The 57237-nt window shown below is 62.7% G+C and carries 55 protein-coding genes and 1 tRNA gene (1 of these 56 only partly in view); 48 read left to right on the top strand and 8 right to left on the bottom strand.

The genetic code is table 11. The features are described 5' to 3' along the window. The 3 genes from ACTIFP_RS11915 to uvrB all read right to left on the bottom strand — a co-directional run. On the bottom strand, positions 1-1222 hold the 5' portion of the coding sequence (locus ACTIFP_RS11915) for a S10 family peptidase (protein WP_439568927.1). 284 nt of this gene lie to the left of the window's left edge; only the first 1222 of its 1506 coding nucleotides appear in the window; the start codon lies at positions 1220-1222; the stop codon falls past the left edge of the window. A 103-nt stretch (positions 1223-1325) separates the two neighbouring features. After that, the gene (locus ACTIFP_RS11910) at positions 1326-2294 is read right to left on the bottom strand and encodes a Gfo/Idh/MocA family protein (RefSeq protein WP_439568926.1); all 969 of its coding nucleotides are present in this window, start codon (positions 2292-2294) and stop codon (positions 1326-1328) included. A 7-nt stretch (positions 2295-2301) separates the two neighbouring features. Continuing rightward, positions 2302-4488 (bottom strand): excinuclease ABC subunit UvrB, encoded by a 2187-nt coding sequence (uvrB, locus tag ACTIFP_RS11905; protein ID WP_439569153.1) that lies wholly within the window; start codon positions 4486-4488, stop codon positions 2302-2304. 88 nt (positions 4489-4576) lie between these two features. Here uvrB and ACTIFP_RS11900 point away from each other — a divergent pair, with 88 nt between their 5' ends. From ACTIFP_RS11900 to ACTIFP_RS11830, 15 genes are all read left to right on the top strand, one after another. Continuing rightward, the gene (locus ACTIFP_RS11900; RefSeq protein ID WP_439568925.1) at positions 4577-5089 is read left to right on the top strand and encodes a DUF3617 family protein; all 513 of its coding nucleotides are present in this window, start codon (positions 4577-4579) and stop codon (positions 5087-5089) included. Between the two features lie 111 nt (positions 5090-5200). Further along, positions 5201-5599 (top strand): VOC family protein, encoded by a 399-nt coding sequence (locus ACTIFP_RS11895; protein ID WP_439568924.1) that lies wholly within the window; start codon positions 5201-5203, stop codon positions 5597-5599. A 2-nt stretch (positions 5600-5601) separates the two neighbouring features. Continuing rightward, the gene (locus ACTIFP_RS11890; RefSeq protein WP_439568923.1) at positions 5602-6246 is read left to right on the top strand and encodes a hypothetical protein; all 645 of its coding nucleotides are present in this window, start codon (positions 5602-5604) and stop codon (positions 6244-6246) included. 337 nt (positions 6247-6583) lie between these two features. Further along, on the top strand, positions 6584-8344 hold the full coding sequence (locus ACTIFP_RS11885) for a tetratricopeptide repeat protein (protein WP_439568922.1): 1761 nt from the start codon (positions 6584-6586) through the stop codon (positions 8342-8344). A 31-nt stretch (positions 8345-8375) separates the two neighbouring features. Further along, the gene (locus ACTIFP_RS11880) at positions 8376-9572 is read left to right on the top strand and encodes a serine hydrolase domain-containing protein (RefSeq protein ID WP_439568921.1); all 1197 of its coding nucleotides are present in this window, start codon (positions 8376-8378) and stop codon (positions 9570-9572) included. 44 nt (positions 9573-9616) lie between these two features. Further along, the gene (locus tag ACTIFP_RS11875; RefSeq protein WP_003039428.1) at positions 9617-9853 is read left to right on the top strand and encodes an acyl carrier protein; all 237 of its coding nucleotides are present in this window, start codon (positions 9617-9619) and stop codon (positions 9851-9853) included. Between the two features lie 184 nt (positions 9854-10037). After that, the gene (gene fabF / locus ACTIFP_RS11870; RefSeq protein WP_439568920.1) at positions 10038-11297 is read left to right on the top strand and encodes a beta-ketoacyl-ACP synthase II; all 1260 of its coding nucleotides are present in this window, start codon (positions 10038-10040) and stop codon (positions 11295-11297) included. A gap of 185 nt (positions 11298-11482) precedes the next feature. Next, positions 11483-12406, top strand: a complete 924-nt coding sequence (mltG, locus tag ACTIFP_RS11865) for an endolytic transglycosylase MltG (protein WP_439569152.1) — start codon at positions 11483-11485, stop codon at positions 12404-12406. A 26-nt stretch (positions 12407-12432) separates the two neighbouring features. Next, on the top strand, positions 12433-13575 hold the full coding sequence (locus tag ACTIFP_RS11860) for a Kelch repeat-containing protein (protein ID WP_439568919.1): 1143 nt from the start codon (positions 12433-12435) through the stop codon (positions 13573-13575). A 1-nt stretch (position 13576) separates the two neighbouring features. After that, a complete protein-coding gene (locus ACTIFP_RS11855) occupies positions 13577-14329 on the top strand; it encodes an alpha/beta fold hydrolase (protein ID WP_439568918.1) in 753 nt (250 codons plus the stop codon). Between the two features lie 104 nt (positions 14330-14433). After that, positions 14434-14994, top strand: a complete 561-nt coding sequence (locus ACTIFP_RS11850) for a peroxiredoxin (RefSeq protein ID WP_439568917.1) — start codon at positions 14434-14436, stop codon at positions 14992-14994. 87 nt (positions 14995-15081) lie between these two features. Next, positions 15082-15567, top strand: a complete 486-nt coding sequence (locus ACTIFP_RS11845; RefSeq protein WP_439569151.1) for a 2'-5' RNA ligase family protein — start codon at positions 15082-15084, stop codon at positions 15565-15567. Positions 15568-15628: 61 nt separating this feature from the next. After that, a tRNA-Met gene (locus ACTIFP_RS11840) sits at positions 15629-15705 on the top strand. 129 nt (positions 15706-15834) lie between these two features. Continuing rightward, the gene (locus tag ACTIFP_RS11835) at positions 15835-17262 is read left to right on the top strand and encodes a tyrosine-type recombinase/integrase (protein WP_439568916.1); all 1428 of its coding nucleotides are present in this window, start codon (positions 15835-15837) and stop codon (positions 17260-17262) included. A gap of 44 nt (positions 17263-17306) precedes the next feature. Next, positions 17307-18662 carry a hypothetical protein gene (locus ACTIFP_RS11830; RefSeq protein WP_439568915.1) on the top strand — a complete coding sequence of 452 codons (1356 nt, stop codon included), beginning with the start codon at positions 17307-17309 and terminating at the stop codon, positions 18660-18662. Positions 18663-18710: 48 nt separating this feature from the next. Here ACTIFP_RS11830 and ACTIFP_RS11825 read toward each other — a convergent pair whose 3' ends face one another. Continuing rightward, on the bottom strand, positions 18711-19562 hold the full coding sequence (locus ACTIFP_RS11825; RefSeq protein ID WP_439569150.1) for an FAS1-like dehydratase domain-containing protein: 852 nt from the start codon (positions 19560-19562) through the stop codon (positions 18711-18713). Then, on the bottom strand, positions 19562-19846 hold the full coding sequence (locus tag ACTIFP_RS11820; protein WP_439568914.1) for a hypothetical protein: 285 nt from the start codon (positions 19844-19846) through the stop codon (positions 19562-19564). Before ACTIFP_RS11820 ends, ACTIFP_RS11825 begins: the two co-directional genes overlap by 1 nt. A 393-nt stretch (positions 19847-20239) precedes the next feature. On the opposite strand from ACTIFP_RS11820, the gene ACTIFP_RS11815 reads away from it, so the two are divergent. The 16 genes from ACTIFP_RS11815 (at position 20240) to ACTIFP_RS11740 (ending at position 36471) form a co-directional block, all read left to right on the top strand. Then, positions 20240-22597 (top strand): TonB-dependent receptor, encoded by a 2358-nt coding sequence (locus tag ACTIFP_RS11815; protein WP_439568913.1) that lies wholly within the window; start codon positions 20240-20242, stop codon positions 22595-22597. A 116-nt stretch (positions 22598-22713) separates the two neighbouring features. Further along, a complete protein-coding gene (locus ACTIFP_RS11810; RefSeq protein WP_439568912.1) occupies positions 22714-23913 on the top strand; it encodes a cytochrome P450 in 1200 nt (399 codons plus the stop codon). A 106-nt stretch (positions 23914-24019) separates the two neighbouring features. Beyond that, complete coding sequence (locus tag ACTIFP_RS11805; RefSeq protein ID WP_439568911.1) at positions 24020-24775, top strand: SDR family NAD(P)-dependent oxidoreductase; 756 nt, start codon at positions 24020-24022, stop codon at positions 24773-24775. Then, positions 24776-25534, top strand: a complete 759-nt coding sequence (locus ACTIFP_RS11800; RefSeq protein WP_439568910.1) for an SDR family NAD(P)-dependent oxidoreductase — start codon at positions 24776-24778, stop codon at positions 25532-25534. Between the two features lie 33 nt (positions 25535-25567). Further along, a complete protein-coding gene (locus ACTIFP_RS11795; RefSeq protein ID WP_313911381.1) occupies positions 25568-26005 on the top strand; it encodes an SRPBCC family protein in 438 nt (145 codons plus the stop codon). A gap of 77 nt (positions 26006-26082) precedes the next feature. Then, entirely contained in the window at positions 26083-27165 is a 1083-nt protein-coding gene (locus tag ACTIFP_RS11790; protein WP_439568909.1) for a phosphotransferase, read from the top strand. Continuing rightward, on the top strand, positions 27125-28087 hold the full coding sequence (locus ACTIFP_RS11785; RefSeq protein ID WP_439568908.1) for an SDR family NAD(P)-dependent oxidoreductase: 963 nt from the start codon (positions 27125-27127) through the stop codon (positions 28085-28087). Before ACTIFP_RS11790 ends, ACTIFP_RS11785 begins: the two co-directional genes overlap by 41 nt. A 12-nt stretch (positions 28088-28099) precedes the next feature. Then, positions 28100-28507, top strand: a complete 408-nt coding sequence (locus tag ACTIFP_RS11780) for a GlcG/HbpS family heme-binding protein (RefSeq protein ID WP_313911378.1) — start codon at positions 28100-28102, stop codon at positions 28505-28507. Between the two features lie 106 nt (positions 28508-28613). Further along, on the top strand, positions 28614-29870 hold the full coding sequence (locus ACTIFP_RS11775; protein ID WP_313911377.1) for a cytochrome P450: 1257 nt from the start codon (positions 28614-28616) through the stop codon (positions 29868-29870). Beyond that, positions 29871-30980: a Gfo/Idh/MocA family protein gene (locus ACTIFP_RS11770; protein WP_439568907.1), complete on the top strand. Its 1110-nt coding sequence runs from the start codon at positions 29871-29873 to the stop codon at positions 30978-30980. Next, a complete protein-coding gene (locus ACTIFP_RS11765; RefSeq protein WP_313911375.1) occupies positions 30980-31615 on the top strand; it encodes a nuclear transport factor 2 family protein in 636 nt (211 codons plus the stop codon). Before ACTIFP_RS11770 ends, ACTIFP_RS11765 begins: the two co-directional genes overlap by 1 nt. Continuing rightward, positions 31615-32844 (top strand): CaiB/BaiF CoA transferase family protein, encoded by a 1230-nt coding sequence (locus ACTIFP_RS11760; protein WP_313911374.1) that lies wholly within the window; start codon positions 31615-31617, stop codon positions 32842-32844. The genes ACTIFP_RS11765 and ACTIFP_RS11760 overlap by 1 nt, the downstream gene beginning before the upstream one ends. Beyond that, complete coding sequence (locus ACTIFP_RS11755) at positions 32844-33755, top strand: hydroxymethylglutaryl-CoA lyase (RefSeq protein WP_313911373.1); 912 nt, start codon at positions 32844-32846, stop codon at positions 33753-33755. The genes ACTIFP_RS11760 and ACTIFP_RS11755 overlap by 1 nt, the downstream gene beginning before the upstream one ends. Beyond that, entirely contained in the window at positions 33752-35158 is a 1407-nt protein-coding gene (leuC, locus tag ACTIFP_RS11750; RefSeq protein ID WP_439569149.1) for a 3-isopropylmalate dehydratase large subunit, read from the top strand. Before ACTIFP_RS11755 ends, leuC begins: the two co-directional genes overlap by 4 nt. Beyond that, entirely contained in the window at positions 35158-35778 is a 621-nt protein-coding gene (gene leuD, locus ACTIFP_RS11745; protein ID WP_439568906.1) for a 3-isopropylmalate dehydratase small subunit, read from the top strand. Before leuC ends, leuD begins: the two co-directional genes overlap by 1 nt. 84 nt (positions 35779-35862) lie before the next feature. Next, entirely contained in the window at positions 35863-36471 is a 609-nt protein-coding gene (locus ACTIFP_RS11740) for a VOC family protein (RefSeq protein WP_313911371.1), read from the top strand. A 77-nt stretch (positions 36472-36548) separates the two neighbouring features. On the opposite strand, the gene ACTIFP_RS11735 is transcribed toward ACTIFP_RS11740, so the two are convergent. Continuing rightward, positions 36549-37421, bottom strand: coding sequence for a helix-turn-helix transcriptional regulator (locus ACTIFP_RS11735; RefSeq protein WP_439568905.1), 873 nt, complete (start codon positions 37419-37421; stop codon positions 36549-36551). Positions 37422-37571: 150 nt separating this feature from the next. Here ACTIFP_RS11735 and ACTIFP_RS11730 point away from each other — a divergent pair, with 150 nt between their 5' ends. From ACTIFP_RS11730 to ACTIFP_RS11670, 13 genes are all read left to right on the top strand, one after another. Then, positions 37572-38744, top strand: a complete 1173-nt coding sequence (locus tag ACTIFP_RS11730; protein ID WP_439568904.1) for an alpha/beta hydrolase — start codon at positions 37572-37574, stop codon at positions 38742-38744. Between the two features lie 63 nt (positions 38745-38807). Next, a complete protein-coding gene (locus ACTIFP_RS11725) occupies positions 38808-39584 on the top strand; it encodes an SDR family NAD(P)-dependent oxidoreductase (RefSeq protein ID WP_439568903.1) in 777 nt (258 codons plus the stop codon). Between the two features lie 144 nt (positions 39585-39728). Continuing rightward, entirely contained in the window at positions 39729-41027 is a 1299-nt protein-coding gene (locus ACTIFP_RS11720) for a cytochrome P450 (RefSeq protein WP_439568902.1), read from the top strand. Continuing rightward, positions 41024-41356 carry a non-heme iron oxygenase ferredoxin subunit gene (locus ACTIFP_RS11715; RefSeq protein ID WP_313911366.1) on the top strand — a complete coding sequence of 111 codons (333 nt, stop codon included), beginning with the start codon at positions 41024-41026 and terminating at the stop codon, positions 41354-41356. Before ACTIFP_RS11720 ends, ACTIFP_RS11715 begins: the two co-directional genes overlap by 4 nt. 40 nt (positions 41357-41396) lie before the next feature. Further along, on the top strand, positions 41397-43109 hold the full coding sequence (locus tag ACTIFP_RS11710; RefSeq protein WP_439568901.1) for a diflavin oxidoreductase: 1713 nt from the start codon (positions 41397-41399) through the stop codon (positions 43107-43109). An 83-nt stretch (positions 43110-43192) separates the two neighbouring features. Beyond that, positions 43193-44041 carry a TauD/TfdA dioxygenase family protein gene (locus ACTIFP_RS11705; protein ID WP_439568900.1) on the top strand — a complete coding sequence of 283 codons (849 nt, stop codon included), beginning with the start codon at positions 43193-43195 and terminating at the stop codon, positions 44039-44041. Between the two features lie 49 nt (positions 44042-44090). Further along, positions 44091-44849, top strand: a complete 759-nt coding sequence (locus ACTIFP_RS11700) for an SDR family NAD(P)-dependent oxidoreductase (protein WP_439569148.1) — start codon at positions 44091-44093, stop codon at positions 44847-44849. Between the two features lie 43 nt (positions 44850-44892). Then, on the top strand, positions 44893-45759 hold the full coding sequence (locus tag ACTIFP_RS11695; RefSeq protein ID WP_313911362.1) for an enoyl-CoA hydratase/isomerase family protein: 867 nt from the start codon (positions 44893-44895) through the stop codon (positions 45757-45759). 69 nt (positions 45760-45828) lie between these two features. Continuing rightward, positions 45829-46719, top strand: a complete 891-nt coding sequence (locus ACTIFP_RS11690) for an enoyl-CoA hydratase (RefSeq protein WP_313911361.1) — start codon at positions 45829-45831, stop codon at positions 46717-46719. A 28-nt stretch (positions 46720-46747) separates the two neighbouring features. Further along, positions 46748-48247, top strand: a complete 1500-nt coding sequence (locus ACTIFP_RS11685; protein ID WP_439568899.1) for an AMP-binding protein — start codon at positions 46748-46750, stop codon at positions 48245-48247. A 68-nt stretch (positions 48248-48315) separates the two neighbouring features. Continuing rightward, on the top strand, positions 48316-49962 hold the full coding sequence (locus ACTIFP_RS11680) for a GMC family oxidoreductase (RefSeq protein WP_439568898.1): 1647 nt from the start codon (positions 48316-48318) through the stop codon (positions 49960-49962). Between the two features lie 50 nt (positions 49963-50012). Further along, complete coding sequence (locus tag ACTIFP_RS11675; RefSeq protein WP_439568897.1) at positions 50013-50774, top strand: enoyl-CoA hydratase-related protein; 762 nt, start codon at positions 50013-50015, stop codon at positions 50772-50774. Positions 50775-50787: 13 nt separating this feature from the next. Then, positions 50788-51582 carry an SDR family NAD(P)-dependent oxidoreductase gene (locus ACTIFP_RS11670; RefSeq protein ID WP_439568896.1) on the top strand — a complete coding sequence of 265 codons (795 nt, stop codon included), beginning with the start codon at positions 50788-50790 and terminating at the stop codon, positions 51580-51582. Between the two features lie 15 nt (positions 51583-51597). Here the strand turns inward: ACTIFP_RS11670 and ACTIFP_RS11665 are convergent, their stop codons facing one another. Both ACTIFP_RS11665 and ACTIFP_RS11660 read right to left on the bottom strand, forming a co-directional pair. Continuing rightward, positions 51598-52239 (bottom strand): 3-oxoacid CoA-transferase subunit B, encoded by a 642-nt coding sequence (locus ACTIFP_RS11665; RefSeq protein WP_439568895.1) that lies wholly within the window; start codon positions 52237-52239, stop codon positions 51598-51600. After that, positions 52239-52943 (bottom strand): CoA transferase subunit A, encoded by a 705-nt coding sequence (locus ACTIFP_RS11660; RefSeq protein ID WP_439568894.1) that lies wholly within the window; start codon positions 52941-52943, stop codon positions 52239-52241. Before ACTIFP_RS11660 ends, ACTIFP_RS11665 begins: the two co-directional genes overlap by 1 nt. 226 nt (positions 52944-53169) lie before the next feature. Between ACTIFP_RS11660 and ACTIFP_RS11655 the strand changes: the two genes are divergently transcribed. The 4 genes from ACTIFP_RS11655 to ACTIFP_RS11640 all read left to right on the top strand — a co-directional run. Then, positions 53170-54423, top strand: a complete 1254-nt coding sequence (locus ACTIFP_RS11655) for an aromatic ring-hydroxylating oxygenase subunit alpha (protein WP_313911355.1) — start codon at positions 53170-53172, stop codon at positions 54421-54423. Between the two features lie 196 nt (positions 54424-54619). Then, positions 54620-55858, top strand: coding sequence for an NAD(P)/FAD-dependent oxidoreductase (locus tag ACTIFP_RS11650; RefSeq protein ID WP_439568893.1), 1239 nt, complete (start codon positions 54620-54622; stop codon positions 55856-55858). 13 nt (positions 55859-55871) lie between these two features. Continuing rightward, on the top strand, positions 55872-56189 hold the full coding sequence (locus ACTIFP_RS11645) for a 2Fe-2S iron-sulfur cluster-binding protein (RefSeq protein WP_439568892.1): 318 nt from the start codon (positions 55872-55874) through the stop codon (positions 56187-56189). A gap of 433 nt (positions 56190-56622) precedes the next feature. After that, a partial coding sequence (locus tag ACTIFP_RS11640) for an electron transfer flavoprotein subunit beta/FixA family protein (protein ID WP_439568891.1) occupies positions 56623-57237 on the top strand: 615 nt, incomplete at its 3' end.

The raw sequence follows: 57237 nt of genomic DNA, 5'->3' as shown, positions 1-57237 counted from the left end.
ATTGCCCGCCGATGCCGCCGATCGACTGATATTCGCGGTCGGTCTTATACCCCAGCCCATCGCGGCTCCAGCTGTTGATCGCCGCGGTATAGCTGGCGTCGATGCCGTAAAAGCTGGGGTCGTTGTCGGGCTCCTCGCCGGCGCTGTCATAATCCTTGCCCGTATAGCGGCTGTCGAGGCGGCCGACGGTCAGGCCGCGATCGCGTAGCAATTCCTTGTAAAACCGGCTGGGCGTGACGCGGAGGTCTGCGCTGTCGAGATAGGTTTCGGACAGGCCGGTGAAGCGCGCCAGATCGCGGCGGATCGCGGCGCGCTCGTGACCCTGCAATTTCTGCCCTTTGAGCAGCGCGGAGGCATAGGGGCCGATCGCCCATTGCCGCGCTTCCTCGGCAAAGGCTTCGGGCGAGGCGCCGGTCGCCTTGCCATGATAAAGCGCAGTGACCGCCATCGACGGCAGGTTGGTGATGAACGACAGCTCGTTGCCTGCAGTGTCCGATCCCGCCGCAAAATCGAGTACGGTCGAAATCAGAATGATCCCGTTCAAGGCGACGTCGTTGTAGGTCGCGTTCATCAACTGGTTGGCGACCGCGGCCGAACGGGTGGTGCCATAGCTTTCGCCGCCCAGATATTTGGGGCTGTTCCAGCGGCCATTGTCGTTCAACCAGCGGCGGATCACCTCGGCAACCAGCTTGGCGTCCTGCGTCACCCCATAATAGTCCTTGGGGTCGGCCTTGCCGATCAGGTGCGAGAAACCGGTGCCGGGCGGGTCGATGAACACGACATCGGTGACGTCCATCAACGCGTCGGGATTATCGACGATCGGGTAGGGCGGAGCGCCGTCGTCGACGCCGGTGCCGGGGATCGCGACGCGCTTCGGCCCGAACGCGCCCATCATCAGCCAGACGGTGCCCGACCCCGGGCCGCCGTTGAACAGGAAGGTCACGGGGCGGCCGGGGTCGCGCGGTTCCTTGACATAGGCGGTGGTGACCACCGCAACCTCGGCAACGCCGTCCTTGTTCTTGATGATCGTCTCGCCGATCGTCGCGGCATAATTGATCCGCTGGCCGCCAAAGGTGCCCGAAAGCTTGGTGGTGCGAACCTGCGGTTCATAGTCGGCGGGCTTTTCGGCCTTGGGCTTGTCGGCAGGCTTGTCCTGCGCGTGGAGTGCGGCGGGCGCCGCGACGGCGAGCGCCAGGGCGATAAGCGACAGACCCGATTTCATATTTTCCTCCCCGGTTGAGGCGCGGACGCTAAGCTGCGTGCGGGGAGGGGGCAAGGTTACTTGTCGGTTACAACGGGGCTTTGGTCGAAGGGGATGCGTCGCTCTACCGACGCAACAATATCCGGTCCATCACCCAGGCGGTGTGCGCTGCGCTTTCGCCGGTCGAGGGGTGCAGGCTGTGCCCCGCGAGGTGGTCGCGCATTGCCTCGACGTGGCAATATTGGACCGCCGGAGGGTGATCGATGACGCGTTCGACAATTTCGTCGCCGCGCGACAGCCGCAGCGGGCCTTCGTCGAAGACCGAGAAGGCGATGCGGCCGGTGCTGCCGGTGATTTCGACGCGGTCCTGCCGCTCGGCGGCGCCGAAGTTCCAGCTGCCCGATCCGGTCACGCCGCCGCCGTGGAGCCAGCACCCGGTGACGGCATCCGCGGCGCTGTAGCGGCCCTGCTGGTTGACCGCGAAACCCGCGACGTCGGTTACCGCGCCGAACAGCCAGCAGAAAAGGTCAAGGCCATGGCTGGCGAGGTCGTCGAAATATCCGCCGGGCGCCACCGCGGCGTCGACGCGCCAGTTGGCGTCCGCCAGATCGGCGGAGCTCGCGGGCTTGGTCAGCGTCCAGTGGACGTGACGGAAGGTTCCGATCGCGCCGTCGTCGAGCCAGGACTGGACCTGCCGGAAGCGGGGAAGCGAGCGGCGATAATAAGCGATGAAGAGCGGCAATCCACGATCGGCAAACGCGTCGCGGATGCGCACGCAGGCGGCATGATCGGGCGCCATCGGCTTTTCGATGCAGCACGGCTTGCCCGCGCGCGCGACTTCGATCGCATAGGCTTCGTGGCTGTCGGGCGGCGTCGCGATATAGACCGCGTCGATGTCGGGGGCATGGATGAGGTCGGCGGCGCTGCCAAAAACGCGCGCGACGCCGTGGCGTGCGGCATAATCATCCGCTTTCGCGCGCGTGCGGTTGAATACGCCGTGCAGCGTGAAGCCCTCGACCTGTTGATAGGCGGGGGCGCTCTTGCGTTCGGTCACGCTGCCGCAACCGATCATGCCCCATCGGATCATCGTCATCGGGCGGTCACCGCCCCCACTTCGTTTTGCTCTGCTTGCCGAAGCGTCCCTTGCGCGTTCCCGGCTTGCCCTCGTTGCTTCGCCCCACCCGCGGCGCGACCTGTTCGCCCGCCGGTAGCCCAAGCTCGTCGGCTTCCAGCTTGCGGATTTCGTCGCGCAGGCGGCCCGCTTCCTCGAATTCCAGGTCGGCGGCAGCGTCGCGCATGCGTTTTTCGAGGTCGGCGATATAGGCGCGCAGATTGTGCCCGACCATGTGCTGTGGCTTGTCCTCGCCGATGTCGATGACGACGCCGTCCTTCGAGGCGACATGCGCGATGATGTCGCCGATGTTGCGCTTGATCGTCGTCGGGGTGATCCCGTGCGCTTCGTTATAGGCGTTCTGCTTTTCGCGGCGGCGGTCGGTTTCGCGCATCGCGCGTTCCATGCTGCCCGTGATGCGATCGGCGTAGAGGATGACGCGGCCGTCGACGTTGCGCGCGGCGCGGCCGATCGTTTGCACCAGCGACGTTTCGCTGCGGAGGAAACCTTCCTTGTCGGCGTCAAGGATGGCGACCAGCCCGCATTCGGGAATGTCGAGCCCTTCGCGCAGCAGGTTGATGCCGACGAGGACGTCGAACACCCCGAGCCGGAGGTCGCGGATGATCTCGATACGCTCCAGCGTTTCGATGTCGCTGTGCATATAGCGCACCTTCATCCCCGCTTCGTGGAGGAATTCGGTGAGGTCTTCGGCCATGCGTTTGGTCAGCGTGGTGACGAGGGTACGGTATCCCGCCGCCGCGGTCTTTTTCGCCTCGGCGATCAGGTCGTCGACCTGCTCCTCGACTGGCTTGATCTCGACGGGCGGGTCGATCAGCCCGGTGGGGCGGATCACCTGTTCGGCGAAGACGCCCTGGGTGCGGTCCATCTCCCACGTTCCGGGGGTCGCCGACACGCTGACCGTCTGCGGGCGCATCATGTCCCATTCGGCAAAGCGCAAGGGACGGTTGTCGATGCAGCTCGGCAGGCGGAAACCATATTCGGCCAGCGTAATCTTGCGGCGATGATCGCCCTTTGACATCGCGCCGATCTGCGGGATCGTCTGGTGGCTTTCGTCGACGAAGAGCAGGGCGTTGTCGGGGAGATATTCGAACAAAGTCGGCGGCGGTTCGCCGGGCAGGCGGCCGGTGAGGAAGCGACTGTAATTTTCGATGCCCGCGCAGCTGCCCGTCGCGGCGATCATCTCGAGGTCGAAATTGGTCCGCTGCTCCAGCCGCTGCGCCTCGAGCAGGCGGCCCTCGGCCTCGAGCTCCTTCAGCCGTTCGGTCAGCTCATGCTTGATCGCCTCGCTCGCCTGCTTGAGCGTCGGTCCCGGCGTCACATAATGGCTGTTCGCATAGATACGGACGCTGTTCAGCGTCGCGATCTTTTTGCCGGTCAGCGGGTCGAACTCGGTGATCTCCTCGATTTCGTCGCCGAAAAAGCTGATCCGCCACGCCATATCTTCGTAGTGCGAGGGGAAAATTTCGAGATTGTCGCCGCGGACGCGGAAATTGCCGCGCGCAAACGCCTGATCGTTGCGCTTATACTGGAGCGCGACAAGCTTGCGGATGATCTCGCGGTTGTCGGCGACCTGGCCTTTCTTCAAATCGAAGATCATCGCGGAGTAAGTCTCGACCGAGCCGATGCCGTAGAGGCACGATACCGACGCGACGATGATCACGTCGTCGCGCTCGAGCAGCGCGCGCGTTGCCGAATGGCGCATGCGGTCGATCGCCTCGTTTACCGAGCTTTCCTTCTCGATATAGGTGTCCGACCGCGGCACATAGGCTTCGGGCTGGTAATAGTCGTAATAGCTGACGAAATATTCGACCGCATTGTTGGGGAAGAAGCTCTTGAATTCGCCGTAAAGCTGCGCGGCGAGGATCTTGTTCGGGGCGAGGATCAGCGCCGGGCGCTGCAATTCGTCGATGACCTTGGCCATCGTGAAGGTCTTGCCCGATCCGGTGACCCCCAGCAGCACCTGATCGCGCTCGCCATCGAGCGCGGTGTCGACCAGCTCGCGGATCGCGGTCGGCTGGTCGCCCGCCGGTTCGTAGTCGCTAACCAGTTCAAATCGCTTGCCGCCTTCGACCTTGTCGGGACGGGCGGGACGGTGTGGGACATAGCCTTCGGCGGTGTCTATTTCGTCGAGCGAGGTGCGAATCTGGATTGCCATCGCCGCCAATATGGTATCGATGGGGCGGGTCCACAATCGCAATGAGTCCGCCACAGAGCAGGCAGCGGCAAGTCACAGGAGACAGGGTATGAAAAAGATTTTGACGATTGCAGCCGTCGGCACGCTCCTGGCGGTCGCGGGTTGCGGCAAGACCGAAAACAGCGATGGCCCCGTCAAGCGCGAGGCCGGTAACTGGAAGACCGACGTTAAGCTGGTGAAATTCGAAGTCCCCGGCATGCCCCCTGAAATGAAGGACGGCATGGCAAAGATGATGGAAGGCGCCAGCGGCATGGACCAGTGCTTCACGCAGGAGCAGGTCGACAAGGAAGACATCGCCGCCGAACTCGCCAAGGGTCCGGGCAATGGCGGCGAGTGCAAATGGTCGAAGAAGGACATCGCGGGCGGCAAGATCGACATCGCCGGCACCTGCACCGCCAACGGCCAGACGGTCGACATGGCGATGAACGGCACGATGGCGGCGAAGAAGTCCGACGTCACGATCACCACCAAGGGCAAGGTGCCGACCGGCGGCGAGATGGAAATGGTCATGCAGATGACCAGCACCCACACCGGCCCGTGCAAGGCCCCGGCGACGACCTGATCCGCGGGGTAATTGCCAATCGATCGGGGCGTCAGCAGAGCTGGCGCCCTTGTCGTATCGACGTCGTATCGACGTCATATCAAATCATATCAGGGCAAGAGGAGGTCAGTGATGCTGGGTTATGTGACGATGGGAACCGACGATCTGGACCGCGCGCGCGGCTTTTATGCGGCGCTGCTCGGCACGATCGGCGCCAGCGAATTGATGCGGATGTCGGACGAAGACAATGGCTTTACTCTCTATGCGACAAGCTGGGGCCAGCCGGGGATCGCGGTGACGCGGCCCTATGACGGCCAGCCGACGCATGCGGGGAACGGGCATATGGCGGCGATCGTCGTCGACGAACGCGCCAAGGTCGATGCGCTGCATGCCAAGGCGGTCGAGCTCGGCGGTCGCTGCGAAGGGGCGCCGGGGGTGCGCGGCGACGAGGGCGAGCAGGCGTTTTACGGCGCCTATTTCCGCGATCTCGACGGCAACAAGTTGTGCGCCTTTCGCATCGGGCCGGCCTGAACTTGATCGCCTGGCTCGATCGCCGCTCGGTTCCGCTGCTGGCGGGCTTGCTCGCCGGATTGCTCGCGGTGGCTGCGGGCTTGATCGCGGGCGGCGATGCTGCCGAGCGCGCCGGGCTGGCGGCGCGGTGGACAGCGCGCGCGGCGCTGCCGCTGTTCCTGGTCGCCTTTCTGGCGGCGCCGCTGGTGCGGCGCTGGCCCGGGGGCGTCACACGGGCGCTGCTCCGGCGGCGGCGGCAGTGGGGGCTGGGCTTTGCGCTGGCCCACACGATCCATCTCGCGGCGCTGGCGATCAACGTTATCGTCTATGCGCCGGGGCGCACCTGGCAGTCGCTGATCGGCGGCGGGCTGGCCTATGCGATGATCTTTCTGATGGCGCTGACGTCGACCGACGGCTGGCAGCGACGGCTGGGTCGCTGGTGGTCGCGGCTGCACACGGTCGGTATCTATTATATCTGGTTCATCTTCACCGCGAGCTACGCCGGCCGCGCCTTTGGCGACGATCCCGACAAACGCTTCGTCGGTATCATGTTCGGAACGGTGCTGATCGCGGCGCTGATGCTGCGTGTGTGGCCCCGCCGCGCGCAGGCCGATCGACTTGCCGGGCAGGCGACAGGTGGGGCTGCCACCCGCCCGGCGAAGTCTTGAAATGAAGCCGGAGGGGGTCTGAAGAATGCCAGGGACCAGCTCGCATCCTTCGCCTGTCGGCCTCAACATCGGGCCATCGTAGGAATGATCCGACGATGAAAGAATGGCAGTTTTTTGAAAATGTGGCAGTTACAAGGGGTCACATGCCGCCACGTCGCCATTTGATAACCAATTCTTAACCTGGTTTCGGCCTTTGTCGTTGCCAATTGGCGGCAGTTCGTTCTTCTGATATGGCGATTTGTGTGCCTGTTACCGTTACGTCGAAGTAACAATGGCTGGTCGCGCTTATTGATTGGCGTATCACCCGCACCGCCCGTCAGGGGTATTTGAGGGTAGCATGGACCACGCGAAAGCGAACGAGACTCACACCCCCGGCGGAACCGACCGGATCATCGCGGAGGAGCTGGAACGGCTGCTCGAATCGCCGTTGTTCGTCCGGTCGCCGGTGCTGTCACGCCTGTTGCAGTTCCTGGTCGAGCATCGTTTGCGCGGCGGGCGCAGCTCGCCCAAGGCTTATGCGATCGCGACCGAGGCGCTGGGGCGCAGCGAGGATTTCGATCCCGCAGTCGACAGCTATCCGCGGGTGATGGTTGGACGGCTGCGCACCTTGCTCGATCGTTATTATGCCGACACGCCGTGGATCCACCGGCTGCGCGTGCCGCAGGGCAGTTACGAAGTCGTCGTCCAGCACCGCGTCGCGCCGCCGTCGCGGTCGATCGAGGGCGCGGGCGGCGATGATGACGTCAAGGCCGCCACCGACGCCGATGACGTCGGCGCGCCGCGGGCGCCGGGCATCGCCGCCCGCCCGCCGTCGGCCGCGCCGCGCTATGGCCGCTGGGTCGTCGCGCTGGTCCTGCTCGCGCTCGCGCTGGCTACGCTGTGGGCGCTGCGCGGCGGTCCCGACCGCTTGTTCGTCAGCGAGCCGGTGCCGGTGCCGCTGATCGAGGTCAGCGCGCCAGTGGCGGGCAATACGGCGCCGTCGCGCGCCCGTGCTCGCGCACTTGACGGCAAGCTGCGCGACGGGTTGCGGCGGTTCGACCTGGTCGATTTGCTCAGCGCCAAGACGCCCGGTGCCGCGGCGCCGCGCCCCGCCGACTATCGGCTTGACGCGTCGCTCGTCCGCGACCTGGCGGGCAACGCCGAGGTCACGCTGGTGCTCAACCGGATCGCCGACCAGCGCGCGATCTGGTCGCAGCAGGTCCGAGTGACCAACGATGATGCCCCCGAATTTGCCGCGATCGAACCGATCATCGCGCAGATCGCCGGCGATTACGGCGTCATCGTGCGCGATCAGATCCAGCGCCAGCCCGACAATTTTTCGCCCGGCTTTCCTTGTCTCGCGCAGTTCAACCGGATGCGCCAGATGCGCAGCACGCCGACCACGAAACAGGTCGAAGTCTGCCTGCGCGCGACGCTGAAGGACGACGGGCGCGATCGGGTCGCGCTCGCCGCGCTGTCGCTGCTCCGCTACGGCGACTGGCAGCCGCAGCGAATGACCCCGGCGGGGCGCGAGGCCTTTGCCGAGGCGCGCGCGCTGGCGCTGCGGTCCTATGAAAGCAGCCCCAATTCGTCGGCGGGGCTGTTTGCGATGGCGCGGGCGAATTTCTATGTCGGCAATTGTGCGGGCGGCAACACGATGGGCGACGCGGCGCGGCGCCTCAACCCCTATGACGCCGACATCGCCGGCTTCCTTGGCCTGTTCAAGATCACCTGCGGCCAGGCCGCGGAGGGCGAGGTGCTGCTGCGGCGGTCGCTGGCGCTCGACGACAGCTATCCCGGCGTCCCTGCGGTGACGCTGGCGTTCATCCTGTCGCAGCGCGGCGCGCAGGAAGAGGCGCAGGCGATTCTCGACCGCATGCCGTCGCCGAGCAATATGGAGCCGCAAACCATGATGGTCCGCGCGATCGTTTCGGCGCGGCGCGGCGACATTGCGGGCGGGCAGGCGGAATGGCGCCGGCTGCTCGCCTATACCCGCGAGCCCGCGAATGCCGCGCCCGAAACCGTGCTAAGCCGCTTCCTGATCACCCCGGTGGTGATCCAGCGCGCATCGGCGGCGCTGCGCGAGTCGGGGGTCGTTCCGGCCAGATCCGCGCCTTGACTGACCCAAACGCGCCAAGCAGAACCGGCTGATGTTGCTCGCACTCGCCTTGCTTGCCGCCGCGCCGTCGGCGCCCGCCGCGGTGGCGGTTGGTTTCGACCGCGACGGGACGATCGAAACGCGTGTCGTCGCGGGGCAGGCCGACCGGGCGGACGGACGCGTGCTGACCGCGGACGACCCGGTGCGCATCGCGTCGGTATCGAAACTCGTCGTCGCGCTCGGGGTGCTGCGGCTGGTCGAACAGGGGCGGCTCGATCTCGACCGCGACGTGTCGGACTATCTTGGCTGGCGGCTGCGCCATCCGGCCTATCCTGAGCAGCCGGTCACGCTGGCGCAGCTGCTGGGCCACCGCTCGGGGCTGGCCGACCGGGTCGATTATGCGCTGCCGCTCGACGCCGATCTGGAAGCGGCGCTGCGCAATCCGGCGGCATGGGACGCGCCGCGCGCCCCGGGCGGCGATTTCGTCTATGCCAATCTCAACTATCCGGTCGTCGCGGCGGCGATCGAAGGCGCGACGGGCGAGCGGTTCGACCGGGCGATGACGCGGCTGGTGCTGCGCCCGCTTGCCATCGACGCCTGTTTCAACTGGCCGACGTGCAGCGACGCGGCGGTGTCGCGCGCGGTGGTGCTGTACGGTGCCGACGGGGCGGCGGTGCGCGACGATCTGCGGGGCCAGCGCCCCGCCTGTCCCGTCGTACCCGCCAGCGACGGCAGCTGCGACCTTGGCACATATCCGCTCGCGCGCCACGGCGCCGGGTTCAGCCCGCAGGGCGGGCTGCGCATATCGGCGAACGGGCTGGCGCGGATCGGCGTGATGCTGCTGCGCCGCGGCGACGGTTTTCTGAAACCCGGCAGCCTCGCCCGGCTGGAGGCGATGGCGCCCGTCCGCCCGACGACGGGCGAGGGGACCGGCGGATTTTTCTGCGAATATGGCGCGGCAATGCACAGCACGGGGACCGGCGCGGCGACGGGGCCGGGGTGCCGCGACGACCTGTTCGGCGACGGGCGACGGCGGCTGGGCCATTCGGGCGATGCTTATGGTTTGCGCGCCGGGCTTTGGTACGATCTTGAAGCCGGCACCGGCACCGCCTATTTCGTGACCCAGGTGCCGGACGGACAGAAGGGGAGGCGTTCCGCCTATAGCGCCGCAGAGGAGGAACTGGTCGATGCGGCGCTTGCCGCGCCGACCGATACCAGCCCTCTTGCCAGCCCCGCCGACGGACACTAGGGCAATTTCCAACATTCACGGCTTAGTCAGAAAAGGAATAGCGCATGAGCGATTCGGCCGAAAAGGTTAAGAAGATCGTCGTCGAACATCTGGGCGTCGAAGCCGACAAGGTTACCGAAGAAGCGAGCTTCATCGATGATCTGGGCGCCGACAGCCTCGACATCGTCGAACTGGTGATGGCGTTCGAAGAAGAATTCGGCGTTGAAATCCCCGACGACGCGGCGGAAAAGATCGCCACCGTCAAGGACGCGATCGACTATATCGAAGCGAACAAGGGATAATTGGGCCCGGTCCGGCATAGCCGGACGCGGCGGCGACGCCGCCCACGCGTTTCCGGCTTCCCGGTTCCGAGCGCTCGCGTGCAGGGGCCGGGAAGCTTTTTTTATGGCCCGGCGTTGTCGAGAAGCACGCCAACAGATGTGATGCGGGTACCTGCCGGGGCAGGCGCCGACGAAAGGACAGACTATGCGCCGGGTTGTGGTGACGGGATTGGGTTTGGTGACGCCGCTGGGCGCCGATGTGGAAACCACATGGGCCAATTTGCTCGCGAGCAAATCGGGCGCGGGGACGATCACCCATTTCGACGCGTCGGACCAGAAATGCACGATCGCGTGCGAGGTCAAGGGACCGGACCATGAATATGGTTTCGACCCCGGCAAGCGCGTCGACCACAAGGTGCAGCGCCAGGTCGATCCGTTCATCATCTATGGCATCGACGCTGCGGGCCAGGCGATCGAGGACGCAGGCCTTGAGGAGATGACCGAGGCGCAGAAACTGCGCGCCGGCTGCTCGATCGGGTCGGGCATCGGCGGCCTGCCGGGGATCGAAAGCGAAAGCCTGCTGCTCGCCGAAAAGGGCCCGGGCCGCGTCAGCCCGCACTTCGTCCACGGCCGCCTGATCAACCTGATCTCGGGCCAGGTCAGCATCAAATATGGCCTGCAAGGCCCCAATCATGCCGTCGTCACCGCCTGTTCGACCGGGGCGCATTCGATCGGCGACGCGGCGCGGATGATCCGCGACGACGATGCCGACATCATGCTGGCGGGCGGCGCCGAAGCGACGATCTGCCCGATCGGCATCGCGGGCTTTGCGCAGGCGCGCGCGCTCAACATGAGCTACAACGACCGCCCCGAGCAGGCGAGCCGCCCCTATGACAAGGACCGCGACGGCTTTGTGATGGGCGAGGGCGCGGGCGTCGTGGTGCTCGAGGAATATGAGCATGCCAAGGCGCGCGGCGCCAAGATTTACGCCGAGGTCGTCGGTTACGGCCTGTCGGGCGACGCTTATCACGTCACGGCGCCGCATCCTGAGGGTTCGGGCGCGTATCGTTCGATGGAAATGGCGCTGAAAAAGGCGGGGATGACCCCGTCGGACATCGATTACATCAACGCGCACGGCACCTCGACGATGGCCGACACGATCGAGCTGGGCGCGGTCAAGCGGCTGTTCGGCAATGCGATCGGCGATGTGTCGATGAGCTCGACCAAATCGGCGATCGGCCATCTGCTCGGCGGCGCCGGCGCGGTCGAGACGATCTTCTGCATCCTCGCGATCCGCGACCAGATCGTTCCGCCGACGCTCAACCTCGACAACCCCGACGAAGGCACCGACGGCGTCGACCTGGTGCCGCACACGGCGAAAAAGCGCCCGGTGAAGGCGGCGCTGAACAACAGTTTCGGTTTCGGCGGCACCAATGCCAGCGTGATCGTGAAAGCGGTGGACTGATAAACCCCGCTTCACCCGCAATGACGAACTAAAACCTCTTTCCTACATTTTATCGTCATGCTCTATCACTCTCGTCGCCGGGCTCCGGCCTAAAGCGGCAAAGGAGACATTCTCAACACGCGCATGCGTGTCTTTTGTCGCTTTAAGGGCAGGCTTGGGAGAATCTGGTGCATCCGTTCCGCTGGCTGACGATCGCGATCCTTGCGCTATGGCTCGCCGCCTGCTCGTCCGGCGCGCCGCAGGATGCCGAAATCGTCGTTCCGCCGGGCGCGAGCATCGCGAAGGCCGGGCAAATCCTCGAAGACGCCGGCCTCGTCTCCGCGTCCAGTTTCCGCAACGAAGCGCGCTTCTTCGCCTCCGACGATCCGATCAAGCCGGGCGAGTATAAGATCGAAGAGGGGATGGACGCGGGCGACATCCTGGCGCTGTTCCAGTCGGGCAAGACGATCCAGCGGCTGGTGATGATCCCCGAAGGCATGCCGTCGATCATGGTGTGGGAACGGCTGATGGCCGAAAAACGGTTGACCGGCACCATCCCCGTGCCGGCCGAGGGCAGCATCCTGCCCGACAGCTATGCCTTTACCACCGGCGAAAACCGTGCCGCGGTGGTGAAGCGCATGCAGGCGGCGATGGACAAGGCGTTCGCCGAGCTATGGGCCAAACGCACCCCGCGCACCGCGGCAAAGGACCGCAATGAAGCGCTGGCGCTCGCCTCGATCGTCGAGAAGGAAACCGGCGTTCCGGCGGAGCGCCGCACCGTCGCCGGGGTCTATACCAACCGGCTCGCGGTCGGCATGCGGCTGCAGGCCGACCCGACGATCATCTATCCGATCACCAAGGGCAAACCGCTCGGACGGCGGATATTGCGATCCGAAATCCAGGCGGTGAACGGGTACAACACCTACAGCATGATCGGCCTGCCGCAGGGGCCGATCGCCAACCCCGGCAAGGCATCGATCGCTGCGGTGCTCGACCCCGAACCGACCGACTATCTGTTCTTCGTCGCGAAAGGCGATGGCGGCCATATCTTCGCGCGGACGCTGTCCGAACATAATGCCAATGTGCAGAAATGGTATCAGCTACGGCGGGATCGCGGCGAAATAGAGTGATGTCAATTTTCGATGCGGGGAGAGTGATGATGCGACATTTTTCGGGCCTGATCGTCTTTTCGTTAGTGCTCACCGCCTGCATGGCAGGCGGCGGCAGCGCGGCGGAACAAACCGGTAGCGACATCCGGATCGAGACGGGGCCGCGCCTTGGCGCCCCGCGCGCCACGCACCAGCTGGTCGCGGCGGGCGAGGGACGCCTGCTCGCCATCGGCGGCTGCGTCCGTTCCGGATGCGAGGCCGGTCCCGCAAGCGCCACGGTCGATGTCATCGACGCTCGCACCATGAAAATGGTCGGCAGCGGCAGGCTGCTTGTCCGGCGTATCCAGCCTTCGGCGGCGGCATTGCCCGACGGGCGCGTTCTTGTGTTCGGTGGCTGGGTCGACGGGGGCGCGTCGGCAACGACCGAAATCTTCGATCCCGCGACCGGCAGATCGCTGGCGGGGCCGGCGATGTCGGGGCCGCGAAACGCGCCAGCGGTCGTGCGCCTGGCGGATGGCCGCATCCTGATCGCGGGCGGTTATGACGGCAGCGATGTGCGCTCCGACGCCGAAATCTTCGATCCGGCTACGGGCCGCATGGCAGCCACTGGCCCCCTGGGCACCGCAAGAAGCGGCGCGACGGCGACCCTGCTGGTTGACGGGCGGGTGCTGATGGTCGGGGGTGGGCGTCCCGATCGTGCGCCGCGGCGCGCGTTGGCAAGCGCCGAGATATTCGATCCGGCGCTTGGACGATTCAGCTCCGCTGGCGCTTTGGCGCAAGGTCGCTACAAACATGGGGCGGTTCGTCTCGAGAACGGCGACGTGCTCGTCGTGGGCGGGTCCGACGAACGGGATTATGATGGCAAGCTGCGCTCGATCGAACGCTTCGACGTCGCCTCGGGCCGTTTCGTTCCTGCCGGGAACCTCGCTGATCCGCGATTCAAGATCACTGACGGGTTGTTGCTCCTCCCCGGAAATCGGGTGCTCGTGGCGGCTGGCGACGCGGCACCGGAAATCTTCGACGTCGCCAGCGGCGCGGGGGTGCGGCTTGACTACGACTTTGGCGGCCAGTGGAACTATATGACCCTCGTCCGCGCCGATGCGGGCACCGCACTGCTCGCGGGCGGTTATCGCGAAGGGCGGATCGAGCCGACGGATCAAAGCTGGATCATCCATTTGCCGAAGGGTTGATATGACCACCGCCAAACTCTTCCTCCACGGCGTCCCCGATAGCCCGGCGATCTGGCGTCCGCTGCTAGCGGCGCTCGACCTTGGCGATACGCCGGTCGCGGTTCCGGCGCTGCCCGGCTTCACCGCGCCGTTGCCCGCGGGGTTCGCCGCCACCAAGGAAGCCTATGCCGACTGGGCGATCGGTGAGGCCGAGGCCTTGGTCGCGGTGCACGGCCCGATCGACATTGTCGGTCACGACTGGGGCGCGCTGATCGCGCAGCGGGTCGCGATGTTGCGGCCCGATCTGCTGCGCAGCTGGGCGATCTCGAACGCGGTGATCGATCCCGACTATCGCGGCCATCGCGTCGCGCGAATCTGGAACACCCCGATCCTCGGCGAAATCTTCATGGCGCTCAGCAAGGCCGACAAGCTTGCCGAGGGACTGGCGGCGCAGGGCATGCCCGCCGACATCGCGGCCGAAGAGGCGGCGCAATGGGCGAACAAGGACAAGCGCCGCGCCATCCTGAAACTCTATCGTTCGGCCAAGGGGCTGAGTTTCGAACATGACTGGGCGCGCGACATCGGGAAATTGCCCGCAAACGGCGTGCTGATCTGGGGCGCGGGCGATCCCTATGTCGAACTGTCGGTGGCGCAGCGCTACGCGGCGAACACCGGCACCCCGCTCGCCGTCATCGACGGGGCGGGGCATTGGGCGATCGCCGAACGCCCCGCCGAGGTCGCCGCGGCGCTGCATCGCTTCTGGTCGGCGCTCTGATCGCCTGTATCGATCAACGAAAGCGGCGCACTCGATTTGACCTTGCGGCGCGGGTCTGCTCTTGGTGCGCCGCACAAAAATCCCCACAGAAAGGATTCTCTCCCATGATCAACCAACCCGTTCCCGCCGTGACCCTCAAGACGCGCGTCCGCGACGAAGCTGTCGACGGCCCGAACCCGTTCCGCTGGCAGGACGTCGACACCGGCGAAGCCTTTGGCACCGGCCGTCACATCCTGTTCGGCCTGCCCGGCGCCTACACCCCGACCTGTTCGAACGAGCAGTGCCCGGGCTTCGAGCGTCTCTATGCCGACTTCGCTGCCGAAGGCGTCGCCGACATCCATTGCATCAGCGTCAACGACGCGTTCGTGATGTATAATTGGGGCAAGAGCCTGGGCGTCCAGAACGTCAAGATGGTCCCCGACGGCTCGGGCGCCTTCACGCGCCGCATGGGCATGCTGATCAACAAGGATCACGTCGGTTTCGGCATGCGCAGCTGGCGCTACACCGCGATCGTCGACGACGGCGTCGTGGTCCAGATGTTTGTCGAACCCGGCATCAACGATGTCGGCACCGACAGCGACCCCTATGTCGAATCGACCCCCGAAAAGGCGCTCGAGTGGGTGAAGGCGAACCCGTACCAGGGCAAGCTGTCGCAGGCGGCCTAAACCGGCGCTGATATGACCTCAGGCGGCCCGGCCATCCCCCCTCCCGATCGGGCCGCTGGCGCCGCACCCATCATCGTGACCGCGACGATGGGTGCGGCGGATCAGCGTTTTTTCGATCATCTGCGCGCGGCGCATTTTCCGCCCGAACGCAATCATCTGGCGGCGCATATCACGCTGTTTCACCAGCTGCCGCCGTCGGCGCTGAACGAGCTCGACGGGCTGATCCGCCGCATCGCCGCCGACACCCCGCCGCCCGCGGCGCGGCTGCGCGAGCTTTATTCGCTTGGGCAGGGCGTCGCCTATCGTATCGACAGCCCCGACCTGCTCGCCATCCGCGAACGGATTGCCGACCATTTCACCGGCATGCTGACCGCGCAGGACCAGGGCACCCCGCGGCTCCACATCACCGTCCAGAACAAGGTGACCGCCGGCGAGGCCCGCGCGCTACTCGCCGAACTCGCCGCTGATTTCATGCCGCGCCCGCTGGCAGTCATCGGCCTTGCCGCGCATCACTATCGCGGCGGTCCGTGGGAAGCCGCCTTCGCACGGAATTTTCGCGGGCCGCGCGGATGATATTGACCGGGGGCAATGGCCTGCCTATAGGCGCTGCTCGCCTGATGTGGCGGCCTTTCGGGGCGGAGTAGCTCAGCTGGTTAGAGCAGCGGAATCATAATCCGCGTGTCGGGGGTTCGAGTCCCTCCTCCGCTACCAAGGGCCAAAATCCACAAAAGTCCGTCACTGTCCGTCGATGTCTTTTTTCATAATAAAATCAAATATTTCTGGCGTCCTCTGCAGGCCGTTCGGGTCCGTCCGCGTCTGTCTGAATCCGCCTGCAGCGATTTGATTCCGGGGCCGGAACGGGGCATTTTTTGCCTGTCCACGAAACAGGCGATACCCCGGATGGCTCTCAAAGACCTCGAAATCAAATATGCGGTGCGCCGCGCACGCGACTATAAACTCTTCGATGGCGAGGGGCTGTACGTGCTCGTCCGCCCCGGCGGATCGAAGCTCTGGCGCCTCAAATACGCCTTCGATGGCAAGGAAAAGACGCTCAGCCTCGGCAAATATCCCGCGGTTTCGGCGGCTGCCGCGCGGCAGATGCGCACCGACGCCAAGGCGTTGCTCGCCAAGGGCATCGATCCCGGCGAGGAAAAAAAGGCCAAGAAGCGGCTTCAGGCACCGCTCGAACTTTTCGAGCCTGTCGCGCGGGCATGGCATGCGAATCGCGTCGCGGAACTTGATGAGGCGCACGCCGTCCGCGTCATGAGCCGCATGGAGCGCGACGTCTTTCCGGCGCTTGGCAAGCGCGACATCAAGTCGATCACCGCGCCGGAAGTCCTCGAGGTCGTGCGTCTCGTCGAGGCGCGCGGTGCGCTGGATATCAGCCGCCGCGTGAAGCAAGGCATTGGGCAGGTGTTTCGGTTCGCGATCGCAAGCGGCTGGGCGACGACCGATCCGACGATCAGCCTCAACGATGCGCTCAAGCCCAAGCCTAAAGTAAGGCATATGGCGAAGGTCTCGCTCGCCGAGCTGCCCGGACTTGTGAGCGCGATCCAGAATTATGACGGCGAGGCGGATAGTCGTCGGCGCGAAACGACGCGCGATGCCATGCTGTTCACTTTGCTGACCTGGGTCCGGACAAGCGAAACGCGTTTTTCCGAGTGGGACGAGTTTGAGGATCTTGAGGGCGAGAATCCTCTCTGGCGGCTTTCTGCCGAACGGATGAAGATGGAGCGCGAGCATCTGGTGCCGCTCTCTTCCCAGGTTGTCGAGATATTGGTGCGCCGCCGAAGTGCGTCGAACGATCGCTTCGTCTTCCCCGGCGAGAAGCCGAACAAGCCGATTTCAGCCAATACGATGATCTACGCCTGCTACCGCATGGGCTACCTCGGCAAGCAGACCATCCATGGTTTTCGAGGGCTCGGCTCGACCTGGGCCAACGAAGCCGAATGCTATCGTCCCGACTGGATCGAGATGGCGCTTGCCCATGAAGATGAGGACGAGGTTCGCGGTGCCTACAACAGCGCTCTTTATCTCACGCCGCGAAGGCGGATGCTTCAGGATTGGGCCGACGAATTACTGGACGGCCCCCGCATTGCCGAGGCGCGCCCGAAAAAGGATATTGTCCGGCGCGCGGCTGCAATGCCCATATTGCGGGCCAAGGGAGCCGGAGCGACGGGACGTCTTCCTCCGGTGGCCGAACGGCTGCCGCATTGGCAGCGTCCCGCAATGCGGATTGCTCTTCCTAAGCTGCGGCGGGAAACCTAAGAACGCAAGGGGCTGCTCCCGGCCCGCGCTGCGACGGGGTCTCGATGGGCGTTAGTTTTGATCGGGCGGTCCGGATCGCAGGGTACCGCCCATCGGTCTTCAAACAGGCATTGCGCGCCTATCTTCGGACCCGGGATCCCGCCCGCCTCATCGATCTCAAGAGCGTCTTCTCGAACAGAAGGGACGGCGCGATCGTCTATGAAGAGTGTATCGACCGTGGGTTGATCGATCCTGTCACCAACAAGGTGACCGAGCAGGGAATGACGGTTGCGCGTGCCAAAGTAGCTATGCGCACGCCGCTGGCGAAAGCGCGATCAGTTCTGGATGATCTGCTGGCCCGCGTAGACCTGCTCAATGCCGATCCAGAGGCGGTTACCCGCGTCGACAGGATCTGGCTCTTCGGAAGCCTGATGCGAGAAGAGCCGACCGTTGGCGATATAGACTTGGCCATCTGCCGCTCGCGCGACGCGCGCTTCGACCAGTATCCCGATGCGCAGGTCGACGAGGCGAAGAGGCTGATCGAAAGATTCAAGGACGCGCCGCAATATTGGGACATGCCCTGGGACCGGATCGACTGGCTCTACAAAAGGATGGTGTTCGGCGCGCGAAGGCATCCGCTGCTGGCCGGTGCGCAGGAGGGGACGACCGACCTCCAGTCCCTGGGCGCTCCGTGCCGCCTGATCTATGATCGCTTGCGAGGCGGCCGGGTCGATGACCCGATATTGGCGCGCCATCCCGATTCTCCCGGGCGTTCGAATGAGGTGCCGCCTCCTGACGCACTGCCCGACCTTGCGCCGGCAGAGCTTCGCCCGATGGATGCGAGGTGGCTGACGGGATTTACCTATTGGGGGCCCGTCTCGCCCTACGAAATATTCCGGGGCTGGACACCTGAATGCCGGAAACTGTTTCCGGATTATCCCAAGGATCTGCGCGTCGTCACCGACGATAGCTCGCTCGTCCATTTTCCCTGGACCCCCAAAACGGTCAAGCGAAAGGGGCTCGATGGCCGGAACGCGGTGGCGATCGTCGATGCCACCGAATGGTCGGGGACGTCGATAACGCTGCACAGAGCGATTGAGAAAACTCATGATCGCTGGATGTTGCGCGCCAGCTTCAGCGACCTGGCGCTCCACCGAAGCCGGAAATATGTCGACCTCTACACGCTCCCCGACATGGTCGCGGCGGTTTCGCTCATTCTTGCCGTTGACGCTGAACGTATGTTCCGGCGAGCCAATGAAGCCGGAATGCAGTCCAATGTGACGATAAGGATTTCCGCAGAGGGCCTCCGCGAAGATATGCGGGAGCATTTCGCCCAAAGGATCGCTGACATGCTCGCGCGCCGCGTCGTTGCTATAGAACCGGCGGGAAATGCGGCATCCGTGCAGGTTGAATTGACATAGGTCATCCGTGGGCGGCCATGGCCTGGCTTTCGCCCGATGCGGGCTTGTTCAAACCGCGGCGGTTGCTGTCATGATCTGCCGAGCGTCAGCGGTGAAAGCCCCGAACTCGATTGTGTCGTTGGCGCTTCGGAGCGCCAGATGAAGCTCTTCGTTGGCAATTGCCGGGGCAATGCCGCGAAAGTCGAAGCGCCTGAGCACATTGTCGCCGAATTGCCGCGCCGCGAGGTCGAGGAGCAAGGTTGCGGTTAGCGGGCCGTGGACGACGAGACCGGGATAGCCTTCTTCCCGGGTTGCATAGGGCACATCATAATGAATGCGATGGCTATTGAAGGTCAGTGCCGAATAGCGGAACAGCAGCGATTCCGATGGTTGCAGCATCCGGTGAGCATCCCATGCGGTAGGATCGAAGCGATCGGCGCGGCGCGGCGCCGGTACCGGAGGCGCACCCGTCGGTGATGGTTCGCGAAAGACGATCGACTGGATCTCGCGCACGCACAGCGTGCCATCGGCGCGGGTTTCGTGCGCGATCTCGGCAAAGACCAGCTTCCCGGTTTCTCCTTGCTTTTCGATGATAGACGCGACGCGAGAGGTTCTTCTGACTTTTTGGTCCGGCCGCAGCGCGGCGATGAATTCGACCTTGCTTGCGGCCCACATGCGGCGGGGCAGGGGGACCGGCGGCAGGAAGCTCGATGCACTGTCGTCGCGCACCGGATGCCCGTCGATCCCGAGCGCAGCGGTCGGCGCGTCGGGCAGGCGGAGGCACCAGTGATAGGCTTGCGGCACGCTGCCGTCCGGGGGTGTGCTTCGATCGAATGTTGCGAGCCAGCGTGCGACCGCGGACTTGTCGACCCGGTCCTGGCGCGTTTCTTCGCGGCCGATCCACGCATCCCATTCGCTCATCAATTGCGCCCTCCGGTCTGCCCGGGCACGATGGCCTGCGCTTCGTCATTCACGCCGGCTTTCTCGAGCTGCTCCCCCGATGCCGCGGTGATCGAGACCGGCACGTCGCTCAATTGCTGCTCGCGCTTTTGCGCCGTGACGACGATCTCGGCGATCCCGCGTTCCGCAGATGTATCGCTGGTGTCACTCGCGCTCGCATCCTGCGCGATGGCCATTTGCGGCATGGCCGCCAAAAGCGCCGCGCTTGCCAGCAATATCGACCTGTTAGGCGAACCTTTTTTCATCATCGATCTCCCCAAGGCACATTTCGTGCGTGCTATGTTTTCGCCCCGGGCTTGTTCTCGGACCGAACCTTGTCGGGTCGCAGCCGGTCGCACGGAGTCGGGCATGCTTATGGCGCAGCTGCTTCGGTGTTTCTGTCACCCTTGCTGGTACAGAATTGCCCAAAGGGAGGAACTGCATCTGGTGGCCGATCGGCGTTCGCCGACACCGCGAGCAACTAACCCGCGCGCCGCCGTTGAGGCCTGCTCATGGCTAGAAGAGCGGGGTTTTTGGCCATCTTCGGCTCGTGCGAAGGCGCAGTCACTGTTTGAGGGGACAGCGCGACGGCCCAGGGTCGTCTATTGGAACGGACAACAAATAAAGAAACAAAAATCGACCGAGGGAGGAGACCTAAAGTGAAAGCACAATTCAAAGCGTCTGTGGCCGCCGTGGCGCTGGCTGGCGCGCCCATCGCGGTTTTCGTGCCGGCTTATGCTCAAGGTACAAGCGGCGATGTCGCGCCGGCTCAGGAGCGGACCGAGGGCGGAGCGCCCGAAACGGTCGGGATCGGCGAAATTGTTGTCACTGCGCAGAAGCGCGAGCAACGCCTGAACGATGTGGGACTGTCGGTGTCCGTAGCCTCCGGCGAGCAGATCCAGAACGCCGGCATAACCGATGCTGCCGATCTTGGGGCTATCGTGCCAGGCTTCACCGCGTCGACCAGCGTCTTCGGGCCACCGGTCTTCTCTCTCCGCGGCGTCAACTTCAACTCGTTCCAAGCGTCTGCACCGCCGACCGTAAGCACCTACGTCGATGAGGCGGCGCTTCCCTATCCGATCATGGGCCAGGGACTCTTCCTCGATATCGAGCGGGTGGAAGTGCTGAAGGGGCCGCAGGGAACCCTGTTTGGCCAGAACGCGACAGGCGGGTCGATCAACGTAATCGCAGCGAAGCCGACCGCTGACCTGTCGGCGGGTTTCCGCCTCGATGCCAACCATTGGGGTGAAGTCAATGCTGAGGGCTTCGTCAGCGGCCCCCTGTCTGACACGCTTCGGGGGCGATTGGCGGTGCAAACCAGCCAAGGCGGCGGTTGGCAGCGCGGCTATTTTCTCAATGATCAGAAAAATGGCAGCCAGAACAAGTTGGCTGGACGGCTGCTGCTCGACTGGACGCCAACCGAACGACTGACGATTTCCGTCAACCTCAACGCGTCGCGCGACCGTAGCGAACAGCAGCAGGCGCAGGCGTTTCTTATTCTGCCGGCCGTTCCGGCTGGAGCTCCTCCGGCGTTCCTCGATTATGCAAACAACCTGCCGGACGATGCGCGCGATGCCGACTTCGACCAAGGGTTCGATACGCGGGCCGATAGCCACACCTATCAAGCTGTGCTTCGCGGCGACTATGAATTGACTGACGAACTGTCTCTGACGTCGATCACCAACTATGTCGAGACGCGCTTTCGCTCGCCGCACGATCAGGATGGCACCGCCGTCAACACGCAACAGGGACTTGCGTTTGCCGACATCCAATCGATCAATCAAGAAATCCGGTTGAGCGGCGCTTTCCCCTCGGCGGGAGTCAACTTTGTTATCGGTGGCAGCTACGGCGATGACGACATTACCGAAGGCGTGTTCAACAATTATGCCGCTTATTCGGGGTTTCCGCCGAATTCTCCCGCCGAATGGCGCTATGACCTGACGCAAAAGGCAAAAGCGGTTTTCGGCAGCATCGATGTCGAAGTGACTCCCGGCCTGACCCTAACGGCCGGCGCCCGATACACCGATACCGAGCAATCGATATTCGGTTGTACGTTCGATCGCGGCGGGACGCCCGGCATTCGCGGAATTCCCCAGTTTATCGTGAGCGGGATCAATCCAGCCCTAGCGGCCGCCTATGTTAGCGGGGGTTGCATCACCATCGACGATTCCGGGCCGAATCCGACTTTCCTGCCAGTGTTCGCCGACCAAACGCAAAAAGAAAACAACCTCGCTTGGCGCGGAGCGGTCAATTACAAGCCCAGCGACGATGTGCTGCTCTATGCTTCGGTCAGTCGGGGTTTCAAGGCTGGCACTTACCCGGTCATCGTCAATCTCTTCGATTCGGCTATTCAGCCGGTGGGGCAGGAAAAGCTGACGTCCTATGAAGTCGGCACAAAGTTGACCTTGGCCGACAATCGAGTCCAACTGAACATGGCGGCGTTCCACTATGATTACGTCGACAAGCAGTTTTTCACGTTCCTTCCTGTCCTCGGTGGAGCGCTTGTTACGGCAACTTTGGTCAACATCCCCAAGTCGACGGTGGATGGTCTCGAGTTTGATATAACGGCGGAGCCGGTCGAAGGGCTGCGCATCACTGGTGGCGCCACTTATATCAAGACCGAGGTCAAGGATTATGTGAACGTCGACTTCGCGGGACGTCCGTTGATCGCGTCGGGGCGGGAATTCAACTATGCGCCGCCGTGGTCAGCCAATCTCGACGCGGAATACAGCGTTCCGAGCAGCGGCTCGATCCGTCCCTTTATCGGTGGATCGGTGACCTATCGCGCCCGGACTTTCGCTGATCTTGGCGAAGCTGCCTATTCGAGGTTACCCGCCTATACCCTGTTCGACGCCCGCATTGGCATCGAATCGGACGATGGATGGCGCCTCGCACTTTATGGGCGCAACCTCACCAACGAATATTACTGGAACTCGGTGGCGTCCGCCGGCGATGGGGCCGTGCGGTTTGCCGGAGAACCGCGAACCTTTGGCGCGAACTTGAGCTATCGCTTCTGACCGCGGGGCGAGGGTGGTTCGTGGATCACCCTCGCTTGCATCTCTCGAGTTCGGCAGCGTCATTGATGGAACGCCATGCGCTCTTGCGGCGCATCTTCCGAGCAGGGGGAACAGGCATGACAGCCACTGTCGAATTCGAGCTTGAAGGGCTGATCGAGAACTTCGACGTTCACGACGAGCGTCTGAAGGATCATTTCTACGAAACGCTGGAGGCGATGCGGCGACGTGGTCCCGTCCACCGGTCGGAGGCCCACGGCGGCTACTGGGTCGTGGTCGGGCATCGCGAAGTGACGCAGGTAGCGCGCGACTGGCGCCATTTTTCCAGTGCTGGTGGTGTGGTTCTGGCGGGTACGAAGCCCCAGAAATATGTGCCCGTTGAGTATGATCCACCGCAGCACCAGTCGTTCAGGCGGCTGCTCAATCCCCACTTCAGCAAGGCGGCTGCGGCCACTTTCGAGCCGCAGCTTGCCGTGTTCGCTGACAAGCTCATCGACGCATTCATCGCCAACGGTTCCGCCGACCTCACCGAAGCTTACGCGAAACCGCTCGCCGCTCACTTCTTCTTCGACCTTTTCTTTGGGCTCTCCCCCGACGAAGCCGCGCAATGCGAGCGGGCAACAAATCAGGCGATGTTCTCCTCCTCTGTCGAGGATCAGATCGAGGGCTTCAGCCAGCTCGAAAGATATGTGCGGTACTTGGTCGTTCGCCGTCGCGAACTGCCATCCGATGGCGGCTTTATCGACTCGGTCCGAACGGGCGAGGTTGACGGTCGCCCGGTCACCGAGGAAGAACTGATTGGCATTATCCAGCTCATGATCGTGGGCGGCGACGATACTGCGGTTCACACGATTGGAAACGTGCTGCTCGAACTGGGCCGGCACCACGATATCCGCGATCGCCTCGCCGCCGATGTCTCGCTGATGCCTTCGGTTCTCGACGAGACGATCCGCCATATGCCGCCTGCGGTCTCAATCATGCGAACGGTGACGGAAGATATCGAACTTGGCGGGCAGCAACTGCAGGTCGGCGACCGCGTCATCCTGATGTGGTCCTCGGCCAATCGGGACGAGACCGTATTCGATGACCCAGCCGAGTTTCAGGTCGGCCGCGACAATATCAGGCAACACATTGCCTTTGGCGGAGGCGTCCACAAATGCATCGGCGAGTGGTTCGCGCGCATGATCGTCAGCGTTGCCGTCGAACGCCTGCTACGAAGATTGCCGGACTTGGTCGTGCCGCCGGATGCCCACATCGACTACAGAATGGGTCAGTCGCGCGGTCCGGCGACGGTGCCGGTCACCTTCACGGCGAGCTGATGGAACGGATGATGAGCATGGCGGGCGCAAGGACCCGCTGCATTGCGGATTGAAGCAAATGGGGTCGGTCTGTGGCCTCATCTCTTGAAAGGCTGATAGATTGGTCATGAGCGGAAACGGGTTGGCAGGAAAAGTGGCGATCGTCACGGGCGGCGCAAGCGGCATTGGCGCCTCGGCCGCCCGCCTGTTCGCCGCGGCTGGCGCGGCCGTTGTCCTCGCAGACATAAATCGGACCGACGGCGCGCAAGTTGCCGATGAAATTGGGGCAGGCGCTCTCTTCGTGCAGCACGACGTGCGGCTCGCCAGCGACTGGGACGCGCTTTTCGAAAAGGCGGAACACAAGTTCGGCCCCGTCTCCATTTTGATCAATAACGCGGGAATCGCAGTCGCGCCCGTTTCGCTCGAGGATGTGAGCGAAGCCGACTATCGCCACATGATCGAAGTCAACCAGATATCCTGCTTCCTCGGCATGCGCGCGGCGGTGCCCTCGATGCGGAGAGCGGGCGGCGGCGCGATCGTCAACGTGTCGTCCGTTGCCGGTCTCAAGGCGGAACGTGGGGCAATTGCCTACACCGCCAGCAAATTTGCCGTGACCGGAATGACCAAGGTCGCTGCTCTCGATCTGGCGAAGGATGGAATCCGCGTGAACTCGGTTCATCCAGGCCTTGTCGAAACGCCGATGGTGCGTCCCGCGGAAGGCGCCGAGGCGTTCGATGCCATCATGCAGTTCGCCGCCGGCCTTCCGATCCCGAGGCTCGGGCAGCCCGAAGATATCGCCAATCTCATCCTGTTTCTGGCGTCGGATTCGGCCAGTTTTCTGACCGGCGGCGCCTATCTGGCCGACGGAGGATGGACACTTTGAATGGAGAATAAGACTGTCGAGCCTCGCCTTTCCGGGAAGGTCGCGATCGTGACCGGAAGCGCCCAGGGTATCGGAGAGGCAGCGGTGCAGCGCCTCGCCCACGAAGGCGCGCGCGTGATGTGCCTCGACATCAACCGCAGGGTCGAGAAGGTCGCCGCGAGGATCGGTGAAGCAGCCCACGCGGCCGTGACCGATGTCTCCGACATGTCGGCCCTCGCGGCCGCCGTCGACGAAACCGTCCGCCGATGGGGACGGATCGACATTTTGGTGAACAATGCCGGCATCGACGGCGTTCCCGCTATACTCGAAGAGGGCGATCCGGCGGATTTCGATCATGTGTTAAGCGTCAATCTTCGTGCCTCCTGGGCGACGATGAAATTTGCCTTGCCCCACATGGTGGCCAACAGCGGCGGGGCAATCGTCAATGTCGCTTCCGTCGCCGCCCTGGTCGGCTTCGAGACGCTGTCGATCTACGCGGCATCGAAAGCGGCCCTGCTTGGGCTCACGCGCACCGCAGCGCTCGAATATGGAGGGCGCGGCATACGGATCAACGCTCTTTGCCCGGGCGGTGTCATGACCCCGCTCGCGCGGTCGTTCATGGAAGAAGGCAGCGCTGAAGCGTGGGCGGAACTTCACGCGCTCAAGCGTTTCGCCGAACCCGAGGAGATCGCGAGCGTGATCGCCTTCCTCGCAAGCGACGAGGCGTCGTTCATCACCGGCGCGGTCATTCCCGTCGATGGCGGAATGACAGCCCGCTGAATTTTGAGTTTGAAGAAGTGAAGAGGAAAGCGGATGCCCATTGTTAGCGCCAGCAGAGTCATCGATGCACCGGTGGTCGACGTCTGGGACGCCATTCGCGACTTCGGTTCGCATTCGCGATGGATCGAACATCATCCGGCAATTTCGCTTGAGGGCGGCAACGGGCTGACGATTGGGGTCAAACGCCGGGTAACATATCGGGACGGGTCGTTCTTCGACGAGATATTGACCGCCATGGATGACCGCAAATGGCTCCAGGAATATGACGTGGTCGGCGACCTTCCCCTTCCGGTCTACAATGTGATCGGTGCCATGCAGCTTTACGCGATCAGATCGGGCGCGGGCACATTTGTCGAGCGACGCCTTAGCTATGACACCCCGTTATCCGAGGAGGAGGCAGTCGCCTTCGCGCAAAGCCGGGTCGACCTTCTCGCGGCCAGCCTCGATCTTCTTGCCGACCTTTTCAAATAGCACCGGCGCCGGCCGCGCGACTTAACGGGAGGACCCTCTTGCTCATACCGAATTCACCACACGATCTGTCGCCGGACTTGCTGACCACTGTCCTGCAAACTGTCGAACCCGCCGCGCGGGTGACCGCAGTCGCGATCGTAAAGTCGCACGAATATGGCGACGGCGACGTGTCGACTTCGGCGCGCGCGACGGCGCAGCTTAGCTATTCCGAGGACTCGCCCGCCGGGCTGCCGCGCGACGTGATCCTCAAATTGTCGTTCGACCCGCGAAAGGAAGGCACCGACGCCTGGTACTGCCAGCTCGACGGGCTGTTCGCGAACGAGGTCAATTTCTACAACCGCATCCGGCCCGAGCTCGATATCGAGGCGCCGCGCTCCCTCGGCGGACATTTCGATCCCGCGACGAAACGCTATGTGCTGATCATGGAGGACGTGACGGGGCGCGGAGCGATTTTCCCGAGCAATCTCGAGGCGGTCGGCGTTGCCAATGTACGCCGCATACTCGACGTCGTGGCCGCACTCCATTCGCGCTATTGGGAGAGCGATCGTTTTTCCGGCGATCTCTCGTGGATGGAAACCCATCTGAAGGGCGGCGTCGAAGATCATATGCAAAGCGTGATTCCCGAGCAGGGCATCAGCAGCCAGCTGGAGCTTCACAAGTTCAAACGCGAAATTCTCGAACGGCTTGAGACAACCGAGCGCGAATTGTTCGGCGCGATGTGCGCCAACAAGAAGCATCAGGCGACGCTGCCCCAGACGCTGCTTCATGGGGATCTCCATATCGGCAACACATACCGGATGCCTGACGGAAGCGTCGGACTGCACGACTGGCAATTATGCGTTCGTGGCTTTGCGCTGCACGACGTCACATACATCATCAACACCGCGCTCTCGATCGAGGAGCGGCGCAGCAGCGAACGGTCGCTGCTCGACTATTATCGCGAAAAGCTGATCGAATTTGGCGTCGTTAACCCGCCCGACCGCGATATGCTCTGGCTCGAGCACCGCCGCGCATCGCTCTGGACGCTGTACATCGGTTGGTTGACCTGCCCTCCCGAAAGTTATGGCTGGGAGACCATGGCCGTCGCCTTACTGCGGGTATCGACGGCTGTGGAGGATCATGGAACGCTGGCGCTCGTGCGCGAAACGGCGCCTGCGTGACCCGTTCGCGAAGAGCCGCGCGGTGAGCGACGCGCGCACGGCTGTGGTGGTCGGCGCGAACGGCGGCATGGGCGCCGCGGTTACTCGCGCCTTGCTGCAGCAAGGCTATCATGTCGCCGCAACGGTCTCCCGGCCGGATACGCTGGACGCGTTTCTGGCCGCTTTCCCGGCCTGTTCGCATGCTGTGCCGCTCGACCTTTCGGACGCCGGAGCCGTCAAGGCGCAGCTCACGGGACTGGTCGAGAATTTGCCGCGCCTGGACGCCGTAGTCGTTTGCGCGGCGGTCGCGCCATTCGCTCCGGCGGAAACGACGGATTTCGATGTCTTTCGCCAGACCGTCGAGATCAACTGCCTTTCCAATCTTGCGGTCTATCAGAGCTGTCTACCGGCATTGCGGCGGTCAGCGGGGCGTCTGCTGCTTACCGGCTCCTGGTCAGGCAAGGTCGCAACACCGATGATGGCGAGCTATGTCGCGTCCAAGTTCGCGCTAGAAGGGCTTGTCGATGTCCTCCGGCAGGAGGCGTCGGCATGGGGAGTGCATGTTGTTCTCATCCAGCCGGGTGCGCTCGACACGCAGATGATGCGGCGCAGCCAGGCGTCGCTCGCGGCGACGATCGCATCGCTTCCTGAAAGCGAGACAGCGCTTTACGGCAAGCTCTACCGGCAGATGAAGTATCGCGCCGACGAGGGTATCGCGAACGCGAATTTTACCGCTCCCGAGGCTGTCGCCGCCACGGTATGCCAAGCGCTTGAAGCGAAGCATCCAGCGACACGCTATCCCGTCGGTGCCGACGCCATATACATGTGCGACATGGCGGCCACTCGCTCGGACCGCGAAATCGACGACTTCATTCTCGACATGTACCGCTCAGCACCGCTCGACGGCATTGTGGAGAAATCCGAACTGTCAGCAACCGAGTAGCGAGAAGAGCGCATGCCATCCAAGCCTTATATTGCGATTGCCGATGCGGATCGGGTCGCGTCGGCCGCCCGGGAGGCGGCGCAGGCGGCCGGCGTCGCGGTGACGATCTGCGTGGTCGATGATGCAGGGCATTTGCTGCGCCTCGAACGGCTCGATGGCGCGCCGCTGGTATCGCTCCGCGTCGCCGAAGGAAAGGCACGCACCGCGGTTGAGATGAAGATGCCGACCTCGTTGGCCGAACAGGCAGCGACGGGCATGCCGTCGATCGTGGCTATCGCAGATATTTACCCTTTTCGTGGGGGCATCCCCCTCTTCGAAGGCGATTTCTGCGTCGGCGCAGTCGGGATATCGGGCGGTTCGCCCGACCAGGACGAAGCTATCGCCGTAGCGTCGGCATGCGTCTGGACGCCGGCTGGATAAGGCTATGTCCCGGCCTTCGGTGACAGGCGAAACCGTTCGACTTTGCTAGACCGTCTTCAGAACCCGGGCGCCGGACGGCGGATTCGGGCAGAAAAGGAGCAGGAAAATGGCGACTGTCGAGGCCGGACTCGGAAGCTACTCGGACCCGGAGGTGCAGCGCTGCCCCTTTCCGTTCCTGACCCGGCTGCTTGAAGAAGCGCCGGTATACCGCGATCCCGGCACCGGCATGTTCATCGTCAGCCGCTATGACGACATCAACTACGTCAACAGCCATCCAGAGATTTTTTCGAGCCGCACGCCGATCATGATCAACCGGGAAACGTCGGTCTCGGAAGAGGTCCGCCGGCGTTACGCCGAGCGCGGCTGGCCCGAAGAACATGTTCTCGCCTTCGCCGATCCGCCGGAACACGGTCTTCACCGCGCACTCGTCGATAAAGTCTTTACACCGAGCTATGTCAAGAAGCTCGAACCGGTGGCGCTCGCGATCGTCGATGGGCTCATCGACGGTTTCATCGAAACAGGCGAAACCGATCTGGCGTCGGGATTTGCAGTCCACCTGCCGATGTACATCATCTCGGACCAGCTTGGTGTTGCCCGGGAAGATTATGAGCAGTTCAAGCTCTGGTCGACGGCGTGGGTCGATCGGAACGATCCCAATTGTCCGCCGGACCGCGAGCTGATGCTGACGGACCGCATGATCGATATGCAAAATTACCTCGCGGCGCGTGCTCGCGAATATGAAGTTGATCCTCAGGACAATATGCTGAGCCGGCTAGTGCATGCCGAGGTCGAAGGTGAGCGCCTGACCATGGGACAGCTGCTCATGGTCGCTCAACTGATCCTGGTCGCGGGAAATGAAACTACCACAACTGGCATTACGACGGCGACCTACATGATTCTCAAAGACCAGGCGCTGCTCGACCGGGTCCTCGCCGATCCCGCGCTTATTCCCATCGTGGTCGAGGAGATGCTTCGTGCGCACGCGCCGGTCCCGCATCAATATCGTTTCACGACCCAGGATACCGAACTCGCCGGCGTGGCCATTCCGGCGGGGACCGTGGTGCAGATAAGCTATCTCGCCGGCAACTACGACACAGCCAAATGGGAATGCCCCGAGCGCATCGATATCGACCGGAAGGGTGTGCGCAACCATCTCGCATTCGGCCGCGGCATTCATTTTTGCGTCGGCAACCAGCTGGCACGAATGGAAATGCGCGTCGCGATCACACGCCTTCTGGAAAGGCTGAAGGATTTGCGCCTCTCGGACCATCATCCCGAGCCCCGCTTCATGGAACATTTTCAGATCCACGCGCTGGAGAGCCTGCACGTCAGCTTTACGCCTGGCTCGCAGATCGCTGGTTAGATGACGGCAGCCGAAAAACGGATCGGCGTCGGCCTCATTGGGCTGAGCGCAGAGGGAGGTTGGGCGGCGACGGCGCATGTGCCGGCGCTCCGCGCAATGGCCGAACGTTACGCTATAACCGGACTGGCAGCCTCGAGCGATACGGCCGCAGCGGCCGCCGCCGCCGTGCACGGGGTCGCATTTGCTACCGGCGATGCGGCCTTGCTGGCAGCGCACCCCGATGTCGATCTTGTCGTCGTTGCGGTCAAGGTGCCGCGCCATCGCGAACTGGTTTCCTGTGCGATCGATGCAGGCAAGTCCGTCTACTGCGAGTGGCCGCTCGGCCGGAGTGTCACGGAAGCCGGGGGCATGGCAGACGCGGCCGGCGCAAAGGGCGTCTCGGCCTTCGCGGGATTACAGGCCCGGTCGGCGCCGGCGCTGCGTTATCTCCGCGATCTCGTCGCCGACGGCTTTGTCGGCGATTTGCTCTCGACCAGTGTCATCGGAGCGGGCGGCTTTCCGTGGGGGGGCATGGCGACCGCCCGCACGGCCTATGTCACCGACGCTGAAACCGGCGCGACCATGCTGACCATTCCCTTCGGCCATATGGTCGACGCGTTCGGCTGGATTGTGGGCAGCTTCGATCGACTGGACGCTACGCTGGCGACCTGCCATCGCGATGTGAAGTTGACCGATGAGGATCGGACGGTCGCTGCCGACGCGCCTGACCATATTGCCGTGAGTGGCACGCTCGAAGGCGGGGCCGTCGCATCGCTTCACTATCGCGGCGGAGACTGGCCCAGCGGGGGCTTCCGCTGGGAAATGAATGGCGCGGACGGTACCCTGCTGGTCGAAGGCAGAAGCGGGCATCTTCAATATGGTCATATACGGATCCGCGGTGCACGCGGATCGAGGCCGCTCACCGATCTACCGGTACCGGGGCAATATCGGCGCGTTTCGACCGATGCGGACGGTTATGCCGACGCGGTCGCGCACGCCTATCGGGCGGTGCACGACGACCTGACCGGGGGCGGCTCCACCGCCCCGACATTTCGCGACGCTATCGAAACTCATCGGGTGCTTGACCGCATCGAGCGATCTGCGGCGCGATCCCTGGAGAGGACATCATAATGACCTTGGAAGAAATGCAGGAAAAGCTGACCTATTTGATGGATCGGCAGGAAATCCTCGATGTCGTAGCGCGATACTGTCGAGGCGTTGACCGGCTCGATCGCGCCATGGTCATGTCGGCCTACCATCCCGACGCCGTCGACGATCATTCGATGTTTGTCGGCACGGCCGATGAGTTCTGGACCTGGGTCCAGAATATGCACTCAACCCATCATAGTTCCACTCAACACATGATCGGTAATCATCTGGCCGAGATCGATGGCGACGTCGCTCATTGCGAAACCTATCTTTCCTATTCCGGCATCAACAAGACCGGGGCGCCCTTCAGCGCCATCGGCGGCCGCTACATCGACCGCATGGAGAAGCGGAATGGCAAATGGGGTATCGTCGCACGTCAATATATCGTCGACTGGGTGGCCCCCTCGATCAACACCGTCGAGGGTTCGCAAACGCCCGAAGGCGGCGCGAATTATGATTGCCTCGTACCGTTCGAATTCCAGGTTGCCGAGACCGCTCCGCAGCCGAGCCGCGATGCCCGTGACCCGTCCTATAGTCGTCCGCTGGAAATAGATCCCGAGCGCGTTGCAGGCTACAAGCGGCTCCGCGACGGCGCGGCTGAAGTGACGAGGTCCTGATGCCAGAAACGGATCGGCACGAAGGCGTTCTCGCCGGGATTCGAGTGCTCGAAATCGGTCACTTCGTGGCTGCACCATTCTGCACCCGTCTACTCGGCGATCTTGGGGCAGAAGTGATCAAGATCGAGCCGCTGGGCGGCGATCCGGTCCGCCAATGGGGCGCGCAGGTCGACGGGCGCTCGCTCTGGTGGTCGGTGCACGGCCGCAACAAGCATAGCATCGCGCTCGACCTCAAGACCGAAGCTGGACGGGCAGTCGCGATCGATCTCGCCGCCGAGTGTGATGTCGTTGTCGAGAATTTCCGGCCCGGCCAGCTCGAGAAGATGGGGCTGTCGCCCGACATTTTGCGCAAGCGCCGTCCGGGGCTGATCGTCGCGCATGTTTCGGGCTACGGCCAGACGGGACCGGGTCGCGACCAAGCCGCTTTCGGCGTGATCGGAGAGGCAATCGGCGGAATTCGTCACCTCACCAACCATGCGCCAGATACCTATGATTTGCCGCCGGTACGTGTCGGTGTAAGCGTCGGCGATTCGCTCGCGGGCCTGTACGCGGCATTCGGGATCGTCGCGGCGCTTTGGCGCCAGGCGCGCTTCGGGGAGAATCCCCAGTATCAGACGGTCGATGTCGCACTGACCGAAAGTGTGCTCAGTCTCATGGAAGCCATGCTTCCCGAATATGGCGCACTGGGTAAGGTCAAGCAGCCGACTGGCGGCGCGATTGCAACGGCGGCACCGTCGAACGCCTATCCCACGGCGGACGGCGAATGGATATTGATCGCCGCCAATTCCGAACCCCTTTTTGCGAAGTTGCTTCTGTTGATAGGCCGGCAAGACCTGGGGAATGATGAGCGGTTTGAAGGCAATGGGCAGCGGGTGCGTCACGCAGCCGCCCTCGATCTGATCATTTCGGATTGGACGCGTTCGCTGACGGCAGCGGACCTCAGCGAACGGCTCGCCGCCGCCGATATACCCGCGTCAAAGGTCTTTACCGCTGCAGACATCGCGCAAGACGCGCAATATCGCGCCCGAGGCATGGTGCGAGATGTCGATGACCCGTTGTTGGGCCGAACGCTGCATCCAGGCATCGTGCCACACTTTCCGGGCGCCCCGGGAAGCATTCGCCGTACTGGGCCCGCGATCGGCGCCGATGGCGAAAATCTTGCCCGCCAATTGCTCGGATATGACGACGGTCGGATTGCCGCACTTAAACGAACCGGAGTCCTGGGTTGATGTCGAATATTATCGAAATTGTCGAGGTCGGTCCCCGGGACGGGTTCCAGTCGATCGGGCCGCTGATTCCGACGAAACGGAAGCTCGAGCTGGTCGACATGCTCTACGACGCCGGTGTCCGCCGCATGGAAGCGACCGCGTTTGTTAGCACCAGCGCGGTGCCGCAGCTCGCAGATGCGGGAGAACTGCTCAACCATATTGCCGACAAGCCTGGCCTCGATGCCCAGGTTCTGGTGCCGAGCCTCCGGCACGCCGAGCGCGCGCTAGAAGCTGGTGCCCGGCATCTCGCATTCGTGCTTTCGGTGTCGGAAAAGCATAATCGAGGGAATGTGCGCCGTTCGCCTGCCGAGTCCGTCCAGGAGTTCAGCGAACTGGTCGAGCTTGTTCCGATCGGGACGCGTCTCCGGCTCAACATGGCTACGGCATTCGACTGTCCCTTCGACGGCCCGGTGCCGGCCGAGGCGACACTGGCACTGCTCGAACCGCTCGTCGCGCTGGCGCCGAAGGCTGAATTTTGCCTGTGTGATACGACCGGGCGCGTCACGCCCGACCGGGTTGCAAGCCTGTTCGCCACCGCCAAGGCAATAAATCCGGAGGCACCGCGATGGGCCTTCCACGGCCATGACACTTACGGGCAAGGCGTATCGAACGCTGTTGCCGCCTGGAATGCCGGGATTTCCGTGATCGATTCGTCTTTTGCCGGCTTGGGGGGCTGTCCCTTCGCGCCGGGCGCGACGGGCAACGTCGCGACCGAGGACCTTGTGTGGACATTCACCGAGATGGGGCTGTCCACCGGCATCGACCTGCCGCGTCTCATCGAGGCAGCGCGGGAGGCGGCCGAGCTACCGGGCGCAAGCTTTGGGGGGCGCGTTCGCGATGCACTTCTTGCTCGCACACGGACTGCGGCATGAGCCAGGGCCCTCGCACCTTGTTCCAGAAAATCTGGGACGCCCATGCCATCGCCGAAATGGATGACGGGAGCTGGCTGCTTCATATCGACCGACACCTCGTTAACGAGGTGACGAGCCCGCAAGCCTTCGAGGGGCTGCGCGCGGCGGGACGGAAAGTTCGCAGCCCCGAGCTGACGATTGCCGTTGCCGATCACAATGTTCCGACCGAGAACAGGCACCTGCCGATCGCCGACAGGGACAGCCGCATCCAGGTCCAGACGCTCGAGCGCAATGTCGCGGAGTTCGACGTCCCTTACATTCCGCTGCAAAGCGAAGCTCAGGGCATTGTCCATGTCGTGGGGCCTGAGCTCGGCCTAACGCTTCCCGGCATGACGATCGTTTGCGGCGACAGCCACACGTCGACCCATGGCGCGTTCGGCGCACTGGCATTTGGCATCGGGACGTCGGAAGTGGAGCATGTGCTGGCGACCCAGACACTCCGCCAGAAGCCGGCGAAGACGCTGCGCGTTCATGTCGAGAATGAACTCCCGGCAGGAACCTCGGCGAAGGATCTCATTCTACACATCATTGGCCAACTCGGTACCGCCGGCGCCACTGGACATGTTATCGAATATTGCGGCGCGGCAGTCGAGGCGCTCGATATGGCGGGGCGAATGACGCTGTGCAACATGTCGATTGAAGCGGGTGCGCGGGCGGGAATGATCGCCCCGGACGAAAAGACCTTTGCCTGGCTGCGCGGGCGGGCCGGCGTCCCGTCCGGCGACGCGTTCAACCTGGCGAGCGAACGCTGGCGAACCTTGGCTTCCGACCCTGGCGCTGCGTTCGATAAGCAACATCGAATCGATGCGAACGACATCGCCCCGATGGTCACCTGGGGCACCAGTCCGGAAGCGGTGGTGCGCATCGATGGAGTCGTTCCGACAACCGACGAAACGCCGATCGGCAAGCGCGAGCAGACATCCGCGATGCTCGAATATATGGCGTTGAAGCCAGGCCAGAAACTCTGCGACCTTCCGATCGATGTCGTGTTCATCGGCAGTTGCACCAACGGGCGGATCGAGGATTTGCGGAGCGCCGCCCAAATCGTAAAGGGGCGCCACGTTGCCGACGGCGTTCGCGCATTGGTGGTGCCGGGCTCGGGCCGCGTCAAGCGGCAGGCCGAGGAGGAGGGGCTCGCCGATATATTTCGCGCGGCCGGTTTCGAGTGGCGCGACGCCGGGTGCTCGATGTGCCTTGGCATGAACCCCGACCAGCTCAGCCCTGGCGAACGCTGCGCCTCTACCTCGAACCGCAATTTTGAGGGACGGCAGGGACGTGGCGGGCGCACGCACTTAATGTCGCCCGCGATGGCCGCGGCCGCGGCTGTCGCGGGGGCAATCGTCGATGCCCGGGATTATTGTTGATGCGCAGCTTCACTAAACTCGATGCCGTCGCCGCGCCGCTGCTGATCGACAACATCGATACCGACAAGATCCTGCCTGGCGAATATTTGAAGACTGTCAGCCGTAGCGGGCTTGGTCAGGCGCTTTTCGCGCGAATGCGCTATCACGAAGACGGAAGTGAAATCGCCGACTTCATCCTCAATCGTAATCCCTGGCGCGAAGCCGAGATTCTCGTCGTCGGAGACAATTTCGGTTGCGGATCGAGCCGCGAGCATGCGCCTTGGGCCCTGCTCGATTTTGGCATCACCTGCATCATCGCCCGCAGTTTCGCCGACATTTTCTATAACAATTGCTTCAAGAACGGCATTCTGCCGATTCGGCTCGAAGCCGACTTTCATGGGCGTCTGGTAAGTGCCGTCGGCGATCTGGAGACCGCGCGGCTGCGTGTCGATCTCACAACGCAGCAGATAGTCGGCTCGGACGGGACAATCGCCCGATTCGATGTCGAGGCCGGGGCAAAGGTCGCCTTGCTGGAAGGGCGCGACGAAATATCGGAATCTCTACTCCATCGAGAAAAGATCGATGCGTGGAAGCGCGACAATCTCGAAAGAACCCCTCCGGTCGTCCTTTCCAACCTGTGAAGCGTCCGCGTCCCGCACGCAGGGGACAGCGGAGCCCCGCTCTTTTCGTTAATGTTCGACAATTCCCTTCGATGAGGTGTTCAAATGGATAGTCCCGCTCCGATCTTGGCCGCCGTTCCGACGGTAAAGCTGACCCCGTTGATGCTCAATCACGCGGCATGGGTGACGCATGACGTTGAAGCGACAGCGGACTTTTACATGAACGTCATGGGCATGGATCTCGCGAGCACGGTTATCGACGATACGGTGCCTTCGACGGGCGATGCTTTCCCTTATTTTCACATCTTTTTCCGCATGAAGGATGGGTCGACGATTGCCTTTTTCGAGGCGCCCGGCCTTCCCCAGCGCCCGCCCGTTACCCATCCGGCCTATGAAATTTTCGATCATATCGCCCTTCAGGCAGAAACGCGCGAAGAAGTGGACACTTGGCGGGATTGGCTGGTGGGGCAGGGAATCGAAGTCGTTGGTCCGACCGACCATGGCGGTCTGATCTACAGCATCTATTTTCGCGACCCCAACGGCCTGCGTCTCGAAATCACCTATCCAACAGATCCGGACTGGAACCGGCATACCGATCAGGCGCTGAAGGACCTCACGATGTGGAATGAGGGCAAGAATCGCGCCCGCGCAACGGGGCGCGACCTGATGGAAGCCATGACAGAACTGATCGTGCAGCGCCGGGAGCGCGAGTGATCTGACATCGATACGCGCGGGCCAATGCCTGCACCCTTAGCTGGTGTGGGTCCGCCCGGCTGAACAGCGTCAGGGGATTAGGCCGCCTTATAGTCGGGAAGCACTTTTTCCAGCTTCGGAACCTGCCGGGTCGCGCGATCCTGCCACTTGCTCCACAATTCGAGATACCACAGCAGCAGATCGCGCTGCGTCGCGATATTGAGGCGACTGTAGGCGCGCTTGCGATACGTCATCGCTGTTTCGTCGCATATGTTGAGTTCAAGCGAGATGCCGAGCGACGACATGCCGTAAATGATCCGGCTGCAAACTTCGGCCTCGCGGCGAGGAAGCGCCGCGCACTCGCGGATGCACGCCTCGATTTCCTCGAGCGACGTTAGCGCCACCGAGACGTTGGGGCCGTTCCAGGTCATGCTGATATGCTTGGCAAGCAGAGCAAAAATCGTACCCGCTATCGACTTGACGGCTTCAATGTCCGTCGTCGTGAACCGACCCACGTTCGAAGACCTCAGGACACTCAGCCCGACGATGTCGTCACCCCAGCGCGAACAGATGAGCAACCGGTCCTGAATGTCCGTCTCGCCATAGACGATTTCACGCAGGGCATCGTCAGAGAGATGCCCGATATCGGTCCGGACGAATGCCGACGTGTCCGACTCCAGTCGATGCTGCGCCTCGGTCATGGTCGGATCTTGGCGCCACAGGCCTTCCTTGAGATAGACGCCGACCTGCCGGTGCGCCGTGTCCGAGCCATCGAGACTTGCCGCCGTCACTTCGAACAGATTGTCTGCCGTCAGGTTGAAAACGGTCGCATGCTCGGCGCCGCACGTAGCGTGCAGAAGGCTTAGCAGCTCAATACCAAAGCGCTTTTCCCCAATCGACATGATGAGCGCGGGGAAATTCGCCGCGAGCTTTTCAAGGGCTGGTTCGGGAAGGGCTGTCCAAAAACTCACGTCACTCTCCTAGGAGCCGCGCGACCTTATTCTCGCTCCGTCCCGCATCACGGGGACATGGCGGTGGGCGATCTCCTGCTACAGCCTACACCTCGAACAAAATGGCGACAAGCGAAACGCGACGCGCCCGCCAAGCAGGAACGCATTGGGATGACGGATGAACACGAACTCCAGTTTGACTGGGTGCATCTCCATTATGACGAACGGCAAAGCTTTACGGAGACTTACGGGTTTGCCGGTAACCAGGGCGCCGTCAATCTCGAGGGGATTTTGATCCGACCCAAGAACATCGCGAGCGACACGCTGCAGATTTATATGCATCCGGCCTCGACGCTGCAGCTGCTGCCCGTTCCGCGCGAAGCCGCGCGCCGCGGCGCCCATGTGCTATGTGCCGCGAGCCGCTACGCGCGCAACGACACCGCCTGCATCCTGGAAAAGGTCCTTCTCGATCTGGGCGCCTATATCCGGCACGCCAAAATGATTTTGGGCTATCGCCACGTCGTTCTTGTCGGCTGGAGCGGCGGCGGTTCGCTTTCTCTCTTTTACCAATCGCAGGCCGAGAAACCGACCATTACGCATACGCCGGCGGGGGACGACGTCGATTTGACGCGCGCAGGCCTTATCCCGGCCGACGCCGTCATATTCCAAGCGGCTCACAGCTCCCGTGCGCGACTGCTGCTCGACATCATCGATCCGTCGGTCCTCGACGAAACCAATCCCGACCGGCGCGACCGAAGTCTCGACATTTACAGCGGAACCCTCGTACCGCCCTATTCGCCCGAATTCATCGCCCGCTACCGGACGGCTCAGTTGGAGCGCGTCAGGCGAATTACTGCCTGGGTCAAGGAGATGATCGAGCAACTCTCGACAAATGGCGGGGCGGAACTTGAGCGTGGGTTCGTCACACACCGAACACTTGCCGATCCCCGTTTTCTCGATCCCGCCCTCGATCCTAATGATCGTCCCATCGGACGCTGTTATCTCGGTGACCCCGAAACAGTGAATAGCGGCCCGGTCGGGCTCGCGCGCTTCTCGACCCTTCGGGCGTGGCTGTCGCAATGGTCCATCGACGACACCAATGGCGAGGGAGTGGCGTGCGCCGCGCGGATTAGCGCGCCGCTTCTGTTCATCGAAAATAGCGCGGACGACGCGGTCCCGGCCTATCACTGCAAGTCGGTCTTCGACGCCGCAACGACGGCCGACAAGACCTACGAGGTGATCGAAGGGGCGACGCATTATTACGTCGGCCAGCCCGATTTGCTCGGGCATGTCACGCGGCTGTCCGAGACGTGGCTGGGCGATCGGGGGCTAAGAGGCCGCTGAGTCCGGCAGCCGTTCCACGATTTTTGAGATCATATTCGGCGAAGATCAGAAGAGGAGAAAATGATGACGGGACGCTTCGAGGGAAGGACCGTGCTGATCACGGGCGCGGGCAGCGGCATTGGACAGGAAACGTCGTTGGCATTTGCTGAAACGGGAGCCGTAGTCATCGGCCTCGACCGGTCCGAGGAAGGGCTTGCGGCAACCTCCGCCCTGCTATCGTCGACGGGCGCGCGCTTCGAAGCACTGGTTGCCGATGTGGGTGACGAAGGGTCAGTGGCTGCCGCTTTCGAGCGTGCGGCCGTCATAACCGGTCGAATAGATTGCGCTTTCAACAACGCGGGCATCACGCAATCCTCGAAGCTCGCCGCCGACATCGGGCACGAAGAATGGGAGCGTGTCATGCGTATCAATGTCACCGGCGTATGGCTCTGCATGCGCGCGGAGATAGGCTTGATGCTGAAGCAGGGCGGCGGATCGATCGTCAACACTGCCTCCTTTCTCAGTTTGCACAGCATGGCAATGCAGACCGCATATGTCGCCAGCAAGCATGCGGTCCTTGGCCTGACGCGGAATGCGGCCATCGAATATGCTGCCGAGAATATCCGCATCAATGCCGTCGCTCCGGGCGGCATTCCGACCGGCATGATGGCGCAAAGCCTCGCTGACGTCGACGAAGCGGGCCGCGAGGCGGCACGCAAGGCTATCGGCGACATGCACCCGATGAAGCGTCTCGGCACTCCCCGCGAGATAGCGCAGGCGGTCCTGTTCCTCAGCTCCGCCGAAGCGGCGTTCGTGACCGGAGCATGTCTTTCGGTCGATGGCGGTTGGGCGGCTCTGTGAGCGCTTTTCGGTGTTTTCGGAGCAGTCCCCGGCATCGGTGACATACGTCTGGCGAACAATCCTCTATTTCAAAGGCGAGGATGCCGGCGTGTGACCTGGACCCCAGAAAGGGGTCGCTTTCGCGCCGCAAAGGAGAATGAACCGATGGATGCAAATCCGCTGATCCCTGAATCGCGCTGCCCCGTATCGCGGATAAGGATCGACAGTCTCGACGACATGCAAAAGGTTCTCCGCTCGAAAGCAGTGGAGGAAAACGCCGATGTGTCGGCGGACAATTACATCTGCCCCAACGCGCTCGCCGAGATCAACGTACGCGAATTCCAGGCCGGCAATCTCGCGATGATCAACGGCGATCTTCATCGCCAGCGTCGCCGTCTGCTAAACGCACTCGTCCGCCCCGAGGAGCTTGTCCGCTTCCGCGAGGACATCATCCTTCCGTCGGTCGAGCGTTGGATGGACCGGTCGGTCAAGAAGAACGAAGACGGCCTTTATGGCTGTGACCTGGCCTCGGTGGTCGAACTGATCTTCCTTGAGTTCGCGGCGAAAATTATCGGAATCCAGGGTGTCGAGTCCGAAGAGGGCATGGCGCGACTGCGCGCTTGCGCCCTTCCGATCTTCGGAGGACTGAGCGCGTCGCACTTCGAGGATCGGGAAGGCGTGACGCGCGCCGGCGTTGAAGCAAAGAAAGTCTTTGTCGAGGAATTTTTTCGCCCTTCGCTTGCCTTTGTCAAGAAGCAGTTGGAGCGGCTAGATGCGGGCGAGATCGGCGAGGAGGAGGTGCCGCTCAACCTCCTGCGCATGATCGCGACCGAAGCCCATGAAAGCTACCACGACGAGAGCGTCGCGGTAAACGAAGCGATCCTGTTCTTTGTCGCGACGACCGGTACGAGCGCGCAAGCCGTTCTCGCGACGATCGAATATCTGTCAGACTGGTTTGAAGCGCATCCGGAAGACCGGGCGCGCATCGAGGACATGGAATTCATCAGCCAGGCGCTCCAGGAAACATTGCGCCTTCGCGCACCTTTCGTTCCCTATCTGACCCGGTTGGCGGTTGAGGACCTCGAAGTCGGCGGCGTGACGCTGAAGGCCGGGGACGAAGTTCATGCCTGGGTCGCACGCGCCGGCCGCGACGAGGCCGTGTTCGGCGCGAATGCCAATGATTTCGATCCCGATCGCGGCGTTCCCGAGGGCATCAGCCGTTACGGGCTCGCCTTCGCAACAGGTCCGCACCAGTGCCTTGGCCTTCGCGCCGTCCTCGGCAACGACGGGAAGAGCGGTAGCCATTTGCGGATGGTGCAAGGCCTGTTCCGCGCCGGCATCCGGCGCGATCCCAAGTGCGAGGCGCAGGTGCTCGAAATGCGCAATCTTGAAGATCCGCGGGATCGCATCCCGACTTACATCACTTTTCCGGTCGTGCTCGACAAATGGAGTGCAAGTTCATGAACAAGGTTGAGGTCATCAGGATCGGCGATCTCGCGCCGGGCGAGATGCAGAAGGTAGAGATCGACGGGCGCGCGCTGTGCATTGCTCATATCGAAGGCCATGGGTTCCGGGCGATTGACGACCGCTGCACGCATGAGGATGAGTCGCTGAGCGAAGGCTGGATTTGCGGCGACAGCGTCGAATGTCCGGCGCACAGCTCGCGCTTCAGCTTTTTGACCGGCGAAGTAACGGGCGTCCCGGCGTGGGTGCCGATCAAGGTCTATGACGTCCATGTCGAGGGCGAGGCCGTCTTTGTCGATCTCGATAGTGCCGAAGCGCGTGCAGCGTGATGAACTCGATCATCCTCCTCACTCATATGGAGGCGCCGAGGTGCTGACCGAACAGGCATGGAACGGCTCTACCGAAGCGGGGTCCGACGACCTTGACTGGCGCTCGCCGGGGACGGGCTCCGGCTCGACGGCAGGAAGCGGAATGGCAGTCGATGCGATAACGGTCTTTTTCGCTACTGAAACGGGCGCGAGCGAGGAAATTGCCAATGCGGTGCGCGATGGCGCGGTGGCGCGGGGCCTCACGGCAAAGGCCGTTGACCTTGCGGACACGGACATCGCCAACCTTGCGGACATCGATCACGCGATCTTCGTTGTCAGCACGACCGGCGAGGGCGATGCACCCTACGCCGCGGAGAATTTTTTTACGCAGGTGGAAAGCGCCGCTGCGCCGCGCCTCGACCATCTTCGGTACGCCATCGCTGCCCTGGGCGATTCGACCTACGCCCAATTCTGCGCGGCTGGCCGGCGCCTCGACGAGAGCCTCGCGCGTCTCGGCGCAGCGCGGCTGCTCGATCGCATCGATTGCGATATCGACTATGACGAGCCCGCAGCCGCTTGGCGAGAGTCGGCGCTCGATCTCTTGGCGGGCCCTTCGACGGAAGCGATCCTGCCTGCACCATTGCCCGGTCCCGCGCAGGCGCGGCTGACCAAGTACGGCGCTGTCGAGGCGACTGTGATCGAGAATCGGCTTCTTGTCGGCTCCGGCTCGACGAAAGCAACGCGGCACCTCGCGCTCGCATTTGCCGATGCCGAGACCGTCTACGCGCCAGGCGATGCGCTTGGTATCATCGTCGCGAATGATGCCGAGGTCGTCGCGGCGCTTCTGGCCGTCACGGCGCTCGACCCCCAGACCACGGTCGAGTTGGCGGGGGTGCCGCTTGCGCTATCCGAAGCGCTGCGCGATTATTGCGAAGTCACGACCGTCACTCCTCGCTTCCTCAAATATTGGGCCGCCTTGACCTCTTCGGTCGAGCTCGCGTCATTGCTCACGGACGAGCGCGCCGCCGAACGCAGAGCCTTTCTTCGCGATCACCATATTGTCGATATCGTCAGGCAGAATCCCGTGACCGGTCTTGAGGCGCAAGGTTTCGTCCAAAGCCTGCGACCCCTGCAACCGCGGCTCTATTCCATCGCCTCGAGCATGCGCGCGGCGGGACGCGAGGCCCATCTCGCGATCGCTCCCGTCGCCTATTCGCTGCGAGGCGAGGCACGTCAGGGCGTCGCAACCGGCATGCTGTGCGACCGCACACCTCTGGGCACGCGCCTCAGCGTCTATGTTCAACCCAATTCGCACTTCCGGCTTCCCGCGGACGATGTGCCGATCATCATGATCGGTGCCGGCACAGGCGTGGCGCCCTATCGTGCATTTCTGCAGGAACGTACCCCGGCATCGGGTCCGGCCTGGCTGATTTTCGGCGAACGCAATCGGGCCACGGACTTTCTTTACGAAGCCGATTTTCGCGCGTTCGAAAATTCGGGCTCGTTGACCCGGTTGGACACCGCTTTTTCCCGCGACGGCGAGGCCAAAGTCTATGTCCAGCACCGGATCGCCGAACATGCGACCGAACTGGGTCGCTGGGTCGCGCGCGGGGCTCATATCTATGTCTGCGGCGATGCCGCAGACATGGCGCCAGCCGTTCACAGTGCGTTGCTTCGCGCGCTCGAAGAAGGCTTGAACATGAGCGCCGACGCGGCGGAAATCTACGTCGCCGCCATGCAGCGCGAGGGGCGGTACCAGCGCGATGTCTACTGATTTCTCGCCCGAAGTACGAATTTCTACGCAGGCTCGTGCCGCGCCCGCAGCCTTGTCATAGTCTGGCATTCAGGAGAATGAATATGTCTGTCCAATCCACAACCAAGGTTACGCCGAACACGCCGTTCGGGGTCACGGTCGATATCGACCTGCACGATGAAAAGAATGATGCCGAGGTGGCAGCGCTTTTCAAGGAACATGGTTTCCTCGTGTTTCGCGAGCAGGAACTGACCCAAGAACAGCAAAAGCGGGTGATGGCGAAGCTCGGCCCGGTGCTCGAAGACTTTACTACTGTCGGCTATGTATCGAACACGCGCACGGATGGGATCCTCGGTGATTCCGAAGTCTCGTTTCATCTCGACTTCCTGTACACGCCGATTCCGCTGCTCGGCATCTCCCTCCACGGCATCGAGGTGCCTTATGAGGAGACGTGGACCCGCTTTGCGAGTGGGCGCCTTGCGCTCGAAGCACTTTCGCCCGCGACGCGCGAGCGGTTGCGCGGACTCAAGGGGCTGAACCTGTTCTCGGCCAGCGAGGAAGGTCTGACGGGGCGCCAGCGGATCGAAGGCTATCCCGAAGATGCGCCGCGCGCCGAGCATGAGATCATCCATACCGATCCGATTACGGGCATGGAGGTGCTTTTCGCAACGCAGCAGAATACCGCGCTCATTCTTGGTCTCAACGAGGCCGAAAGCGAAGAGTTAATCGCCGAATTGCACGCCCATCTCTACTCGGACTCGAATATCTACGAACACCGCTGGCGGAACGGGGACGTCGTGATTTGGGCGAACCAGGCCTATCACCACGCACGTGGCGGGCTGGTTCCCGGCAAGACGCGCACGCTCCAGCGGGTATGCATCACCGAGGCACCGGCCGAGATGTATCGCCCGCCGATCCCTGACGATCGTCTGCCCGCCCACATGCGCAAGTGATCGCCCCGGCTCAAATATTGGAACAGATGGGAGTATCGCAGTGAAGGTCATGGACTGGAGCGGTCGCGTGGCGTTGGTCACCGGCGCCGGCAGCGGCATCGGAAGGGCGACCGCGCAGGGCTTTGCAGAGCTCGGTGCGCGCGTCGCGGTCGTCGACCGTGACGAATACGCCGGACGCGCGACCCTCGATGCGATCGGCGCAGCGGGCGGCGAAGCGATCTATATCGCGGCGGACGTGACGGAAGAAGAGTCGGTCGCGGCTGCCGTCGCCGAAACCGTGCGGCGGTTCGGCCGCCTCGACGCTGCACACAACAATGCCGGTATTTCGCCCGACACTGGCACCACTGTCGATTGCACGCGCGAGCTTTGGGATCAAATCTTCGCCGTTAATGTGACCGGCGTCTGGCTGTGCATGAAGTATGAGATCGAGGCGATGCGCGCATCGGGCGGCGGCGCCATCGTCAACACCGGATCGGTGTCATCGCTACGCGCAGCGCCCCAGCTTCCCGCCTACGTCGCAAGCAAGCATGCCCTGATCGGGCTGACCAAGGTCACCGCGCTCGAATATGCGGCACAGAATATTCGGGTGAATATCGTGTGCCCCGGCGTCATCGAGACGCCGATGCTGATGAAGAAAGCCGCCGAAGGCTTCTTCAGCGTCGACGACTATGTCCAGTCGTCCGTTCCGATGGCCCGGGCGGGTCAGCCGGAAGAGATTGCTTCGGCCGTTATCTGGGCATGTTCGGATTCGGCCTCCTACCTCACGGGCGCCACGCTGTCGGTCGACGGCGGGATGGTGATTGCCTGAACGACGATTTTCGACCCTTTAGACATTCAACGGAGATGATGTGATGACTGACCGCCCCGACTATTTCGATAAATATGAAACTCTGAAGTTCGAGCGTTCCGACGACGGCGTACTTGTCGTGACCTGGCACAGCGACGGCGGCCCGGTTCTCTACGGCGCCAAGCATCATTCCGAATGGGCGCCTGCTTTCACGGACATTGGCGGCGATCGCGGCAACCGCGTCGTCGTGTTTACCGGCACCGGTGACGTGTTCATCGATCGGCACGGCGAATGGGGGGCTCCGATCAAGACACCCAGCAACTTCGACGTGCCAGCCTGGGGCGAGAAGATGATGTTCCGCCGCCTGTTCGAAATCGAAGCGCCGGTGATTTGCGCCTGCAACGGCCCCGCGCTGATCCATGGCGAGCTGATGGTACTCGGCGATATCAATCTCGCCTCGACGAAGGCGGTCTATGCCGACGAGGGCCATTTTACCGCGGGCGAAGTCCCGGGCGACGGCGTCCACATCCTTTGGCAGGAACTCCTCGGAACCAATCGCGGGAAATATTTCCTGCTGACCGGTCAGCATATCGACGCCCAGGAAGCCCTCCGCCTCGGCGTCGTCAACGAGGTGCTCGAACCCGACCAGCTCATGCCCCGCGCGCTGGAGCTCGCGCATCAGATGGCAACCTATGACGACCTGACCTTGCGCTACACACGTCAATGCTTCGTCGATCGCTGGAAGCAGCTTTTCAACGATCAGGTCGGCGTCGGGTACGGCATGGCCCTTCAGGCGCTTTCGCACATGGATCGCGGTTGGATGGTCTGGGACAAGAGCAACGAAGGCCAGGAAGGCTATCGCGCGCTGCAACGCCTATATCCCAAGGACCAGGCCGATGCTGGCGCTGGCCGGCAGCAAGACGCAGCCTGAAGATGGGACGGGCCGGCCGCTCAAACACGCGCGGTCGGCTCGCTCCATAATGAGCAAAAGGAGCGAATTTTGACGAGAGATACAAAGAACAGGGATTTCGAGACAATTCTCGTCGAAACGCCGCATCCCGGGGTAACCCGGATCATGCTCAATCGACCCGAGAGCCGCAATGCCCAGAACGCCGCTATGCTCTATGAACTCAACACGGCGTTCGACGATGCTGCGCGCGACGATGACGTAAAGGTCATCATTCTTGGCGCGCGCGGGCCGCATTTCTCTTCGGGGCACGATCTTCGCGTCGAGGATTTCGTTGCCGAAATGGCACCTTGGGACCCCGTCGGAACGTGGTGCGGGTTCAACTGCGCCGGGGCCGAAGGCCGCATGGGCATCGAAAAGGAAATGTTCCTCGGCCTCAGCGAGAGGTGGCGCAACATTCCCAAGGTCACGATCGCGCAGGTGCAAGGCAAGGCCGTCTCCGGCGGACTTATGCTGATCTGGCCGTGCGACCTCATTGTCGCCGGTGAGGACGCATTGTTCGCCGACAATACGGCATCGATCGGTGTCGCAGGCGCCGAGTTTTTCAATCATCCGTGGGAAGTCGGCGTTCGCAAAGCGAAGGAGATGCTGTTCACAAGTGATTTCCTCGACGCCCGCGACGCGCACCGTCTTGGCATGGTCAACCATGTCGTACCGAACGAGACGCTCGAAAGCTTCACGCTCGAGATGGCGCAGCGGATCGCGAAAAAACCGTCGTTCGTGCTCAAGCTGCTCAAAGAAGCCGTGAACGGCGCGCAGGACGCGCAGGGCCGCATTTCGGCGATGAACACAAGTTTTGCCCTTCATCAGCTCAGCCATTCGCATAACGAGCAACTCTATGGCTTGCCAATCGACCCCAGCGGCATTCCCGGTGCGCTGAAAGGAAAGGCTGCCTGGGGCAAGCCTTCGGAAGAGCCCAAATGAGCATGTCGATCGAAGGACGCGGCTCCAAATGGCTCTGATCCCGCTCGCCGACATCCCGCGGCGCGGCGCCGCGCGGCATGGCAAGAGCGCCTGGGCGATTCGCCATGGCGACGACATTGTCACATGGGGCGAACTTGCCGACCGCGCAACGCGGCGCGCCCACGCGCTGCGCGCATCGGGCGTAACGCAAGGCGATCTTGTGACGCTCGCACTGCCGAATGGCTCTGATTTTTACGAAGTGATGTTTGCCTTATGGACGATCGGTGCGACCCCGCACGTCGTCTCCTACCGCCTGCCGCTTGCCGAATTGCGAGCAATCGTCGCAGTGGCGAATCCCAAGATGGTCATCGCCGCCGATCCCGCACTTCGGAAAGGCCTTGCGGCCGCTCCAGCTGATTTCGGCCGCGATCACGCGGATACAGCGGTGATCGAGCCGGTTATTGCGCCGCGCTGGAAAGCCATGTCGTCGGGCGGCTCAACGGGCCAGCCGAAGATCATCGTCGCGCCGGGTCTGAACGCCCTTGATCCGGACCGCAAGCCGCCACTGCGATTTCCTGCGGCGGGACCGATCCTCGCTACGGGTCCTGTCTACCACAATATGCCGGTGACGACGAATATCCAGGCACTGTTCGAAGGGCATTCCATTGTCGGCATGTCACGCTTCGATCCCGAGGAAGCGTTGCGTCTTATCGATCGTTTCTCGATCCAATGGACCAGTTTCGTGCCGACGATGATGATGCGCATTTGGCGCCTGCCCGACGGGGTTCGTGCGAATTATGACGTCTCGTCGCTCGAAACCGTATGGCATTGGGCCGCGCCGATGCCGCCCGAGCTGAAGCAGGCATGGATCGACTGGCTGGGGCCGGAGAAGATCTGGGAGCTCTACGGCGGCACCGAAGGAATTGTGACGACGATCCTGAACGGCGTCGAATGGCTGGCGCATCGTGGCTCGGTCGGCCGCCCGCACCTCGACAAGATACGCATCGTCGATGACGAGGGCCGCGATCTCCCCGCGGGCGAGGTCGGTGAAATCTTTGCGCTTCCGGCTGGTGGACGTGGTTCGACCTATGCCTATATCGGTGCCGAAACGCGGAGCACCCCGGACGGTTACGAGACGCTCGGCGATTTCGGCTGGCTTGATGAAGACGGATTTCTCTACATCGCCGACCGACGTACCGACATGATCGTGTCGGGCGGCGCTAACATCTTCCCCGCCGAAGTCGAAAGTGCACTGATGGCGCATCCGGGGATTGAGGGCGCCGTGGTTATCGGCCTGCCCGACGAAGATTTCGGCGCTTCGGTGCACGCGATCGTTCAACCTACCGATGGTTGGCGCGGCAAGCTCGATCAGGACATGTTGGTAACTTTTCTTCGCGATCGACTGGTGGCCTATAAGCTGCCTCGCAGCTTCGAATTCGTCGACGGGCAATTGCGCGATGATGCCGGCAAGGTCCGGCGCCAGCAGTTGCGCGAGCAAAGGATCGCGATGCGCGAGGCCGCCGCCCCGATCCACGCCTCGTCGGTTTGATGGACTATTTATAGCCGGCGCCGGCAGCGCGCGCGACCGCGGCGCGGTCGCGCCTACGGGAGATTGATATGGACGGCAGCGAAGCCTTTGAGGCGGATTATATCATCGTCGGCGGCGGAAGCGCCGGGGCCGTCATCGCCAATCGCCTCAGCGAAGATGGCGCGTCGCAGGTCCTGCTGATCGAGGCGGGCGGTGAGGCACGTGCCCTCCTCGTGCAGGTTCCGGCCGGGGTCGTGCAGTTGATCGGCAATCCCAAGTTCGATTGGCTGTACGAGCAGCAGCCGGATCCCACGATTGGAAACCGGGCGTTCGCCTGGTCAGCGGGCAAGGCGCTTGGCGGCGGGAGTTCGATCAATGGGATGGTTTATGTGCGAGGCACGCGCCGCGACTATGATCGCTGGGAGCAGGCCGGTGCGTCCGGTTGGGGATTTACGGACGTTTTCCCGTATTTCCTGCGCTCCGAAAGCTGGACCGGCGAAGCGAACCAGGCGCACGGCACCCATGGCCCTCAGTCGGTTTCGCCGATGCGGCCCGGATTTCATCCCCTCACGCACATATTTCTCGAAGCGTGCAATCAGATGGGGATCGCGACGCTCGGAGAATATCAGGATGGCCGGATGGAAGGCGTATTTCTGACCCACGGATCGCAGAGGGACGGGTGGCGATGCAGCACGGAGAAGGCGTATCTGCGCCCAGCGCGTACGCGTTCCAATCTCCAGATCATCACCGCGGCGGAAGTCGATCGCGTTGATTTTGAAGGGAAGCGAGCAACCGGCGTGACGTTCCGCCGGGACGGCAAAATGCACTCCGCGCGCGCGCGCCGCGAAGTCATTATTTCGGCGGGGGCGATGGGTTCGCCCGCTCTGTTGATGCGCTCGGGGATCGGCCCGAGCGCGGTGCTCGCGGAACATGGGATCGAAGTGCTAATCGACGCGGCGGGCGTCGGCGCCAATCTCCAGGAGCATCCAGGCGTCGGCCAGAATAAATATGTCAACCGGCCGACGATGAACAGCCGAATGCGACCGGTCGATATCATCGGTTACCTGCTCCGTTATGCGTGGAACAGGACGGGAGCGCTGTCGGCCCCCGCCGTTCCGGCGATGGGGCTGGTAAAAACGCGTGCCGACCTCGACGAGCCCAACATCCAGTTTCATTTCATGCCGCTGGGCTATGATATGGACCCCAACGCGACGTCCTGGGATGCCAAGGGCCTGCCTAGAGAACAGATCATCACGCTTTATGCGTCGGTCTGCCATCCGAAATCCCGCGGGCAAGTCCTGCTCGACGCGAATCTTCGCCCCAGGATCGTCCACCAGCTTTTTGGAGACGAGCGCGACCTCGCGACGCTTGTCGATGGCTGCAAGCTGATCGACGATCTCTACCGGACACCGGCCATGCGGTCTTTGGTGACGGCCAACCGCGTCCCGAACCCGATGCCGTCGACCGATGCAGAGTGGGCGGACTTCGTCCGCGCGAAAGCCGCGCTTGGCTATCATGCGGTGGGCACGTGTCGCATGGGGATCGACGACGGCGCGGTCCTCGATCCACAGCTCCGTGTCCGGGGAATAAGTGGCCTGCGCGTCGCCGATGCGTCGGTCATGCCGACGCTTCCCAGTACCAATACAAACGCGACCGCCATCATGATCGGGGAAAAAGCAGCGGATATCATTGCCGGGCGCGCGCCGCCGGCGATCCCTGCCGCAGCCAAGGCGTAAAGTGCAATTTGGAGAGCACAGTCATGCTAGTACGAAGAGACGACGATGGGATGGTCGCGACACTGACGCTCGACAGCCCTGACACGGGCAATGCCATCAGTGTCGCAATGGCGGAGCAACTGGCCTTGAGGGCAAGCGAGGTTGCCAGCGACCCTACCGTTCGGTCCGTGCTCCTAACTGCGAACGGACGCTTTTTCTGTGTGGGTGGCGACGTGAAGGCCATCGGGGCCGCCGGCGAGAGCGTCGGCGTATTGCTCGGTAGCATCACGACGCCGCTCCATGCTGCGATCGCAACCTTTCTGCACATGGAAAAGCCCCTCGTCGTCGCTGTCAACGGGCCGGTTGCGGGCGGGGGGCTGGGTCTCGCGTTGGTCGGAGATATCGTCCTCACCGCAATGTCGGCGCACTTTTCCATGGCTTATACCGGGATCGGTTTTTCGCCCGACGGTGCCTCGACTTGGCTTTTGCCCAGATTAATCGGTCTCAGGCGCAGTCAGGAGCTGGCCCTGCTCAACCGCCGCTTATCGAGCGACGAGGCCGTGTCGATCGGGCTGGTAACACGCGTGGTTCCAGACGCGGAACTACCGTTGGAAAGCCGCTCCGTCGCGGCGACGCTGGCAAACGGCCCAGTCGGCGCGCACGCAGCCATTCGCCGGCTGCTCCTGTCCAGCGGCGAACTTTCTCCCGAGGATCAGATGGAGGCCGAAGCGCGCAACGTGGGCTTGCAAGCCGCAGGGTCGGAAGGCCGGGAAGGCGTCGCTGCCTTTACCCAAAAGCGCAAGCCAGACTTCTCCGCGGCCGGGCGTGCATGATGAGGAATAGCCAATGAGCTATCTGGCCGGTCGCCGCGCGCTGGTGACCGGCGCGGCAGACGGGATCGGCCGTGCCATCGCCGAGCGCTTCGCGGATGAAGGAGCCCGCGTCATCGTCGTCGATATCGATGCGCCGCGCCTCGAGACGGCCTTTGCCGGGCGTAATGAAATCGTGGTGCGCGCCCTGGATGTCGCAACGCCGGAGGCGGCAAGCAAGCTTGCTTGTATGGCCGAAAGCGAGCTTGGCGGGCTCGACATTCTTGTCAACAACGCCGGAATTCCGGGTGAACTCGCCATGCTCCACGAGACGACGGATGCCAGCTGGTCGCGCATATTCGCGGTCAATGTCGACGCGGTTTTTCGCCTTACGCGCGAATGCGTACCCCTGCTGCGCGGCAGCCGGTTCGGGCGCATCATAACGACGGGATCGGTGTGCGCCGAATTCGGCCTTCGTCTCCAAGGCGCTTATGTTGCGTCGAAGCATGCGGTGGCGGGTCTCATGAAGGGCTTCGCGATCGAACTCGGTCCCGATGGCGTGACCGCCAATTGCATTCATCCGGCAAACACCGTCACCGGCATCACGCGCGACTGGTTCGCGGCGCCGCATACTGCCGAAGGGAAGGCCTATCTCGATATCGCGACGGTCCTTGGGCGGTACAGCGAGCCTGCGGACCTTGCCGCTGCCGCTCTTTTCCTCGCGTCCGACGGCGGTGCATATGTCACGGGGCAGGCGATCACCGTCGACGGTGGAATGACGTGCCGGCTTCCGTCCTTATCGCATGCCGAGCGGTACGAGGACGGCCGGTGATGACAGACATTCGATTCAATCGACCGTGAATTGAGCTTCGGTCTTGGCGCGGAGTTCGTCGAGTGTCACCGACGGCGCCATATCGATGAGCCGAAAGAGCGTCTCGCCCCGATCGGACCGCTCGAATGCGGCAAGATCGGTGATGATCATGTCGACCACGTCGGCTCCGGTCAGCGGTAGGCTGCATGAGCCCCGAAACTTGGGCTCGCCGTTTTTGGAGACATGGTCCATGAGAACGATGATGCGCGGCACGCCGGCAACAAGATCCATTGCGCCGCCCATGCCCTTCACCATCTTGCCGGGAATCGCCCAGTTCGCAAGGTCGCCATTCTCCGCTACCTCGAGCGCTCCGAGGATCGACAGGTCGACATGACCTCCGCGGATCATCGCGAAGCTCTCCGCCGAGTTGACGAAGGCGGAACCCGGCAGTGCGGTCACCGTCTGCTTGCCCGCGTTGATCAGATCCGCATCGACTTCATGCTCGAAGGGGAAGGGGCCGACGCCGAGCATGCCGTTCTCCGACTGGAAGGTGACTTCGAGCCCCGCCTTGAGAAAATTGGGTACGAGCGTCGGTACGCCGATCCCCAGATTTACATAATCGCCATCTTTCAACTGACGCGCGGCGCGCGCGGCGATGTCGTTGCGGGTCCATGACATTATACCAGCTCCGTCCGGGTCGTTCGCTGCTCGATCGGTTTTTCGTAATGCTCGCCCGCAAAAAGCCGGTCGATGTAAATGCCCGGCGTATGCACCTGATCCGGGTCGATTTCTCCCGCTGGCACGATCGATTCAACTTCTGCCAGAGTGATCGTAGCGGCAGTCGCCGCGATCGGATTGAAGTTACGCGCGGTTTTGCGAAACAGGAGATTGCCTTTGGTATCGGCTTTCCAGGCTTTCACGATCGCGAGGTCCGCGAAAAGGCCCGTTTCCATAATATATCTTTGGCCATGAAAGATGCGCTCTTCTTTACCTTCTGCCACCTGCGTTCCGACCCCCGTCTTGGTGTAGAAGGCGGGTATTCCGGCGCCCCCCGCGCGTATGCGCTCGGCGAGCGTACCTTGCGGATTGAACTCGAGCTCCAGTTCGCCAGCAAGATACTGACGCGCGAACTCCTTATTTTCGCCGACATAGGAACTGATCATTTTGCGGATCTGGCGGGTGTGCAGCAGCAATCCCAGGCCGAAGTCGTCGACACCGGCGTTATTGGAGATCACCGTGAGGTCGCGCACTTTCGCATCCCTTATGGCGAGAATGAGCTTTTCGGGGATACCGCAAAGCCCAAACCCGCCCGCAACGATGGTCATGCCGTCGAAAAGCAGACCCTCGATGGCGGCGGCCGCGTCGTTTACGATCGTGGGCAAAATCCTGTCCTTTGTTCCGAGAGGCGCGCCCGGCGGGCCCCGCGCAGGCAATCGGGGGCGGTGCTAGGCGTTCTTCGCGACCGCCGCAGTCCCTGCCGAACGGGACGATCATCGCTTAGTTTGGGTGCAAACGGGTTGCGCCGCGTCGGTCCCCCGCGACGGGGATAGTGCCGCGCCGGACGATCGCTACAATCGAAGCATCTGTCAGTGAGAGGATAGGCACAAAATGACCCTCGAAACTCCCGAGCGCATCCAGTCCATGTGGGAGACCGCGACCGTCAATATGCGTGAACGCCGTTTCCCCGAGAACTTTCCGGCGTTTCCCGATATCCCGGCCGCGCGCTATACGAGCGATGAATTCTATGATCTGGAGAAGAAGTTTCTCTGGCCGAGGACTTGGCTGTTTGTCGGCCTCGCGAGCGAATTCGCTGAACCCGGAACCTATCGCACCTATATGCTTAACGAATCCCCCGTGGTGGTCGTGCGCGGCAAGGATGAAGTCCTTCGTGCCTTTCACAACACGTGCCAGCATCGCGGCTCGATGCTGATGAAGCAGCCGGAGGGCAAGGAGCGCGCGTTGCGGTGCGCTTATCATTGCTGGACCTATGATCTCGACGGCAAGCTCCTTTTCGTCCCCGACGAGCATTATTTTGCGGGCATGGACAAATCCGAGCGCGGATTGAAACCGATCCGCTGCGAGCAACTCGGAAGCCTGGTCTTCGTCAACTTCGACACGTCGGCTGTGCCACTGCTCGAATATCTTGCGGAGATTCCCGCTCTATGGGCCGACCTGCCGCTCGACGATCTACGGCTCCACAAGCGGTTCAGCTTCGAGGTCGATTGCAACTGGAAGTGTGTGCAAGACAATTTTGCGGAAAATTATCACGCGAAATATGTTCATGAGAATACGATCGACAAGGTGATCGATTCCAAGACGTCGGCATTGCAGATGATCCGCGGCGGCCACAGCGCTATCGTGATCAAATCGCGCGGCGAGCTGACCAGCGGCATGGGCGCGGCCTTTTTCAAGTCAGATACCGACAGCGAAGAGCAGCGCGCCGCCAAGCTCGCCGAAATCTCGCGCAGCGGCCAACGAAGCTACAATGTGTTCCCCAACGCGACCTTTCCGCTCGCCGAATATCTGTTTCCAATCGTCATGGTGTGGCCAATCGGCGTCGGGCGAAGCCGGGTCGAGGTGTCCTTCGTCAAGACCGGGGCGTCTGAAACGAACGAGCAGCTCGACAAGGATACGCTGACCTTTTTCGAAGCCTTCATTGGGGAGGATCTCGAAGCGCTGGCCGGAATGCATCAAGCGCTGTCGCACGGAGGGATCGATTCGATCCCGTTGTGTTGGTCGGAGCAGTTCCTCTACCATCATGAGCAAGAGATCGACGTCGTGATTGGCCGTGAAAATATTCCTGCCGCGCTGGCCGTCGTCCCGGTTGATTTGCCTTATGCTCAGATGGAGGAGCCGAGCTAAGTTGCCATAGGGCAAGAGGTTAAGCCGGGCGGCCGAAACAAATGTTGCGGTTGGCGTATGTCGGATCATGCGCTGCCTACTTCCATGCAGGCGCTCGGTAATCCTGAAATGACTTTGGGATTGTCACTCGGCTTTGTTGACCGCTTAAGGGGGGGGATCCGCTAGCCCCACGGAATGGCATAGGGAGACGGAAAACGTGCGGTACGACGTATTGATCGTCGGCGGCGGGCATGGTGGCGCACAGGTGGCGATCATGCTGCGCACGCAGAAGTTCACCGGAAGCATCGCGATCGTCGGCGACGAGCCCGAGCTTCCCTACGAGCGCCCGCCGCTGTCCAAGGAATATTTCGCGGGCGAAAAGGAATTCGAACGCATCCAGCTCCGCCCCGCCAAATATTGGGACGAGCGCGAAGTGACGATGCTGCTCGGTACGCGCGTCGTGTCGGTCGATCCGGCGGCGCGCAACGTCACCACCGATGCGGGCGCGACGATCGGATATGGCAAGCTGGTCTGGGCGACCGGCGGCCGCCCACGCATGCTGCCAATTCCCGGCGGCGCCCTTCCCGGCGCGCAAGGTGTACGCACACGCGCCGACGCCGATGCGATGAAGGCGGCCTCCGAAATCGCGGGCCAGATCGTCGTGATCGGCGGCGGCTATATCGGGCTGGAGGCCGCGGCGGTGCTGCGCAAGGCGGGCAAGCAGGTCGTGCTTTTGGAAGCGCTCGACCGGGTCCTCGCGCGCGTCGCGGGCACCGAATTATCGCGCTTCTACGAGAAGGAACATCGCGAGCATGGCGTCGACCTGAGGCTCGGCGTCTCGATCGAAGCGATCGAGGGTGGCAATCATGTCACCGGTGTGCGCCTGTCGGACGGCGCGGTGATTCCCGCCGACCTGGTCATCGTCGGCATCGGCATCGTGCCCGCGGTTGAGCCGCTGATCGCGGCCGGCGCCGCGGGGGGCAACGGCGTGCTCGTGGATGCGCTCTGCAAGACAAGTCTGCCGGACATTTATGCGATCGGCGACTGCGCGGCGCATGAGAATCACTTTGCCGAGGGCGCGACGATCCGGCTGGAATCGGTGCAGAACGCCAATGATCAGGCGAATGTCGTCGCAAAGGGCATCGTCGGAGACGAAGCACCCTATCATGCGATCCCATGGTTCTGGTCGAACCAATACGACCTCAAGCTCCAGACCGCGGGCCTGTCGACCGGGCACGATCAGGCGGTGCTGCGTGGCGACCCCGCGAACCGCAGCTTCTCGGTCGTCTACCTGAAAGACGGCAAGGTGATTGCGATCGACTGTGTCAATGCGACCAAGGATTATGTCCAGGGGCGGATGATCGTCACGGCCGGTCTCCACGCGACCGCTGAACAACTTGCAGACACCGAAACGCCGCTAAAGGAGCTGGTTTCGCTGGCGGCCAATCCAAGATGATAGAGCTATCATTATGCCAAGCCTGACAATAATCGACCGTGACGGGACTGCGCATGCGCTCGAAGCAGACGCTGGCCTCAATCTGATGGAGATAATCCGCGAGCACGGCTTCGACGAACTGCTCGCGCTTTGCGGCGGATGTCGCTCGTGCGCGACCTGCCACGTTCATGTGGCTCCCGAATTCGTCGGGAAGGTCCCCCCGATGTGTGACGATGAAGACGATCTTCTGGATAGTTCGTCTGAGCGCAACGAGACTTCGCGATTATCTTGTCAGATACCCTTCGGAGATGATCTCGACGGCATTCGGGTCACTATTGCACGCGATGAATAGGCGGCTCGGGATTCTTCGCCCATCGCTCAGGGTATAGGGCATGGGACGTCGGTATGGAGCGTGATCGGTCCCCCATCATCGATTAGAAGAATCCCATCTAATGGTAGCATCGGGGATATCGAGACTAGCGTCGATTTATATCTCGGGCATCTCGGCTGGAGCACCCAGATTTTCCGCGCTTGAGCCAATCGCGCGACCTCCCATCATCCTTGAAATCGCGGAGCCGGTTCGAAAATTCGCGTTCGATGACCTCGCGCACCTATCAACGATACCGCCGATGCGCATCGCGAGACTGGGCACTTCAGCCACGCTTGAGCATGGCTCGATGCGTTCCGGGTCACCGCTCGCCCACGGAAAGGATTGACAAAGGTAAACCAGTTTATCTATTTAAGCTCAACGGCGTCGCTGGATAGTGCCGGGTTGGGAGAGCAGAATGAAAATCCTCGTCCCCGTAAAGCGGGTGCTCGATTATAACGTCAAGCCGCGGGTCAAGGCCGACGGCACAGGCGTTGACCTGGCCAATGTCAAAATGTCGATGAACCCGTTCGATGAGATCGGCGTCGAAGAAGCGATCCGCCTGAAGGAAAAGGGCGTCGCGACCGAGATCATCGCGGTTAGCGTCGGTCCGGCCAAGGCGCAGGAAACGCTCCGCACCGCGCTCGCGATGGGCGCCGACCGCGCGATCCTCGTGCAGACCGACGATGCGGTCGAGCCGCTCGCGCTCGCGAAGATTTTCAAGGCGATCGCCGACGCCGAACAGCCCGGCCTTGTCATCCTTGGCAAGCAGGCGATCGACGACGACAACAACCAGACCGGCCAGATGCTCGCTGCGCTGACCGGCTGGGCGCAGGGCACCTTTGCCAGCGCGGTCAATGTCGATGGCGACAGCGTCAATGTGACGCGCGAAGTCGACGGCGGCCTCGAAACGGTGAAGCTCAAGCTTCCCGCGATCGTCACCACCGACCTTCGTTTGAACGAGCCGCGCTATGCCTCGCTGCCGAACATCATGAAGGCGAAGTCGAAGCCGCTCGATACCAAGACCCCCGCC

Source organism: Sphingopyxis sp. (assembly GCF_051861155.1).
In the GTDB taxonomy this organism is placed as follows: Bacteria; Pseudomonadota; Alphaproteobacteria; order Sphingomonadales; family Sphingomonadaceae; genus Sphingopyxis.
Note: the sequence above shows the minus strand (reverse complement) of the source record. Positions and strands in the feature narration are given on the sequence as shown.

Bases quoted from the DNA above. Each gene is read 5' to 3' on its own strand.
- ACTIFP_RS11910 (WP_439568926.1), bottom strand. From the start codon at position 2,294: ATGACGATGATCCGATGGGGCATGATCGGTTGCGGCAGCGTGACCGAA.
- uvrB (WP_439569153.1), bottom strand. From the start codon at position 4,488: ATGGCAATCCAGATTCGCACCTCGCTCGACGAAATAGACACCGCCGAA.
- ACTIFP_RS11900 (WP_439568925.1), top strand. From the start codon at position 4,577: ATGAAAAAGATTTTGACGATTGCAGCCGTCGGCACGCTCCTGGCGGTC.
- ACTIFP_RS11895 (WP_439568924.1), top strand. From the start codon at position 5,201: ATGCTGGGTTATGTGACGATGGGAACCGACGATCTGGACCGCGCGCGC.
- ACTIFP_RS11885 (WP_439568922.1), top strand. From the start codon at position 6,584: ATGGACCACGCGAAAGCGAACGAGACTCACACCCCCGGCGGAACCGAC.
- ACTIFP_RS11880 (WP_439568921.1), top strand. From the start codon at position 8,376: ATGTTGCTCGCACTCGCCTTGCTTGCCGCCGCGCCGTCGGCGCCCGCC.
- ACTIFP_RS11875 (WP_003039428.1), top strand. From the start codon at position 9,617: ATGAGCGATTCGGCCGAAAAGGTTAAGAAGATCGTCGTCGAACATCTG.
- fabF (WP_439568920.1), top strand. From the start codon at position 10,038: ATGCGCCGGGTTGTGGTGACGGGATTGGGTTTGGTGACGCCGCTGGGC.
- ACTIFP_RS11860 (WP_439568919.1), top strand. From the start codon at position 12,433: ATGATGCGACATTTTTCGGGCCTGATCGTCTTTTCGTTAGTGCTCACC.
- ACTIFP_RS11855 (WP_439568918.1), top strand. From the start codon at position 13,577: ATGACCACCGCCAAACTCTTCCTCCACGGCGTCCCCGATAGCCCGGCG.
- ACTIFP_RS11850 (WP_439568917.1), top strand. From the start codon at position 14,434: ATGATCAACCAACCCGTTCCCGCCGTGACCCTCAAGACGCGCGTCCGC.
- ACTIFP_RS11845 (WP_439569151.1), top strand. From the start codon at position 15,082: ATGGGTGCGGCGGATCAGCGTTTTTTCGATCATCTGCGCGCGGCGCAT.
- ACTIFP_RS11830 (WP_439568915.1), top strand. From the start codon at position 17,307: ATGGGCGTTAGTTTTGATCGGGCGGTCCGGATCGCAGGGTACCGCCCA.
- ACTIFP_RS11825 (WP_439569150.1), bottom strand. From the start codon at position 19,562: ATGAGCGAATGGGATGCGTGGATCGGCCGCGAAGAAACGCGCCAGGAC.
- ACTIFP_RS11820 (WP_439568914.1), bottom strand. From the start codon at position 19,846: ATGAAAAAAGGTTCGCCTAACAGGTCGATATTGCTGGCAAGCGCGGCG.
- ACTIFP_RS11810 (WP_439568912.1), top strand. From the start codon at position 22,714: ATGACAGCCACTGTCGAATTCGAGCTTGAAGGGCTGATCGAGAACTTC.
- ACTIFP_RS11805 (WP_439568911.1), top strand. From the start codon at position 24,020: ATGAGCGGAAACGGGTTGGCAGGAAAAGTGGCGATCGTCACGGGCGGC.
- ACTIFP_RS11800 (WP_439568910.1), top strand. From the start codon at position 24,776: ATGGAGAATAAGACTGTCGAGCCTCGCCTTTCCGGGAAGGTCGCGATC.
- ACTIFP_RS11795 (WP_313911381.1), top strand. From the start codon at position 25,568: ATGCCCATTGTTAGCGCCAGCAGAGTCATCGATGCACCGGTGGTCGAC.
- ACTIFP_RS11785 (WP_439568908.1), top strand. From the start codon at position 27,125: ATGGAACGCTGGCGCTCGTGCGCGAAACGGCGCCTGCGTGACCCGTTC.
- ACTIFP_RS11780 (WP_313911378.1), top strand. From the start codon at position 28,100: ATGCCATCCAAGCCTTATATTGCGATTGCCGATGCGGATCGGGTCGCG.
- ACTIFP_RS11775 (WP_313911377.1), top strand. From the start codon at position 28,614: ATGGCGACTGTCGAGGCCGGACTCGGAAGCTACTCGGACCCGGAGGTG.
- ACTIFP_RS11770 (WP_439568907.1), top strand. From the start codon at position 29,871: ATGACGGCAGCCGAAAAACGGATCGGCGTCGGCCTCATTGGGCTGAGC.
- ACTIFP_RS11765 (WP_313911375.1), top strand. From the start codon at position 30,980: ATGACCTTGGAAGAAATGCAGGAAAAGCTGACCTATTTGATGGATCGG.
- ACTIFP_RS11760 (WP_313911374.1), top strand. From the start codon at position 31,615: ATGCCAGAAACGGATCGGCACGAAGGCGTTCTCGCCGGGATTCGAGTG.
- ACTIFP_RS11755 (WP_313911373.1), top strand. From the start codon at position 32,844: ATGTCGAATATTATCGAAATTGTCGAGGTCGGTCCCCGGGACGGGTTC.
- leuC (WP_439569149.1), top strand. From the start codon at position 33,752: ATGAGCCAGGGCCCTCGCACCTTGTTCCAGAAAATCTGGGACGCCCAT.
- leuD (WP_439568906.1), top strand. From the start codon at position 35,158: ATGCGCAGCTTCACTAAACTCGATGCCGTCGCCGCGCCGCTGCTGATC.
- ACTIFP_RS11740 (WP_313911371.1), top strand. From the start codon at position 35,863: ATGGATAGTCCCGCTCCGATCTTGGCCGCCGTTCCGACGGTAAAGCTG.
- ACTIFP_RS11730 (WP_439568904.1), top strand. From the start codon at position 37,572: ATGACGGATGAACACGAACTCCAGTTTGACTGGGTGCATCTCCATTAT.
- ACTIFP_RS11725 (WP_439568903.1), top strand. From the start codon at position 38,808: ATGACGGGACGCTTCGAGGGAAGGACCGTGCTGATCACGGGCGCGGGC.
- ACTIFP_RS11720 (WP_439568902.1), top strand. From the start codon at position 39,729: ATGGATGCAAATCCGCTGATCCCTGAATCGCGCTGCCCCGTATCGCGG.
- ACTIFP_RS11715 (WP_313911366.1), top strand. From the start codon at position 41,024: ATGAACAAGGTTGAGGTCATCAGGATCGGCGATCTCGCGCCGGGCGAG.
- ACTIFP_RS11705 (WP_439568900.1), top strand. From the start codon at position 43,193: ATGTCTGTCCAATCCACAACCAAGGTTACGCCGAACACGCCGTTCGGG.
- ACTIFP_RS11700 (WP_439569148.1), top strand. From the start codon at position 44,091: ATGGACTGGAGCGGTCGCGTGGCGTTGGTCACCGGCGCCGGCAGCGGC.
- ACTIFP_RS11695 (WP_313911362.1), top strand. From the start codon at position 44,893: ATGACTGACCGCCCCGACTATTTCGATAAATATGAAACTCTGAAGTTC.
- ACTIFP_RS11685 (WP_439568899.1), top strand. From the start codon at position 46,748: ATGGCTCTGATCCCGCTCGCCGACATCCCGCGGCGCGGCGCCGCGCGG.
- ACTIFP_RS11680 (WP_439568898.1), top strand. From the start codon at position 48,316: ATGGACGGCAGCGAAGCCTTTGAGGCGGATTATATCATCGTCGGCGGC.
- ACTIFP_RS11675 (WP_439568897.1), top strand. From the start codon at position 50,013: ATGGTCGCGACACTGACGCTCGACAGCCCTGACACGGGCAATGCCATC.
- ACTIFP_RS11670 (WP_439568896.1), top strand. From the start codon at position 50,788: ATGAGCTATCTGGCCGGTCGCCGCGCGCTGGTGACCGGCGCGGCAGAC.
- ACTIFP_RS11665 (WP_439568895.1), bottom strand. From the start codon at position 52,239: ATGTCATGGACCCGCAACGACATCGCCGCGCGCGCCGCGCGTCAGTTG.
- ACTIFP_RS11655 (WP_313911355.1), top strand. From the start codon at position 53,170: ATGACCCTCGAAACTCCCGAGCGCATCCAGTCCATGTGGGAGACCGCG.
- ACTIFP_RS11645 (WP_439568892.1), top strand. From the start codon at position 55,872: ATGCCAAGCCTGACAATAATCGACCGTGACGGGACTGCGCATGCGCTC.